Raw genomic sequence first — 57,671 nt, 5'->3', positions numbered from 1 at the left:
TTGCTTCCGCTTGAATATTAGTTAAATCAAAGCGTTCCATAAGTACAGGCTTTGGCTTGTCTTCGGTGCGGATGATTTCAATGACTTCATCAATATTTAAAAAGGCAGCGAGTAAACCTTCTAAAATATGTAACCGCGCTAACACTTTATCTAAGCGATACTGTAAACGCCTACGAACAGTTTCACGTCTAAATGTAAGCCACTCAGATAAAATACTGCGTAAATCTTTTACCTGCGGGCGGCCATCTAGGCCTAGCATGTTTAAATTTACACGGTAATTTTTTTCAAGATCGGTAGTAGCAAACAAGTGCGCCATTAATGGCTCAGCTTTAATGCGGTTAGAACGCGGAATAATGACAATACGCGTTGGATTTTCGTGATCAGACTCATCACGTAAATCGGCAATCATAGGCAGCTTTTTAGCGTTCATTTGCGCTGCTATTTGCTCAAGCACTTTACCACCCGAACATTGATGCGGCAGTGCTGTAATTACAATATCGCCATGCTCTTCGGTATACACCGCACGCATTTTGATAGAGCCTCGACCCGTTTTATATATTTTATGGATATCGGCTTTTGGGGTAATTATTTCAGCATCAGTTGGGTAATCTGGTGCATGTACTAACTCAAGAATTTCCTCAAGTTCAGTTTTTGGCTTATCAAGTAACAAGCAACACGCACTGGCTAATTCGCGCACGTTATGTGGCGGAATATCTGTTGCCATACCTACGGCAATACCCGTTACGCCGTTTAGTAAAATATGCGGTAAACGCGATGGCAATACTAAAGGCTCATTCATGGTGCCATCAAAGTTTGGCGTCCAATCAACCGTGCCTTGGCCAAGCTCTTTTAGTAATACTTCAGAAAACTTAGATAAACGTGCTTCGGTATAACGCATTGCTGCAAACGATTTAGGATCATCTGCAGCACCCCAGTTACCTTGACCGTCAACCAGCGGATAACGATAAGAAAACGGCTGCGCCATAAGTACCATCGCTTCGTAACACGCACTGTCGCCGTGTGGGTGGTATTTACCTAGTACATCACCCACGGTACGAGCCGATTTTTTATATTTAGCAGCGGCCGATAACCCAAGCTCGCTCATCGCATAAATAATACGACGCTGAACCGGTTTTAATCCATCGCCAACATGTGGCAATGCTCGGTCCATAATTACGTACATAGAGTAGTTTAAATAGGCGTCTTCGGTAAAACGCCCCATTGTTTGTTGCTCAATTCCTTGCATCAGCAAGGTATCTGTATCACTCATTAAAGCTTACCTAGTTTTTCTTATAGCTTACACGGTAGATCACATTGGCGTAATCATCGCTTACCAACAGACTGCCGTCACCTAATTCTGCAAATGCAACAGGGCGTCCAAATGTGGCTTCGTCTTTCATAAAGCCCGTAATAAATGGCGTATATTTTGTGACTCGACCTTGCTCAATGGTAGCTAACGCTACTTTGTAACCTGATTTTTTAGAACGATTCCATGAGCCATGCTCAGCAACAAATAACTGCTGCTTATAATTTGCAGGAAATTGTTTACCGTTATAAAAATGAATACCTAAAGGCGCCACATGTGCAGCAAGTGCAAGCGCCGGAGAGGTATAATCGGCAATGTTTTTGCCTTTACCAAACTCAGGATCGATTATCGCGCCGGCGTGAACAAAAGGAAAACCAAAGTGCTCACCTTCTTTGCTTACACGGTTAATTTCATCTGGTGGGATATCATCGCCCATCATGTCGCGACCGTTATCGCTAAACCACAAAGCCTGTGTGCTCGGGTGAAAGTCAAAACCGACTGAGTTACGCACACCTTGCGCAATGGTTTTAATTTGCTTAGTTTCTACATTAAGTGAAAAAATACGACCAAAGCGCTCATCTTCGGCGCAAATATTACACGGCACACCGACCGGAATGAGTAACTCGCCTGTGGGTGTAAAACGTAAAAACTTCCAGCCGTGGTGGCGCTCTGATGGTAATGCATTATAAATTACATCAAACTTTGGATCTTTTAGTTCCGTGTCGATATTTTTAAAACGAATAATACGATGCACTTCACCAACGTATAAATCGCCATCTTTAATTGCCAGGCCCGAGGGCATATTTAAACCTTCAGCAATCACAATTTTTTTGTCCGCTACGCCATCACTATTATGATCGATAAGCGCATATACATTACCTGCTTTACGAGAGCCTGCGTACACAATACCTTTTTTTGACACTGCAATTTGGCGAGCATTTTCAACATCATCAGCAAATAAGCTTACTTCAAACCCTGGTGCAACGGTGAGTTTATCAAGTATGTTTTTCGCCATTGCTGGGACACTTGTCATCCCCAATAACAGCAAACTTCCTAGTAATTTATTCACTTGCTTCTCCTAGTATTATACAAAACACTTTATACCTGTGCTTTATTACCGTGATCTTCTAACCATTGACGACGATCTGGCGATCGTTTTTTTGCAAGTAACATATCCATCATTTCTAAGGTTTGCTCTTCTTCGTCCAGGGTTAACTGAACCAAACGACGCGTGTTTGGATCCATAGTCGTTTCACGAAGTTGCAGCGGGTTCATTTCACCCAAGCCTTTAAATCGCTGTACGTTTACTTTACCGCGTTTTTTCTCAGCTTCTATGCGTGCCAAAATACCAGTTTTTTCATCTTCATCGAGGGCGTAATATACTTCTTTGCCAATGTCGATTCTAAATAACGGCGGCATAGCAACATACACATGACCTGTTTTGACCAACTGTGGAAAATGGCGTACAAACAAAGCACACAACAGTGTAGCAATGTGTAGTCCATCCGAGTCAGCATCGGCTAATATACAAATTTTGTTGTAGCGAAGTCCCGATAAGTCGCTTGAATCTGGGTCTATGCCTAGTGCTACTGAAATATCGTGTACTTCTTGAGACGCAAGAATTTGCCCTGACTCAACTTCCCACGTATTTAAAATTTTACCGCGCAGCGGCATAATAGCCTGAAACTCACGATCGCGGGCTTGCTTTGCAGAGCCACCAGCAGAGTCACCCTCTACTAAAAACAGCTCTGTTCTGTCGTTATCGGCAGCGCTACAATCGGTCAATTTACCAGGTAAAGCTGGACCTGCAGTAACACGTTTACGAACCACTTTTTTAGCTGCTCGTAATCTACGCTGCGCATTGGAAATACATAATTCAGATAACAGTTCAGCTATGTCAGTATGCTCGTTTAGCCACAAGCTAAACGAATCTTTAACTACACCCGATACAAATGCCGCACATGAGCGTGATGAAAGCTTTTCTTTAGTTTGTCCTGCAAATTGTGGGTCTTGCATTTTTACCGATAAAACATAACTACAGCGCTCCCAAATATCATCTGGGGTAAGTTTTACGCCTCGCGGTAATAAGTTTCTAAATTCACAAAACTCACGCATAGCTTCCAGCAAGCCTTGGCGTAAACCATTAACATGTGTACCGCCTTGCGCGGTAGGAATTAAATTTACGTAACTTTCAGCAATCGACTCGCCCCCTTCAGGAAGCCAAACAACAGCCCAGTCAGCACCTTCAATAGCGCTTGAAAACTCACCTACAAACGGGTCTTGTGGTAGTATTTCGTAGCCTTTAACAGCCTCTATTAAGTAATCTTTTAAGCCGGTTTCGTAGTACCACTCTTGGCTTTCTTTGGTTTGTTTGTTTGTAAACTTAATACGCAAACCTGGGCACAAAACGGCTTTGGCTTTTAATAAGTGATTAAGCTTTGAAAGAGAAAAGTTTGCTGAGTCAAAGTAGCTGGCATCAGGCCAAAAACGAACGGTAGTACCCGTGTTGCGTTTACCAACAGTACCAATTACGTTTAAATCTTCTACCTTGTCGCCGTTTTCAAAAGCCATTCTAAATTGTTGAGCATCGCGCCTTACTGTCACTTCTACTCGTGTAGATAGGGCATTTACAACTGAAATACCTACCCCGTGTAAACCACCCGAAAATTGATAGTTTTTATTTGAAAACTTACCACCAGCGTGCAGTTTAGTAAAAATAAGCTCAACCCCAGGAATACCTTCTTCTGGGTGAATATCAATAGGCATACCACGGCCGTCATCACTTACTTCAAGTGAGTTATCTTCGTGTAAAATTACGTCAATTTTAGTGGCATGGCCAGCCATGGCTTCATCAACACTGTTGTCGATTACCTCTTGGCCTAGATGATTTGGGCGTACTGTGTCGGTGTACATCCCTGGGCGTCTTTTTACCGGGTCTAATCCATTGAGGACTTCAATGGCTTCGGCGTTATAGTTTTGCTCGCTCATAGTTTTTATCTTTGTATCCGCTAAGGCTTTAATATGTTTGACTAGTTTTATTTTTATATGCGCTAAGTTAACTAGTTTTACGTGATTTTAAGAAAATCTACAATACTTTCAAAGGTGCGTTCAAATTCAACATAGCTGTGATCGCCACCAAACTCTATTCGTTGTTTGCATTGTGAATAATATTTTACTGCGTGCTGATAATTCAGCACTTCATCGCCTGTTTGTTGAAGCAAGTACAACAGCTCAGGGTGCGTTAGCTTGTTTACAGTGAGTAACTTAAGCGCCTCACTATGAGTATTGTTTAACTCATAGTGATAATCCTGATACGGATTATAGTTAGGCCCAAGTAACGACTGTAATAAATTATAGGGTGCGACCGCAGGATTAATAACCACAGCAGGAATTTGATAACGCTGCGATAAATACGTGGCAAAAAAACCACCTAACGAGCTTCCTAATAAAACAGTATTAGGCGTTAGTAGTTGCTCAAGCTTAATGATGGCTTGTAAGGGCTCGTGGCTTAAACACGGTACACAATAATCAATGTCATAGTTTGCCATAAGCTCGCCAAACCTCACAGCTTTATATGATTTTTGTGAGCTATTAAATCCATGAATATAAATTACACGCTTAGCCATACCACATCCGTTTTTATATTTAGCTCACCTTGAACGCTACTTATTTTTAGCATTCTGTATGCGGGCCCTGAATTTTTTTGCTGCCAATTTGCTGTGTTTTTTACAAACTGTACAGAGCTTGCAGGCGTTGCATATACCGCTAGCTCCCTATAGTTTTGTGTATAGTCGTTATGCACATGGCCGTGAAAAAAAGCCGCTACGTTAGCGCTGTTAACTAAAATATTTAACAGCTGAGGGCCATTTTCCAACATATGTTTATCAAGGTAGCCATTTATAGGCAACGGGTTATGGTGACAAAAAATAACATTGCTTTTACTAGAGCTAATTAAGCTCTGGGTTATTTCATCTAAATGATTGCTCGTAACCCACCCTGCAGGCGTTGGACCTTTAGAATTGATAAGCAGCAAATCAAAGCCGTTGCCAGTAATGCGTTTAGCTGCATTTATTTGAGCGCCGCTAATACGATTTAGCATTGCTAACTCATCATGATTCCCTGGTACCCAAAATACCGGGCAAGTAAGTGCGCTTTCATTTATAAGGTCGCTAAATAGCAAGTACGATTCAAAGCTGTGATCTTGTGTTAAATCACCACCAAATATAACGCAGTCAGGCTGTTGCTTAGCTATATGCGCTAGTGATTGTTCAAAATGTTTGGCTGTATTTACACTAAAATACTCACCGTTTTTATCTGCAAATAAGTGACTGTCGGTAATATGAGCTATGTTTAAAGTTGATCTATCAAAATTATATACCTCATCAAACCAGGCCATTATTAACATCCCAGTTTAAAGTTGCTTGGCCGCGCTCAACACAGGCTACTAACCAGTCATATAAAAAAGCATTAAGCTGATATTTTTCATCTTTTTGATGCATTTTAGGGTTAGGGTAACCGTAAGACGGCTTTATACGCTGATGGTAATCGTGATGAATGATTTCAGCCACTTTAGCATCGTGATACAACCTTACCGTTAAATAAAGTGGCGTAATGCCTTTAACCATCCCTGTTAGCTGTTTGATTGAAATATCCATAGTGTACTTTGCGCTATCGTCTACTTTAATAGCAAACTCGCTGTTACCTAGTTTAACTTCGCGGGTGCTTCCAATATCCCGCTCGCTCGGTAACAACTTTAACAGTCGCAGGTAGTTATGCTCACAAAGTGTTAAATACTTTGGGAGGCTTTGAATATATCGCTTTGTTGCTAATAGTGCTGTCAAAGTAACGCCATTATGTTGTTAACCCTCTTTATAAGGTTAAGTTGTAGTTATGCCCATTTACGGGCCATTTTTTCGCGATTAAGCGCAAGCCATTGCATACAAATCACCGTTGCAGCATTGTCTATCTCACCGTTATTAAGACGCGTAAGCGCATCATCAACACTTAATACGTGAGTTTTTATATCTTCGCCTTCGCTTTCAAGGCCATAAACACCTGTTTGCACTTGGCTTAAATCGGCACGTGCTAAATATAAATATAAGCGCTCTGTAGTACCACCGGGACTAGATAAATACGACAACATAAACTCAAGTTCGTTTAACTCAAGCCCCGCCTCTTCAAATGCTTCTTTTTTTACCACCGATTCGTAATCTGTGCTGCCATCAGTCATGCCGGCTATACATTCTAGCAGCCACGGTGAATGTTTGCTTTTAATTGCACCTATACGTATTTGTTCGATTAAAAGCACAGTATCCGATATCGGATCGTACGGAAGTACTGCAATTGCATCGCCGCGTTCTAATATTTCGCGGCTAATCACCTCAGAAGTTCCACCAGCAAAAAGTGCATGCTCAAACTGGTATAAATCGACCTGAAAAAAACCCTTATAAAGATTTTTAACAGGCTTAACTGTGACATCTTTATGGGTGAATTTTATCAAGTTTTTACTCGCCATGCTTTTACTCCCTGCTTATCTAAACGGTTAAAATACGTTAATATATTCTGTTACACTTGAACATACTGTTTTACTAATTATTTTTTTTGTTATGGAGTAAAACAGGTTAACATGCTTTTAGTATAAAAATTGTCTAAGGACTGAACCTAACATGAAAAAGAACATCCTTGCAGCGCTGGTTAGCTTATCATGCGCACTAGGCGCAACAGCAGCCAACGCAGAAGATTTACTACAAGTTTTTGAAATTGCTACAGCTAACGATCCTACCGTTTTAAAAGCAAAAGCCCAAGCCGATGCGCAATCTTATCAAAGCGATTTAGCAATGAGTGCACTATTGCCTCAAATTGGTTTAACTGCGAGCTACACTAAAAGTGACTCAACGTCTTTTCAAAGTATTGGCGACTTATCTAATCAAGTTAAAGTTGAGTCTGAAACAGATGATTTCAGCCGAGGTGTTAGTTTAAGCCAAACTCTGTTTGATTTAGGTGCATGGAACACGTTAGACATTGCTGATAAACAAGCACTTCAAGCAAATGGTCAGTACGATGCAGCTAAGCAAAACTTAATTGTGCGCGTTGCAGAGGGCTATTTTAACGTATTAAGTGCAATTGATAACCTTGAATTTGTGCAAGCCGAAAAACGTGCCATTGAACGTCAACTGGAGCAAACAAAGCAGCGCTATGCAGTAGGCTTGACCGCAATTACCGATGTGCACGAAGCGCAAGCACAGTTTGATAACTCAGTAGCGCAAGAAATCATTGCAAGTAATGCGGTAGAAACTGCACGTGAAGAACTGCGTGAAATTACCGGTAAGTACCATGCTAAGTTAGATTTTTTAAACACTGAAACGTTTTCAACGACTAAGCCGGCTAAACAATCTAGTGATTTTGTAAAAATAGCTGAAGAAAATAATATTAACTTACAAGTGGCTAAAGTCACTGTTGATATAGCAAAAGATCAAATTGTACTTGCTAAAGCAGGTCATTATCCAAAGTTAACACTTAGTGCAAGCTACGGCGATTCACTCACTGACACTGAAGTAAATGGCGCTAATTTTGACGAACAACCTCGCTCAGACTCAAGCTCAGTAGCGCTGAACTTTAGCGTACCTTTGTACTCAGGTGGTGCAACGGTTGCAGCCACTAAACAGGCCCGTGCTTTTTATGTAGGCGCAAGCCAAGACTATGAAACAAACTACCGTGCAGTGACACGTACTGTTATTACCTCATACAATCAGGTGGTTTCAGATATCGCAACATATAAAGCGCTAGAGCAAGCTGTAGTATCGGCACAAAGTGCACTTAAAGCTACCGAAGCAGGTTTTGAAGTAGGTACTCGTACAATTGTTGACGTACTTATTAGCACACAAAATTTATACGATGCCAAACGCAATCTTGCTGACGTTCGTTACCGCTACGTGCTATCTACTCTTCGTTTAAAACAAGCCGCAGGTACACTTACAAGTAAAGATTTAGTTGCTATAAACCAAGGTTTAAAATCGGTTTAATTTAATACTAAAACTTACTTAATTTATTACAAAGCCAGCGCCTGCTGGCTTTTTGTATTTTATTACGCTTAGCGTTAAACTAGCGTTTTTATTTTCAGAGATTTTTTTGTGGTCACCTCATCTCCTTTTAAAATATCATTTTTAGGCCCTCGCTACTGGCTAACATGGATAGGCGTTTTATTTTTATACGTGATCTCTTGGCTACCACAAAAAGTTCAACTTGCATTAGGTAAATTACTAGGGCGCTTAGTACATAAATTTATGAAGCGTCGCCGCCATATAGCAGAAGTAAACATCAAGCTTTGCTTTCCAGATATGAGTGAAGCAGAACAAAGAAAACTGGTTTTAAAAAACATGGAAAATACCGGTATTGCCATGGTGGAAACGGGCATGGCATGGTGGTGGCCGCAGTGGCGTGTAAAAAATGTTTATGGGTCAATCAAAGGGCTTGAAAATTTTGAACGTGTGCAAGCACAAGGCAAAGGTATACTTTTGCTTGTACCGCATATTCTACATTTAGAAATGGCTAGCCGAATAATGGGGACTAAGTGCCAAGGGCTAGGGTTTTATCGCCCACACAACAATGCACTAATGGAATACTTTACCACTAATGGTCGTCTTCGCTCTAACGAGTATTTAATTGGCCGCAAAGATGTTAAAGGTCTATTAAAGTCACTTAAAGATAAGAAGGTCTGTTATTACTTGCCAGATCAAGATTATGGCCGAAACCGCTGCGAATTTGTGCCCTTTTATGCAGTACCAGATGCAGCAACAACCACTGGAACATTAATGTTTGCGGCCAGTAAATACTGCGAAACAATGAGCTTAATTAGCCGCAGAGACGATAACGGTAAGTACCATTTAGAAATAGTCCCAGAGCTTAAAAACTTCCCAAGTGGTGATGACAGAGCAGATGTAACTTGCGTTAACCAACGCATGGAGCGCTCAATTAATGCAGCACCCGAGCAATACATGTGGCTGCACCGTCGTTTTAAAACAAGACCTGATAAAAATACTCCTTCATTTTATAAAAAGTAGTGGTATAACAATATCAGTAACTTTAAATAGTAAACCTCTAAATGAGCGTGTTGCTAAATAACAAATAAAATGGGTAATTAAAATGTGGTTTTGGATTAAACATTTATCGTTTGCTGTTGTGTTAATTGTAGTTGCTGGGTATTTTTTGCTTGGCGATGGCCCGGTACTTGATATAAAAGAATCTAAAAATGCAGCCGCAGAGGGATTATCTCGCTTTTATTCATCTATACGTAATCAAGTAAAAAGTAATAAAGAGCGCGAGCAATTTGTACTACAACTTAAAACTCCTCAACAAAGCCTTGATAGAGTCCTTGTTGAGCGAGCACGTATTGTTGATCCCATGCCAGCGAGTTGGTCTGGAAAGGTTGAGCCGAGACGTTTTGAAAATGGTTCAACACTTAAAGATGTACTTAAAGAATATGCAAAAACTGAAGGCATAGAACTTTACTGGTACTTAAGTAAAGATTACGTAGTAAAGGATCACTTTAGGGTAGATAGCAACTTTACCTCGGCGCTTTACCAGGTAGGTAGAGCAATCAATGATGATTTTGAATACGAGGTTTATACTTATTTTTGCTACAAGCAAAGAGCTGCGGTTATTACCGAGCTCCCCTCTGAATTTGTTCGAAGTAACTGCTTAAAGCTAAACGTTTAACGGCCCGTATTATAAAAAACCAAATTTATATTTGGTTTTTTATAAGTAATTTAGTTGCCCGCTAACTCAAATACACTCTTCCAAATTTGTGTAATATTAATAATATCTTGTTCAAATTGCTCTCTTAACACTAAGCGGCCTTGCTGATCTAAGCTCAAAACATGATAGCGTGAACGATAATCAATGTAGGCTTGAATTAACTGCTGCTTTTGCTCTTTATTGATACAGCCAAGTTTAGCCGCATCACTTAAAATTCTCACGTTGTCTGAATACACTGTTAGGCTCTCAAACTCATTAGCGTGTTTGAGTACTAAATATTGGGTTATAAACTCAATATCGGCCATACCACCAATATCTTGCTTTAAATCAAATTGCTGTGTATTCCCTTTAGCTAGATGCTCGCGCATTTTTTCGCGCATTTTAATTACATCAGCTTTAAGTATGTTTGCATCTCGTGGTTGGCATAATATTTCTTTACGTATCTGTGCAAAGCGCTCTACTAATTCGTCTTGCCCTAATATTAATCGAGCACGTACAAGTGCTTGATGCTCCCACGTCCATGCTTGTGTTTGCTGATAATGATTAAAGCTTTCTAAGTTAATTGCTAACAAACCAGAGGCACCTTCTGGACGTAATCGCGTATCAAGCTCATACAAAATGCCTGAAGCTGTTCGCGTATTAAATAAATGCATTAAACGCTGCGCGAGCTTTAAATAAAACTGCCTAGAAGTAATTGATTTATCGCCATTGGTCGTACTATTTCCATCATGGTTATGCACAAAAACGAGATCTAAGTCAGAATCATACCCCACCTCAAAGCCGCCTGTTTTTCCATAAGCTATAACGGCAAAACCTTTATGTTCATCATCAGTGCCCGGCGGCATACCAAAACGTTTAACAGTATTATACCAAGCAATATTGACTGATTGTTCGACTATTGCCTCAGCAAGTGCTGTAAGGTGATCGCTTACCTTCATCACATCTATAACGCCAGTGGCATCAGCGGCTGCAATACGCAGTTGATGAGTTTGCTTAAATTGCCTGAGCGACTCCATTTGTAGTTCTAGGTCGTCATGCTCAATGCGTAAAAAATATTGTCTTATCTCGTCTTTGTACGCACTCAACGGTGTTGGCTTATAAAGTACTGCGGGGTCAATAAGCTCGTCTAGCAAAATAGGGTATCTAGAAATATGCTCCCCTATCCACTTGCTATGACAGCACAACAATACTAGTTGCTTTAATGCACCTTGGTTTTCGTAAAGTAGCTCTAAATAAGCGGTACGCGATATTATTTTATTTAGAATTTGGCAAACCATCGTGAAAGCAGCGGCACTGGCATTAAAATTATTTAGTTGCTCTAACAATACCGGCATTAACTTATCGAGCGTTTCACGCCCTCGATTACCAATATTGACCTTCGAAAGTCTTAATTTAAAATCATTGAGCGGTAACTGCCACTCATCTCTTTTGTCTTTTAAAAAGCTCAAATCACCGTGATCCCACGCGCTAATAAAAGCTCCTTCACAAGTATCTAATGGCGCCGTTTCTTCACCAATCACCAATGAAAACTCACTATTAACTTGCTTCATCACCTTTTCAATCGTGTGTAATGTAGTATTGAAATCGTCTTGCGCTAATAATAAATTTAAGCGCTGCTGATTTAGCTCATCATCAGGTAAAGTTTGTGTTTGTTGATCGTCAAATATCTGGAGGTACTGCTCAACTTTACGTAAATATAGGTAGTTACTTTTAAGCTCGATTGCTTCTTGCTCGTCTATAACTTGGCTAAGTGATAACTCATTTAATGCTTTAAGCAGTGATTGCGTTTGTAAATTAGCCTCTCGCCCACCTCTAACCATTTGCAGAGCTTGTACAATAAATTCAACTTCACGTATTCCCCCTGCACCTAATTTAATATTATTAGTGAGGCCTTTTCGGCGTACTTCTTGAGCAATCATTAACTTCATTTTACGCAGCGATTCAATTACCGAGAAATCGATATAGCGACGATAAACAAATGGCTTTAATAGCTTAATAAACTCATCCCAATATTTGTTGGGCGTGCCGATTAAACGCCCTTTTAACATGGCATAGCGTTCCCAATCGCGACCTTGCTCTTGGTAGTAGTCCTCAATAGCGTTAAAGCTCATAACTAAAGGGCCGCTTTCACCAAACGGGCGCAAGCGCATGTCTACTCTAAATACTTGCCCGTCACCTGTTACTTGGTTAAGCGCCGCAATAAGCTTTTGCGCCACTTTTGTATAAAACACTTGGGCTTCTAGGGTTCGTCGCCCGCCTTGTGTTTTTGTACTGCGCGGATAGGCAAAAATTAAATCGATATCTGATGAGTAATTAAGCTCTTTGCCACCGAGCTTTCCCATTCCTAACACCATCAACGGCATTGCTTGATTTTGCTCATCAAGAGGCTCGCCATTTACTTTAGCAACCTGTGCATGCGCCCACTGGTTAGCGCTATTAATTAGCATATCGGCTAATTGGCTAATGTAATTTATACTGTCGGCAATGGGGTTAGCGCAGCAGAGATCGAGGTATGCAACCTTGAGCCAGTACTTTTCTCGGTACTTTCGTAAAATTTGATTACACTTAGCCTCATCAATACAAGCAAGGTCTAGAGCATCAAAGGGGGATATAACATGCCTACCTTTAATTTCATCTTTACACAACAACCAATCTTTTAAATCAGGCTGAGACTCTAAACAGCGCCATGCAAAGTCACTCAATGCGAGTAATCTTACAATGCCACTTTCTTCGCTTTGCTGCGGATATAGCTGTTCAAAGCGCTCTAAGCCAAGTTTTTGTAATTGAATAGGAAGTTGCTTTAGATTACTCATCAATCCTCTCTTTTATATCGTCAATAACCATACTAGAATGACTAAAACCTAGAAAGGTTAACTTAATTAGGATCACCATGTCATATTTGTCTTTATCTAACACCAGTTTTATTGCGATTGCCATTAGTTTTGCGGTTATTTGCGTAACTATTTTTGGTTTGCGTACGGTAACTCAACTTAAGGCAAAACAAGCGCTTAAAGAAGAGTTAGCACAACACGATAACTTTGCCATGGGAATTAGTTTTGCATCTGAAATATCTGTAGTTATAGCCACTATGGCTTTTTTATTTGACGAAATAAGCGTAAGTACCGCGCAGTCGAATCCAGTAAAAGTAATTATTTTAATCGTTTTACTATTTACGTTTATAAAAGTTGGTCACTTAATCCACAGAAAATGGATATTGCACAGATTCAATGAAGAAGCCGCTATATTAAAACAAAATGTATGTGCCGCCTTGGTTGACTCTGGCATGCTAATAGCAAATTGTATTATTGCACTTGGCCTATATACATGGACCCACACTCAAGGATTTAGTAACTTACTTATTGCTTTCGTTAGCTTTTTTACCCTACAAGGAATGTTTGCTCTTGACAGTAAAATACGCGAACATCGCTTTGCTAAAGCTAATCAAGGTGCATCATTACAAAGTAACTTTAATCTAGAAAACACCTCTATTGGTATAAGATACGCAGGCAAATCAATAGGCTTGGCACTTGCCGTTTACGCTGGTTTATCGAGCGCCGCATTTCAAAACGGCAAAATGGTGGAAAATATATTTACACTCGTTATGCATTGCGGTGTAATGTGGCTGTTACTTTATTGTTTGACTGGTGTAATAAAAGTTATATCTTTACCAAATATTAATACTGCTTTAGAGGTCGATCACCAAGATAACATTGGGATTGCATGTATAGAGTTTGCTGTTTTTTGTGCTATAGGCTATTTGCTTATAAGCATGTTTTCTATCTAACTCCCCCCTTTGCTAACGCTTATGCAGTTACGCAAAGGTGGTAATGACTTTGCTTAACTGCAACGAGGCCCTATGCCAGCGGAAGTAACAAATTATTTGTTAATTGACATAGATAACGAATTTAGCCGTGCATTTGCGCAGTACAATCAAAAAAATAATAAAAGCGGCACGTCGTGCGAGCTTATCGCTGTGGGCAGTAATACACGCCAGCTTGTAAAGATGATGTTTGATGAGCAAATTAAAGATTACTGTTATTGCGACCTTGAAAACGAAATAAGCGTCGCTGAACTTATCCATTATTTAACTGAGCATCACAGTATTCATGGCGTTCTTTTTAATAGCGCCGATTACTTACTGGCAAGTGATAATCAGCGCTCAATATATAATTCATTAAACGAAAACCGCTTTTTAATAAACCTCGATGATACAGAATATACACTAAGCCGAATTACCGATGAGACTCTAACTGAGCCCTTAATTGCTGATCATGACATTGCACACAGCACACAAGAACTTATCTGCCAAACCGAGCAACTTATTAAAAATAAATAATTGCGCCTAGCTGCTTGCTTACTTACCATAGCGGTATCTATTTTTCGCTAATGAGTAAGTAACGTACCATGCGAGTTCCTCATATTTATCAGGCATCGGATATTGCCTTAAACACCCCTGTAACGTTAGATGATGACGCTGCTGGGCACATTGGCCGAGTACTGCGTATGAAAGTAGGCGAGCATGTGTCTATTTTTAATGGAGAAGGCGGCGAGTACCTTAGTGAAATAATTGAGGTAACTAAAAAAACAGTGGTAGTCATGCCATTAGAACTCAACCCACATGACGTAGAATCCCCGCTTAAAATACATTTAGGCCAATGTGTATCTCGTGGCGATAAGATGGATTTTACCATTCAAAAATCTGTAGAGCTTGGTATAACAGAGATCACACCACTTTTTAGCCAGCGCTGCGGCGTTAAACTCAGTGGCGATCGCTTAGAGAAAAAACATCAGCAATGGCAAAAAATTGCAATTGCTGCAGCTGAACAATCTGGACGTAACGTTGTACCAGTAATTCACCCTCCCGTTGATTTAAAACAGTGGCTAGAGCAGCAAACACAGGCAATAAAACTGACTTTGCATCCTCGTGCTGAGCACAGCATTAAAACCATTACAGTGCCCAAAGATGGTGTGCGCTTTTTAGTAGGTCCTGAAGGCGGTTTTACCGATGAAGAAATGGCACAAACTAAACAGCAAGATTTTGTAGATATTCGCTTAGGCCCGCGTGTTTTACGAACGGAAACCGCTGCTTTAACGGTCTTAAGTGCATTACAGTTACAATTTGGCGATTTAGCTAATTGAAATAACTAAAAGTACCCTCATATAAACATTAATATTTATAGTAAGGCACAGCGCATGGCAATTAAGTTAGGTATTATTTCAGATCCTATTAGCGGATTTAACATTAAAAAAGACACCGGTTTTGCAATGATGATGCAAGCGCAAGAGCGCGGCTACGAAATTTACTATATGGAGATGGATGACTTATCTCTGCGTAAAGGTAAATCTTATGCAACAGCGTCTAAAGCTCAAGTATTTAACAACACCGAAAAATGGTATGAGCTTGAAGAAAAAGCCACTATTGCTCTTGCTGACCTAGACGTTATTTTAATGCGTAAAGATCCACCGTTCGATACTGAATACATTTACGCAACCTATATTTTAGAGCGCGCTGAGCAAGAAGGTACGCTTATCATTAACAAGCCACAAAGCCTTCGTGACGCTAATGAAAAACTATTTACAGCGTGGTTTAGCGAACACACGCCTGATACCCTTGTAACGCGCAGTCAAGCGCAAATACGCGCATTTTTAGCCGAGCATAAAGATATTATTTTAAAGCCGCTTGATGGTATGGGTGGCGCATCAATTTTTCGTATTAAAGAAGATGATGCAAACATTGGTGTAATTTGCGAAACGCTAACCGAACACGGCAGCCGCTTTGCGATGGTGCAAAATTACATTCCAGAGATCAAACAAGGCGACAAGCGCGTATTGGTTATTGATGGTGAAGTGATTCCTTATTGTTTAGCGCGTATTCCTCAAAATGGCGAAACACGCGGTAACTTAGCAGCAGGGGGTCGCGGTGAAGCTCGCCCTCTTAGCGAATCTGATTTTAAAATAGCACAAGCTGTAGCACCAACGCTTAAAGAGAAAGGCTTAGTATTTGTAGGCTTAGATATTATTGGCGATAAACTAACTGAAATAAACGTAACAGCACCAACGTGTGTACGTGAAATTGAAGCCGCATACGATATTTCTATCACCGGTATTTTGTTTGATGCCATTGAGCGCAAACTTACAAAATAAACACCGTTAAAAAGCGTATTAATTTAATAATTTCATACAATTAATGCGCTTTTTATGTTCAATTTATAGAACTATGCCATACTAAAAGTTCAACTAATATCCATTAACTAAAGGGCGAAATCTATGCAATCATTAGAAAACCATTTTTTAATCGCTATGCCGTCGATGCAAGACCCTTTTTTTAAACGTGCCGTTACGTACATTTGTGAGCACAACGAAGATGGGGCTATGGGCTTGGTAATAAACCAACCTATTAATGTTACTGTTGGCGAGCTTTTAGATAAAATAGAAATTGATAACGACAAAACCCAAAATGCAGCAAAAGTAAATGTATTTGCAGGTGGGCCGGTTAAAACCGATCGAGGGTTTGTTTTGCACTCGCCAAAACCGGGATATTCTGCAAGTCAAAAGCTTAGCAGTGATATAATGATCACCACATCTAAAGACGTACTGGCAAGTTTAACCACCGCCCACGCACCTGATCAGTTTATTATCACGCTAGGTTATTCAGGCTGGGAGCAAGGCCAACTTGAGCAAGAGCTTTTAGATAATAGCTGGTTGATCATAAAGGCAGATCCGAAGATCATTTTTGACACACCCGTTGAAAAGCGCTGGGAAAAAGCGGTGTCTATGTTGGGCTTTGATATTAGCCAGCTTAGCCCTGAAGCGGGTCACGCATAATATAATTTAACCCTTAGCAAACTTAAACAAGATACACATGACAAAAAAAACGCTTAAACCGCAAGGTGAACGTACGGTAATGGGCTTTGACTTTGGTACTAAAAGTATTGGTATAGCCATTGGTCAAGAGCTTACAGGCAGTGCTTCTAGCCTTAAGGCTGTAAAAGCACAAGATGGCATTCCTAATTGGGATCATATCGCGGTACAGGTTAAAGAGTGGCAACCCGATTTAATGGTGGTGGGTTTGCCTCTTAATATGGATGGCACCTCTCAAGAGGTAACTTTTAAAGCTAAAAAGTTTGCTAATAGACTGCATAATCATTACGGCATTCCCGTGCAAACACAAGATGAGCGTTTAACAACAGCGGATGCAAAGGCTCGCTTATTTGAACACGGCGGCTATAAAAACTTAGGCAAAGGTAATGTAGATAATATGTCTGCGGTGATTATTTTAGAAAGTTTTTTTGAAGCCAGCTACGGCGAGTAAGAACGACTTTATACTAGTTCGCTTGGTAAAATATTGCTGTGGATTAATAAACAAATAAAAAGCGCCCATTGGCGCTTTTTTTATAGCTATTAGTTATTATTTTTTTTCATCAAGACCATCAATAGTAACGCCTTGCAAAAAGCCTGCGCCTTGCTGCTCGTTATTACGTAGCTTAATCATTAAACGTAAATCGTTTGGCGAATCAGCATGATGTAGTGCATCGGCGTAGTTAATACGTTGCTGTCTATAAAGCTCAAATAGCGCTTGATCAAAGGTTTGCATGCCCATTTCTTTAGATTTAGACATCGCTTCTTTAATTCCACCAATATCGCCGCTTTTAATTAACTCCGCCACCATAGGTGAATTAAGTAAAATTTCTATTGCAGCTACTCGACTTTCACCATCAGAGGTAGGTACAAGCTGCTGAGCAACTATAGCGCGTAGATTAAGCGCTAAGTCGTATTTAAGCTTGTCGTGCTTTTCTTTTGGTACCAAATGCATAATACGGTCAATCGCTTGGTTTGCATTATTAGCATGCAGCGTAGCAACACATAAATGGCCGGTTTCAGCAAAGCTAAGCGCATACTCCATGGTTTCTTGCGAACGTATTTCACCAATTAATATTACATCGGGAGCTTGTCGTAACGAGCTTTTAAGCGCCGATTCAAAACTTTCGGTATCAAGCCCTACTTCACGTTGCGTTATTATGCTCTTACGGTGCTCATGCACAAATTCAATCGGATCTTCAATCGTAAGTATATGACCGCGTTGATTACGGTTTCTGTAGCCAATTAGTGCAGCTAATGACGTTGATTTACCAGTACCTGTACCACCTACAAACAGCACTAAACCACGTTTTGCCATAATTACATCGGTAAGCGTAGAAGGTAAGCCAAGCTCAACCACGTCAGGTATTTGCGTCACAATACGGCGAATAACCATACCCGCTCTATCGCGTTGCCAAAAAGCAGAAATACGAAAGCGCCCTTCATCTGTGGCTATCGCAAAGTTACATTCTTTAGTGGTATGAAATTCGTTTTTTTGCTTTTCGCTCATTGCTGACTCAACAAGCTCTAAAGCCTGTTCATCAGTAAGTTTATCGTCACTTAGCGCGGTTAATTCACCATTAATTTTGGCGCTAACGGGCAATTGGCTCGATACAAATAAATCAGAGCCTTTTTTCTCAATCATAATGAGCAAAAAGTGGTTTAAAGATAAATTCATAAAGATTCCTTAACCGCCAAACTGTGTTTTATCTTGCGCTTTTTCTTGCGCGGCTTTATTTGTTACCAGTCCGTGATTTACTAAATTTGTTAAGCACTGATCCATGGTTTGCATACCGTGCGATGCACCTGTTTGAATTGATGAATACATTTGCGCAATTTTGTCTTCACGGATTAAGTTACGGATTGCGGGTACACCAATCATTATTTCGTGCGCAGCGACTCGCCCGCCACCAATTTTTTTAAGTAACGTTTGCGAAATTACCGCACGTAATGACTCAGAGAGCATTGAACGTACCATTGCCTTTTCTTCACCTGGGAATACATCAATAATACGGTCAATGGTTTTTGGCGCTGAGGTTGTATGTAGCGTACCAAAAACTAAGTGACCGGTTTCTGCTGCGGTCATTGCTAAGCGAATTGTTTCTAAATCACGAAGCTCACCAACCAATATTACATCAGGGTCTTCACGCAGTGCACTGCGCAGTGCATTTGAAAAGCTGTGCGTATCACGGTGAACTTCACGTTGGTTAATAAGGCTCAGTTTATTGTCGTGAACAAATTCGATAGGATCTTCTATAGTCAGAATATGGTGATGTTTATTTTGATTTATATAATCAACCATAGCCGCAAGCGTCGTTGATTTACCGGAACCCGTTGGCCCTGTAACCAGCACAAGTCCTCGCGGAGTATCTGAAATCTTTTTAAAAATATCAGGAGCGCCTAAATCATCAAGCGTTAATACCTCACTTGGGATGGTACGAAATACAGCTGCAGGTCCGCGATTAGAGTTAAATGCATTAACACGAAAGCGAGCAAGGTTAGGTACCTCAAACGAAAAATCCACTTCAAGGTTTTGTTCGTAGTCCTTACGTTGATTATCGTTCATAATATCGTAAACCAGACTGTTTACATCTTTGTCTTCAAGTGCTGGTATATTAATACGGCGAACATCACCATCTACGCGTATCATAGGTGAAACACCCGACGATAAGTGTAAATCGGATGCTTTGTGTTGCACACTAAACGCCAATAATTCGGTAATATCCATTTATGACTCCACAACTAACTGATAAATATATGGTTACAATAGCAGAACGACTCACATCCGCCTACGCTAGAATTGCAAATGCGGCAATAAAAGCACAACGTAATAGCGATAGCATTACGCTGCTAGCGGTATCAAAAACGAAACCAAGCGACGATATTATTGCTGCATACGAGCATGGCCAACGCCAATTTGGTGAGTCATATGTTCAAGAGGCTGTAGATAAAATAGCTCAACTGCACACATTTAGCGACATCACTTGGCACTTTATTGGCCCTATTCAATCAAATAAAAGCGCGTTGGTTGCACAACATTTTGATTGGGTGCAAAGTGTTGATCGCATAAAAATAGCTAAACGGTTAAACACCCAGCGCCCCGCTGATATGCCCCCTTTAAATGTGCTTATTCAAGTAAATATAAGTACAGAAGAGGCAAAGTCGGGCTGTAGCGTTGATCAAATACCTGAACTTGCAGAATTTATTAGTCAATGTGAGCAGTTAACTTTGCGTGGTTTAATGGCAATTCCGGCTAAAAGTGACGATCCTGCTGAGCAAATTCAATCTTTTGAGCAATTACAAACTTGCTTTGATAAACTAAAGGCCCAATATCCTCATATAGATACGTTGTCGATGGGTATGAGTGGAGATGTTGAAGCTGCCATAAGTGCAGGTTCGACCATGGTGAGGATCGGCACAGATATTTTTGGAACGCGAACTTAAAAGGTGATAACAGACATATGTCAGATAAAACAATCGCATTTATAGGCACAGGTAACATGAGCTATGCCATTATTGGTGGCATGGTAAAAAACGGTTTTAACGCAAACAACATCATTGCTACAAACCGCAACCAAGAAAAGCTTGCAAAGGTAGCAGACGATTTCAAGGTGAAAACCACCAGTGACAATAACGAAGCCCTACGCGATGCTGACGTCATTGTATTATCTGTTAAGCCTCAAATGATGGGCGATTTATGTAAATCGTTTCAAGAGTCAGGCGTAGACTTTAGTGATAAATTATTTATATCGGTTGCCGCAGGTCTAACCGTTAAGCGTTTACGTGAAATGCTAGGCCAAGACGTTAAAATGGTACGTTGTATGCCAAATACCCCATCGCTGCTTGGTCGTGGAGTATCGGGTTTATTTGGCGCAAACGAAACAGCCGATGAACACGCGTTTGTCCAACAAGTATTTGAATGTACCGGTATTGCAGTATGGGTTGAGCAAGAGTCACAAATTAACGATATTATTGCTGTGACTGGCTCCTCTCCTGCTTACTTTTTCTTATTTATGGAAGCCATTGAAGAAAAAGCTAAAGCACTTGGTTTTAACGATGAAGATGCCCGTCGCTTAGTACAACAGACAGCGCTTGGCGCGGCAGAAATGGCGCTTAGCCAACCAGATATTACTATTTCGCAATTGCGCTCGAATGTAACATCTAAAGGCGGTACTACACATGCCGCAGTTGAGCATTTAAAAGGCGAAGGCTTAACACAAACTGTTAGCGACGCGATGGATGCATGTATTGCCCGCGCAGAGCAAATGGAAAAAGAACTTTAAAATTACTTTTTATTGAAGGTTACATTATGAATGCCATGCAATTTTTGATCAGTACCCTGTTTGATTTATTTTTAATGGTGGTGCTACTGCGTTTTTGGCTACAGTGGGCAAAAGCCGACTTTTACAACCCAATGAGCCAATTTGTAGTTAAAGCAACGTCGTTTGCCGTTAAACCGCTACGTAAAATTATACCAGGGCTAGGCGGGCTCGATTTAGCGTCATTGTTGCTGGCATACCTTGTAGCCGTAGCTAAAATTAGTACCCTAATGCTTGTTATTTATGGCGCATGGGCACCGCAGCCGGTGTTTTTCCAAGCATTAATAACTGTATTAAAAGAAGGTTTAAACTTAGTATTTTGGGTGTTAATTATCCGTGCTATTTTAAGCTGGGTAAGCCAAGGCTATAACCCTATTGAAGCGGTTTTTCATCAGCTTACTGAGCCAATGCTTAAACCTATTCGTAAAATTCTTCCGCCAATGGGTGGTTTAGATTTATCAGTATTAGTACTTATTATTGGTATTCAGTTTTTACAAATGCTGTTTATGGACTTTTTAGCCTAAGCACTCAATTTTAAGTAAAAGAGGCCTTATGGCCTCTTTTTTATATAGGACACCATAATGAATCGTTTAATTAAGTTTTGTTTTATTGCTTGTTTAGCCTTTGCATTTAATGCACAAAGTGAAGAAATGCAAGGCGCTCAGTACAAAGAGCTTGGCCCTTGGCAAGTACATTACATTGCCTTTCCTTCTACGTTTATTCAGCCCCAAATAGCTAAAGCGTACAACCTTGAGCGCAGTGGCTACAAAGGGGTTGTAAACATTTCGATATTAAAAAATGATGCCGATAAAAAAGCACAAACAGCCACGTTAACTGGCACAGCTAAAAACTTACTGGGTAATAAACAAACCTTAACTTTTAAAGAAGTTAAAGAAGGTGACTCAATTTATTATCTTGCTCAAGTAAATTACACCAACGAAGAAATTTTACGTTTTGAAATTGAAATACAACAAAGTAACCAGTTTCAAAAATTACAATTTCAGCAAAAATTTTACGTAGATTAATATTATGACTAAAACCTTAGTACTTGCTACAGGTAACCCTGGCAAAGTAAATGAGCTGGCAAATATGCTAAGCCCACTTAACATTAACGTAGTGCCACAAAGTGACTTTAACGTAAGCGAAGTAGCCGAAACCGGCACCACCTTTGTAGAAAACGCCATCATAAAAGCCCGCCATGCGGCTAAAATTACAGGTATGCCAGCCATAGCTGATGATTCAGGCCTAGAAGTAGATGGCTTAAATGGCGCGCCGGGAGTTTACTCTGCTCGCTTTGCTGGTGAGAGCGCAAGCGATCAAGACAACATAGATAAACTACTTAATGATTTAGGTAGCAATCCAAACCGTAAAGCCCGCTTTTGGTGTGTACTGGTATTAATGCGCCACGCAGATGACCCTACCCCACTTATTTGCAGCGCAAGCTGGGAAGGCGAAATTACACAAACTCAAAATGGCGAAGGTGGTTTTGGTTACGACCCAATATTTTTTGTTGCTAAGCAAAACAGTACCAGTGCAGAGCTTACTAAAGAGCAAAAAAATGCAGTGAGCCATCGTGGCCAAGCACTTAAAAAATTACTACTAGAGCTTCAAAACAAAGGCGGCCTGTGAACCTTCCACCACTTAGTTTATATGTGCACGTACCTTGGTGCGTGCAAAAATGCCCTTACTGCGACTTTAATAGCCATGGGAAAAAAGGCGACATACCCGAAGCTGAATATATTCAGCACTTAATTGATGACTTAAAAGCTGATTTACATTTAGTGCAAGGGCGTAAAATACACAGTATTTTTATTGGTGGTGGAACGCCAAGCTTATTAACTGGCGATGCATATACCCGCTTATTAAACGAAGTCGATAATCTGATTGGCCTTAGCGATAACTGCGAAATAACCCTTGAAGCAAATCCTGGCACCGTAGAAACCGGACGCTTTAAAGAGTACGTTAAAGCGGGCATTAACCGTATTTCTATTGGCGTGCAAAGCATGCAAAACGACAAGTTAAAAGCACTTGGCCGTATTCATGGTGCCGATGAAGCAAACTATGCTGCAGAGCAAGCTAAGCAAGCCGGATTAAATAGCTTTAATCTTGATTTAATGCATGGTTTACCGGGGCAAAGCCTGGACGATGCACTGAGCGATTTAAAACACATTATTGCTTTAAATCCGCCGCACATATCGTGGTACCAACTTACTATTGAACCTAATACTCAGTTTGCTTCAAAACCACCTACACTGCCGCAAGATGAAACCCTATGGGACATTCAAGAGCAAGGCCAAGCGTTACTTGCTCAAGCTGGTTACATTCAATACGAAATATCAGGATATGCAAAGCCCGGTTATCAATGCCAACATAACTTGAATTATTGGCGTTTTGGCGATTATCTCGGTATTGGTTGTGGCGCTCATGGTAAAGTGACTGATGCAAAAACGGGTGTAATAACACGCACTGAAAAGGTTAAACACCCTCGCGGTTATATGGATTTAATTAAGCCATATATGTACAAAAACTGGGAAGTAGAACAAGACGATTTAGCCTTTGAATTTTTTATGAATCGTTTTCGCCTTGTTGAGCCTTGCCCAATTGAAGACTTCAGTGCGCTGACTAGTCAGCCGCTACAAAGCCAGCGAGCGGCTTTAACAAAAGCTATAAACGCAGGATTGTTAATACAAGAAAACGACCACTGGCAAGTAAGCCTTAAAGGGCATCGTTTTTTAAATGACCTGCTAGAATTGTTCGTGTAATGGTTTTTAACCACGCGCGATAAACATAAAAATACAAGCAAATAAATATAATACGCCCTAATGGGTTTCTAACAACAAAGGGAAAACAATGCGTAAACTTACCTTTATTGCAGCAGCCGTAAGCGTTGCACTTATTGCTGGTTGTCAGCAAACAACACAACAAACAACACCAGCACCTGCTGTACAAGCACAACCAGTGCAAAGCGAAATCGACAAAGCTAATGCGTTTTTTGAAGACACATTCAACCGCGACGTAATGAGCAGCCCTGTGTACCAAACTTACATGGGCATTAAAAAAGATTATGACAAATGGGATGACGGCAGCGAAGAGCAAAAATTAAAAGATTTAGCGCAAGCTAAAGCTGATTTAGTTGAGTTAAAAGCAATTAACCGCGACCTACTTGATGATGCAACAAAAGTAAGTTACGACTTAAAAAAACAAGACTTAGAAAGCTCAATTGCTGATTTTAAATGGCGTTACCATAACTACCCAGTGAATCAGATGTTTGGGACTCACTCTATGGTGCCTGCATTTTTAATTAACCAGCACTCAATTAGCAACGTTAAAGAAGCAAAAGACTATATTGCACGCTTAAACGGTGTACCTACTGTGTTTGATCAGCTAATTACTGATTTAGAAACGCGTGCTGATAAAGGTATTATTGCCCCTAAATTTGTGTTCCCACATGTTATTGATTCAAGCAAAAACATCATTCATGGTGCACCGTTTGAAAAAGGTGAAGACTCTACGCTTTTAGCCGACTTTAAACGCAAAGTAAGCGCGCTTGAAATTAGCCAAGATGAAAAAGATGCCTTAATTAGTGATGCAACTGATGCACTTAAATCAGCAGTTAAACCTTCTTACTCTAAGCTAATTAACTACTTAGCACAGCTTGAGAAACGTGCTGATAATCGTGATGGCGCGTGGAAACTGCCTGACGGTGAAGCGTTTTATAATAACGCCCTTAAACGCACTACCACAACCGATTTAACGGCTAAAGAGATTCATGCCATTGGTCTTGCTGAAGTTGAGCGCATTCATGACGAAATGCGTGAAATTAAAGATAAAGTGGGCTTTAAAGGTGATTTAAAAGCGTTTATGCAGTTTATGAAAACTGATAAACAATTTTATTATGCCAATGACGCACAAGGTAAACAGCGTTATTTAGATGAGGCAACTGGCCTAATTGATACCATGAAAACCCGTTTAGACGAGCTATTTATTGTTAAGCCAAAAGCAGACCTTAAAGTTAAAGCCGTTGAAGCATTTCGTGAAAAAGCAGCAGGTAAAGCATTTTATCAACAACCTGCGCCAGATGGCTCTCGCCCTGGTATTTACTACGCAAACCTTTACGACATGGAAGCGATGCCAACGTACCAAATGGAAGCATTAGCGTATCATGAGGGTATTCCGGGTCACCACATGCAAATTGCTATATCGCAAGAGCTTGAAGGTGTGCCTAAGTTCCGTAAGTTTGGTGGCTACACAGCATACATTGAAGGTTGGGGCTTATACTCAGAGTTCATCCCTAAAGAAATGGGCATGTACTCTGACCCTTACTCAGACTTTGGTCGCCTTTCAATGGAATTATGGCGCGCATGTCGCCTAGTGGTTGATACGGGTATTCACGCAATGAAGTGGACTCGCCAAGAAGGTATTGATTACTACGTAAATAACACGCCTAACGCAACATCAGACGGTGTTAAAATGGTTGAGCGTCACATTGTAATGCCATCGCAAGCAACAGCTTACAAAGTAGGTATGCTTAAGATTTTAGAACTACGTGAAGATGCTAAGAAGCAACTTGGTGATAAGTTTGATATTCGCCAATTCCACGATGTAGTACTTAAAAATGGCCCTGTACCACTTAATGTACTAGAGAACTTTGTGAACGAATGGGTAGCAAGCAAAAAAGCTTAAAACCAATTTAAAGCAACTGTTTAAATGTGAAAGGTCGCTTATGCGACCTTTTTTGTTTTATAGTAATAAAAACGTTGAGAGGTAGAGTGATAAAATGGATTTAAGCATACAGTTACTTAATGCGCGCATTGCTAAGCATCAGCTAGATGAGCTCGATAACGACTTTAAACAGCTAAGCCCTGCCCAGCAAACATTACAGCTTAATCACCTTTGTGAAACAGCTTTACGTATGGATATTAAATACGACTTTATGCAAAATATGGCAACACGTATTTTAACGACCAACGCACCACCAGCGCCTTTTGTAAACCAATTAACAACCACTGATGCATTAACGTTTTTTACGCCAGCATTAAAAGAAAACAAAGGCTTTTTAGCACAAGATACCCAAGGAAATAATGTGCTACATAACGTATTTAAATACGCCGATGCTCAAAAGCTGGCTTTTAACTACGTGCGATCTTTAATGTTGTTTGAATCAAACGATGATTTAGTCAAAGCCCTTGCACAAACCAATGCTCGCGGTCTCACGCCCGTTGCTTGTTATATTGCCTATGCCAATAAACCTAATACGCCCGTAAAACATGAATTCTCAGCACTGTTAGCGCTTATGGAAATAGAGCAAAAACAAAACCCTACAGCTAAACAGCAGCTGGCAAATATATTAAAAGGCGCAGCTATAAACGAAACCAGTATTTTACTTAGCGCTGCTTACCTGCAGCGCTCAACCGCGCAAATTGCCCACTTAATAAAAGCAATTTAGTCACTTAAGTAATATTCTACACTGGTTACTACCCTTACCTTTTTTATATGCGGCGTGTTTGAGTCACGATTAGTAATACTAAATTGGCCTTGGCGTGCGGTTTTAATTTTACCAAGCGTTGAATTAGAATCTTTAGCAAACTTATTCGCCACTTCTCGGGCTTTTTCGGTGGCCTCTTGCACCATGGCAGGCTTTATATTGTTAAGAGTAGTAAATAAGTACTCAATTTTAGTTTCATAATTACCCTGGGCGATAGCAATACCTTGTTTTGCCAATGTGCTTACTTTACTCAACGCATTTTGTACTTTATCTGGCGAATGCGAGTAAACAATAATGTTAGAGCGTACCAAGTACCTAAACTTTTGATTTTCGTTAGCGTATTCGCGGGCTTGCTTATCAATAATTGACTGACTTCCAGTGCTTATCTCCTCATCATCAAAGCCATGTAGCTTTAAAAAGGCGACAACCGCATCATTTTTTTGCTCAACCCGACTGACTAACTTTTCGAGGTTGTTGTCTGCATCACTGTACTGCAAAGGCCAAATTACGGTGTCTGCATTTACTTCTCGCTCGGCTAAGCCTTTAACTTGCACGCTGCGTTCCATCCCTTTTACATCAAGGGCTGCGCCTTTAAGTATAAATCCACATAAAATAAAGCCTATGCTTAAGCAAATTGATGCTATAACTGTATAAAAACCAGCGGTTTTGTTCACTAAAATCTCCTTGATTGATATCAATAATAAGCACTTAGACGCTCGAAATAACACACTAAACAGGGTACATTGTGAGTATAAATAACGCAAAATATAATCAGCCAAGGATACGCTATGAGCCTTAAACGTATTAGCAAATTTTTTAACCCCGCGTCAGTGGCTGTTATTGGCGCCTCAAACGTGCCAACTCGTGCGGGCTTTGTAGTAATGCGTAATTTACTACAAGGCGGTTTTAACGGGCCAATTATGCCCGTCACCCCCACCCACACAGCGGTGCATGGGGTACTCGCCTACCCAAGTATAGCTAAGCTACCTAAAGTGCCTGATCTTGCTGTTATTTGTACTAATAAAAATACCCTTTTAAGTATTATTGAACAGCTAGGTAAACTCGGTTGTAAAAGCGCGATATTAATTGCAGATGGCCTTTCAAATGAGCTAAAAGCAGCGTTAAAAAAATCGGCTCAAGCGCATAACGTTACGTTGCTTGGGCCAAACTGTTTAGGCTTACTTATTCCGCATATTGGTCTTAATGCCAGCTTTTCACACACTGTCGCAGCGCCGGGTAAACTAGCCTTTGTATCGCAATCGGCTGCTGTATGTTCAACTATCTTAGACTGGGCTCAAAACAAAGAGATTGGTTTTTCGTATTTTGTCTCGGTTGGCGATTGCCTAGATATAGACTTTGATGAACTACTCGACTTTTTAGGACGTGATGCTAAAACCAAAGCCATTTTGTTGTACATAGACAATATTGAAGACATTCGTGGTTTTATATCAGCTGCAAGGGCTGCTGCTTTTAGTAAGCCTGTCATAGCCATCAAAACAGGTAAAACTGGCGCGGGCGCGCTTGCTGCTGAAATTCATACCGGCGGCAAGCAAAGCTCAGATGAAGTGTACGATGCGCTTTTTCAACGTGCGGGTATGTTGCGCGTAAAAGATCTACGAGAGCTGTTTGCTGCAACGCAAACCCTTGCTATGCACCCAAAATTATTACAAGTAGAACAGCTTACCATTTTAACCAACGGGGGCGGCCCAGGCGTTATGGCCGTTGATGAGCTTATATTAAACTCTGGCAAGTTAGCCCAGTTAAGCGATGAAACTCGCGCGGCTCTCAATAAGGTGATCCCTCAATCAGACACTACATCAAACCCTGTTGATATATTTGGTGACTCAGCGCCTGCTCGTTACAAACAAGCACTTGATATTTTATTACGCGCTAAAGAAGTAAAAAATTTATTGATAATCCATACTCCGTCCGCACTTGCGCCAAGTGAAGATTACGCTGATATAATTGTGCAAACTCTACAAACTATTCCTAAAATGGCGCGCCCCTATGTTATTACAAATTTTATGGGAGAAGATGCCTCATATGCAGCACGAAGAGTTTGTTCGAATAATGCAATACCTACTTACAGAACCCCCGAAGGTGCAGTAGGCGCATTCATGCACTTAGTTAGTTACCGCCGAAACCAAAAGCATTTAACACAAACACCCGAGTCGAACACAGATGATGCAAAAATAAATAAATCAGCTGCAACGACATTAATAGATGAATTCTTACACGACGACCAAAGCTATTTACCCACCCACCAAGCAAGCCAAGTATTGAGCCATTATGGCGTTGAGTGTATTCAAACAGAGGTTGCTTACACCCCCACCGAAGCGCGTGAACAAGCAATAGAACTAGGGTTTCCTGTCGCATTAAAACTAATAAGCCCAAGTATTGCTTCAAAATCGGAAGTAGGCGGCGTGGTGCTAAACCTTAACGATGCAAATGAAGTAGAACAAACTGCTTTTGCAATGTTAATACGGATTAAAAATACTTACCCAGATGCAGTAATTGAAGGGTTTTCACTACAAAAAATGGCACCAAGAGCTGGTGCAAATGAGCTTAGAATAGCCATTAAAACAGAGCCCAATTTTGGGCCCGTTATTTTACTTGGTGAAGCCGGTAATGGCCTTGAATACGCACAAGCTGCTGTTGCACTTCCACCCCTTAACATGAACCTAGCTAAATACTTAATTGCGGCGGCCCACGACAAAGGCGTATTAAAAGAGCGTATATTGCCCGAAAAAGTTGATAAATATCGACTTTGCGCCCTACTCACACGTATTTCGCAATTAGTGATAGATCAGCCAGATATTAGCTCTATGGAGCTAAACCCTATACTTGCCAGTAACGGACAATTTTTAGTGCTCGATGCCACTATGACGCTTAATAAATATCAAACGCAAAGTAATCGCAAACGTTTATCTATTCGTCCTTACCCTATTGAACTTGTCGAAGTGGTGACACTTAAAAATAACACCCAAGCCACCCTTAGACCGATAAAACCAGAGGATGAAAAGGCCCACCAAGAGTTTGATCAATCTTTAAATAAAGAAGATCGTTACAAACGTTTTTTTGGGGAGCTCCCTCAGTTTAACCACGATCAGCTCGCTAAAATGACCCAAATTGATTACGACCGTGAAATGGCGTTTATTGTTTGCCAACGCTTTGAAGGCAAAACCCGCACGCTTGGTGTGGCACGAGTTATTATGGACCCTGATAATTTACATGCCGAATTTGCAACTGTAGTGCGCTCTGATTATCAAGGGCTAGGCCTTGGCACAATACTCATGACAGCAGCGATTGATCATTGCAAGCGACAAGGCGTAAAAACTGTCGAAGGGATCACACTTCCCGAGAACACCGGGATGATTGAACTTGCTCGCAAACTTGGCTTTAAAATAAGCCGCGATTTTGAAGAGGGCAGTATTAACATGGTGCTAAAACTTAACGAATGAATAAACCGCAAACTTTTAGACAAAAACTAGCCTGTTTGTTTGAAGGCACTGGGCAATACCATCGCGCTGGCCACCTTTTAGACATAGCTCTTATTAGCTTAATAATGATTAACGTGATAGCCATCGTTTTTGAATCAATTGCGAGCGTGGCACTGAAATATTATGATGAATTTTTAATTCTAGAAATTGTCTCTGTTAGTATTTTTGCTATTGAATATCTAGCAAGGCTTTGGGCCTGTGTTGATAAAACAAAGTACGCTGCCATTAACGGCAGTAATTCAAAGCGCAGGTTACATTATTTTTTATCGCCACTGGCGTTAATTGATTTAATTGCTATTTTGCCAAGTTTGCTAATGTTTTTATTTCCGCTCGATTTACGCTTTTTACGCGTACTCAGGCTATTAAGAGTATTTAAGCTTACTCGTTACTCTCGTGCTATGCAGCTACTTTTACAAGCATTTTTAGATGAAGGCAGCTCAATGCTTGCCGCTTTTTTTATTATGGCTGTGGTACTTATTTTAGCCTCTTGCGGTATATATTTAATTGAGCACGATATACAACCTGACAAATTTGGCTCTATTCCAGCAGCTATGTGGTGGGCAATGGCCACACTTACCACCGTTGGCTATGGCGATGTAGTACCTATAACCTCATTGGGTAAATTTTTTGGTGGGGTAATCACACTACTCAGCATGGGGATGGTAGCGATACCTACCGGTTTACTCGCGTCTAGTTTTTCAGAGCAAATACGTAAACGTCGCCAGTTTTTTGAAGACGCCGTTCACGAACAAATACATGATGGCACGCTTAACAAAGAGCAATTGGCCCATTTAGAAGAATTACGCTATAAGCTAGGTCTCAGTAAACTTGAGGCGAATAAAGCCATAAAAACGCAGCTAAGTGAGCGCAACAGCCATATTTATTGTCGCCACTGCGGTAAGCGCCCATAAATAAAGGCGCTTTGTTTTAAGGTACTATTGTTGATTAAATATATCGCTCCAGTCGCGATTAATAAGCCCCAACACTTCTTTGTTAGGCACTGGCTTAGAAAATAAGTAACCTTGAAAATGCTTGCATCCTCGAGCTTTTAAAAAGCTAAGTTGATGTAAGCTTTCTACTCCCTCTGCAACACACTCTTTTCCTAGGCTGTGCGCCAGCGCAAGCGTTGACTGAATAATTGCTTCATCGTCAGAATCAACTCCAATATCTTCAACAAAGCTTCTATCAATTTTTAATACATCGATAGGGAAGCGTTTTAAATAGGTCAGTGACGCATATCCAGTCCCAAAGTCATCCATATAAAGTCTGCATCCTAATTTTTTTAGCTGCTCCATACTCTTCAATGCTTGATGGGAGTCGCGCATAAGTACAGACTCTGTTATTTCAAAAACAATCGCTTCTGATGATACTTGAGCGCGGTTTAGGGCATTTCTGATCTCTGGCACTAAATCTTCAAATTCAAAATCAAGCGCCGATAAATTAATAGAAAGGTATAAATGAGGTGAGGCTTTTCGCCATTCTTTCAACTCTTGCAATGCACGAGCAAAGGTCTGCAGCATTATTTTTGTAATTAGCCCTATTCCTTCTGCCGCAACCGAAAACTCTTGAGTTTGTACTAGTTTGTTTTCTGGCCAACGCAACAGTACTTCAAAGCCTTCTGTTTTTTGGCTTTCAGCATTAATAATAGGTTGGTAATAGTTACAAAATTCCTCTTCTTGATATGCTTTAGTTAACTGCGACTCAAGATGAAGCGCTTTTTGAACATGTTGATTCATCTCTTGTTTATAAAACTGATAGCGCCCTCCTAAAGCGTCTTTTGCATGGTAAAGCGCTATGCTTGCCGCTTTTAAAAGTGCCGGCCCTGCCTGTGCGTCATCGGGCGATATAGCGACCCCAATACTCAAATTAACATTAACCACTTGGCCATTAATTGAAATATTTTGTTTTACACAATCCATCAATCTAGTACACATTATGAGTACTTCTTCGATTTGATAAATATCCTCAACTAGCACAACAAATTCGTCGCCTCCAAAGCGAGCAACACTGTCTGATGGGCGTAAAGCGCTCTTTAAACGCTCTGCAACTTCTTTAATAAGCCCATCGGCCGCTTCATGCCCTAATGAGTCATTAAAATATTTAAAACGCTTAATGTTAATATGTAATAAAGCCACTTTACACTTGTGTAGCTCAGCTTGCTCTAGCGCATGCTCTACTCGGTCGTTAAATAATGCTCGATTAGGTAACCCCGTAAGCCTGTCGTAATTGGCTAGTAAATGCAGCTCACTTTCGGCCGATTTTTGTGCATTAATATCAGTTAAAATAATTACATAGCTATTGAGTCGTTGTTCGCTATCGGCCACTGCACTTATTTTTACCAGCACATGATGCGATTCGCCATTGGCTAACACTACACGGTCTTCACACGTAAAGTGCTCCCCTACCGATAGCTTTTGCATTATGCGTAAATAATCAAAACGGTTACTACGCGATATACCTAAATCGAGCGCACGGCTCGATAAAGACTCAGCAGAAAAATTAAACGCTGTTTGCAGTGACTTATTGGAAGCACGAATATTGAAATTTTTATCCAAAATAAATACCCAATCGCGTGTTTGCTCAAACGCAGCTGTAAACAATAAAGCATGCTCTTCAAACACCATTTCTCGGGTCATGTTGGTATAAGTGCCCGCTACTTTTAGCGGCGTTCTATCATCCCACTCAACTACTTTGCCGAAGTCTTTGTACCAGCGCCAATAGCCTTTGGCATGGCGTAAACGGTAAGTGCAGTTAAAATAGCCTTTCTCAGTTGATAAGAATTCTAGCCACTCTAAGCGAAATAGTTGCTTATCTTGCGGGTGTATTTTAGATAAATACTCATCTAGGCTCACGGTTTCGTTTTCGTAGCCCAGCTCGCTTACTAAGCGTGGCTGATAAATACTTGGGCTACTTGATTTCCAATCCCAAACCCCAGATTCACTGCCTTCAAGCGCAAGCTTTAACCGCGCTTCGCTTTCTTTACTTTCTTTGTTTGCAGCTAATAAAATTCGCTGCACTTTGTTACGACGCATAACCCATATGGCAACGATGCCAATAAACAACATGGCATAAAGCACCATAAAATAGGGTGCTCGCCAAAGTGGATACTTCACTTTTATTTTTAAAACAGCGGGAGAGGTATACTCGCCGGTAAACGGATCTTTTGCCCATACTTTTAATTGATAATTGCCTGGATTTAATTTTGGAAACAACACTTGATTATTATTACGCGTATATGTTTTTTGGCCGTTATCGAGTTGGTATTCATAAATAATTCGCTCTTGGTTACTAAAAGCCATTGCCGAGAACGCAACTTCTAGCCCAATGTCATCATGATTAAGTACAATTTCATTAAGAGGCTGTTTTAAATCAAGCGATAAGTCTCGCGACATTAAATCAACTCGCGTGATGTTTACATGATTAATAAGCGATTGATAACTTTGGTTTTCCATGGGGTGAAAGTAGGTAAACCCTTTTAAGCTGCCATACGCAATACGGCCATCTTTGAGCTCAGCCATAGCATTACTGTTAAATTCAGCTGAGAGCAGCCCTTCTGAAGTACTAAACTGTTGAAAATGAAGTGTTTCAGGATTTAGTCGCCAAATACCTTTATGACTGCTCATCCAAATCATGCCATCGTCATCAAGCACCATATCGTAAAGCAATGTGCCCAATTTATTTTTTTCTAAATCAATAGTATGTACTAACTGATAAGTCGATGCATCAAGCCCAATCAAGCCAAAATTAGACAGTGATATCCATAAAATATTGTTATTATCGATTAAGTAAGACAGTACGCTAATAGCAACATTTTCATGCTGTTTTGGTACTTTATAAATCATTTTAAGAGTTAAATCGTTAGGGTTTACTTGGTATAGAATACCGGCATTGAAAAACAACGGCGAGTCAGGTTTATTGCTTAAAGCAGGTAAAAAGCCATGCGCTAAAAAAGGTTCAAACTGCGCAAGTTGCCCCCCTAAACGAGTAATAATTTGCGTATCTATATTGTATATAAATACCCCATGATCAGAGTGTACAAAATATAAATCGCCATTTGGCATTAAAGTAACACCATGTACCCGGCCAGTAATAAGTGCTTGGTTAGCAGAGTTGTGTGTTTTAGGCTCAGTAATTTGGTGCGTTACCGGATCAAAAATGAATAATCCACGGTTTGTGTAAAGCCATAAATTATCTTTATACGGTGTTATTTCATATACGGTAAATTCGGTAGTGAGTAAGTCTACTTTGTAATCTTTTAAATAGGCTTTGCCAATATTGGTTTTTAAGTCAACCTCGGTTATGCCGTTATGAGTAGCAAGCCAAAGCTTGTCTTTGTATTGCGTAATACCCCAAATAGAGTGGTGCGATAATCCATCACCGCCCAGTAAACTGCCATCGACATTATTAAAATAATAACTATCGTGAGATAAATAAAAGGCGCCATCTGTTTTAGTGGCAACCCATGTTCCACCCGACTTATCCTTGGCCATATCAATAATACTGGTGTCAGCAAGGGTATACTTGCTTTGCGTGATACGTGTATTTTTTACCATTTCGCCGCTATTTAAATCAAACTTAAACAGGCCTTTATCGGTCGCTAGATCTAATTTTCCGTGGGTATTGGTAATAGCCCACACATTTAAATCGGTAAGTAGTACTTTATTTTTAAACGGTATGTCAGGGCGTTCAAACATTTTTGATAAGTTACTAATATCAACTTCATATAAACCTTGTACCGCACCTACTAATAGCTGATTGTTTTCACCTAGAGCAAACGACTTTACATTGTTTTGATATATGTGATCAGCCTCACCTTTTAAGTGCTGTAAGGGCCTTACTTGCTCTGTAGCAATATCAAAAACATAAGCTCCGTGGCTTGTGCCTATAAATATGTAGCCATTGTAAGCAAATAGCTTTCTGACTAAGGTATTTTTAAATTTTTCAGGAAGCTCAAAAATTGTGGTAATTTTACCTGTAGCTATATCAAGCTTTGCAAAGTCTCGTCCTCGTCCAATCCAAAGCGTTTTTTTATCAACTGCAATCATGCTAAAAACAGACTGATTAATTATCTCTTCTTCACTGGTTGGTTTTTCTAAAAACTGCTGGTAAGAATCAGTAACGGGATCATATCGAAATAATCCTGCTAATAATGAGGCGATCCAAATATGATCTGCGGGATCTTGGTAAATGCGGTCAATTATGGCTTCTTCTAACTCGCCATTAGGCCCATTAATTGGAATAACTTGATAGCCATCGTAACGGTTAAGCCCTGCCTCAGTAGAAAGCCAAAGATAGCCGTTATTATCAATTAGCATTGTATTGACGTAGCTTTGTGACAAACCTTCGCTAGGAGATAAGCGTTTTACTTGTGCGCCAACTTGGCAACTCAAAATAGTCATAAAAACTATAAAGCAACTAATTATTCCATTAACGCATTTGCTCATGCTTATTCCATATTGTTATTTTATTGCTATAGGTACTCTAGCGCGATAATATTTCGATGTTTGTAAGTATCAAAAAGTACTTGTAAAGCAAGAGTATATGTTAACACTTGGTTAAATCCAATAGCACAATATAAATCGGTAAGGTTTTTATAAGCAAAGGTGTAAATTACTTTATTTTGCTGTTTTATAAGAGCAGATATTAACTGCTTAGCCACGCCTCTACCACGATGCTTTGGAGCGACAAAAACAGTAGATAAAAACAAAAAATCTACTTTATTTTGTAGCCTACATGCTGCGACTATTTCATTATTATAGTAAGTAACCCAGAGCTTATCTTGTTTGTTTGCGCGCCCTCTTACATTGTATTGTTTGTAAAACTTATTAACGAGTGGGGTTTTTAGCTCATCGAGCACACCAACGCTATACATCACTTAACCTAAGCGCTAACTAAGCATTAATGCTAAATATTGCTCAAACTTTTGCTTTAGCACCATTTGCTCAGCCATCGGACGGCTATGAATAGTATTGTATACTTGCTCACGTGTTTTTTTATTTCGCTTAATTTGATACGCCCAAAAAGACGCTTCGTAATCGAGCTGAATTTGGTATTTCTCTTCCCGTGGTAATAGGCATAAATTAAAACTCACAATACTTCCTTATTCACATATGAAATTGATAAACCCGCCCACTAAACTGGGCAAGCGGTAGTCGACTTGCTATTATACGCGTCTTATTTTATTTATCTCTGTAGTTATTGGAACTGGTAATGAACAGTCGTTTTAGTGTCTTGTTATTATTAGTAAATTTATTTTTCAGTGCATCTTGTTTTAGCCACCAGTATAGCCTGACCTTTAATCGCCCACAAAGCTCTCCACAAGCTGATTATGCATTAGCGCTATTAAAATTAGCGTACGCCGATATTGGCTTTAAAATTCATATTGTCGATTTTAGCCGAAAAAATGCATTACTAGCTGCAAATAATGGCGTATTAGATGGCCAATTAGGAAGGGATATAAGCGTTGAACAAAACTATAAAAATTTAGTTAGAGTTAATTACGAGCTATTTAAATTCGACTTAATACTTTATAAAACATGCTTGCCCAATAAGTTAGAACAACTCAATAGCATTGCTATTGTTGACGCTTACCCAGTACAAGAACGTTATTTAACAAACACTAAATTCTCCGGCTCTGTTATTAAAGTTAAAAGTATAAGTACTCAATTAAATTTACTCGCTCAACAAAAAGTTCAAGGTGCTTTAATGGTCGACTTTGCAGCGACTAATAGCGACGCGTTTGAGTCAAAAAGCTGCTTTCAAAAAGAAGTATTAGCCTCTTATCCGCTTTACCATTACTTAAATAAAAATAACAAAAACCTGATAGGTAAACTCGAGAAATCGTTAACCAATTTAACTAATAATGGCACCGTATACGCACTAAAAGCCAAATACGGTTTGCACTTTTAAAAGTCGAACCCTCTTTGTTCTACTCCCGTGCTTTGAGCTGCCGCTTGCTGCTGTTTCTGTAAATATCGTTTATAGCGCTGCTGGCATAAACTAAGCACCTTCTTTTTTTGTGCATTAGTGAGTGAGTTCCACGTAAAGCGCTCGTCACGACTACGATAACACCCCTTACAATATCCTCTGTTATTTACTAGGCAAATGCTTTTGCAAGGGCTTGGAATATCAAATATTTCAATTTGTTGCATTGCTCTCCCCTCGTAATATGATTAACCGTATCAGTATAGCGTTATTTTTGCACAAAAAAAAAGCAGCCTTATCGTTGCTGCTTTTATCTATTTGATCTGACGTTAGCTTAAAACATTACCAAAATAACGACCCTTAATGCTCGCAGCTATTAGTATTTATTTCTGCCTTACGATGAAACGGCTTAGCATACATAGCTAGTACTAACGGTTTCAGCTCTTGTGGAACCAATGCCAAGCGCTCCTCAAATTTAGCGGTATCTGGCGAGTCAATAACCGCTTTTTTGCAGCCACCAGCAATATAATTTCCCGGATGCAGGTAAAATGAATCAACTATTTGCTTATCAATTGTTTTAGCAAGCTCCTCTGCACTATCGCACTGCTCTTCTATTGGCTGACCAAATGCTAAATGCACATGCCCTTTAGCTGCGCTAAAGCCTTCAACAATACTTGCTATGTCTTCTCCCGCTGATTTTACGTATTCGCCATGCTGTTGCTTATGATAAAGCTCTTTGGCTTTGGCAATAGCACACGGCTCATACTGATACGAAATAGACACTGGAACAATTTTAAGTTCTTTAATGTACTCGCCAAACTCTTTCTTTTGCTTACGGCCATTTAACTGCAGCATTTTTAAAAGTGCCGGATCTGTCTGATCAAAGCCATCTTTTGCACGCCCTTCTTTTTGCGCAATCCAAATAGAATTACCGCCAGATAAAGAGTCGTAAATATAAGATGAAAGCTGCGTTAGTGCTTTAAGCATTTCTTTTGGCGCTTTTGCTGAGCGTTTTACTATAAAGCTTTTGTTTAAGCGCATTAGTTCAGTGATGTAAGGTATTTGCAATAAATTATCACCAATAGCAATGCGTACTGTTTTCATTTTATGCTGGTATAAACCCCAATTAACTAACGCAGGGTCGAGTACAATGTCGCGGTGATTTGAAATAAATAAATAAGCTTGGTTTGGATCTAATTGATCTAATCCGGAAAAAGTGACCTTTGAAGTCGTACGCTTTACTAGTTTATCTAAATATTGCGCCACTTCATTTTGTACGTCTTCAATGGTGCTAACTTTGCCCCATTTTTTACGTAGCTGGCTTTTTACCAGTGGGCGCGCAATAAAAGGCATTGCCGATAAAAAACCCGGTAAATTATATTTTGCTATTACATCAATAAACGCATTATCGTTAATTAAACGTGTTAGCGAAGCCGCAACTTCGCTGTCATTGTATGGGCGTATATCTGCGTATTTATCTTCTAATTCACTCATTACTACATCTATAATGTTAAAAAACGGCACGCCAAGGCGCACCGTTTATGTCTAAGTTCGATTATAACTCAGGCGATCTAAAATACGAAATAACCAAAAAGCGATTATGATCTTATCCATTCTGAGTTTAAATAATAAATCTCTTAACCTAATTTAGCTAAGTAGCGTCTCTTATGACCCTGCGCTGACGCATAAGTGCAAAATTTCTGTTTAGTTGGCCAAAATACCATGTTATCAATGCGCTAGTGGGCAGACCACTATACTCAACATATAACCTTTTTTGACTTTTTAATAATAAAATGCGCCTAAACTAATAACGCGCTAATTACAGCGCAGTAATAAATATACACTAAACAAAACTTGTGCAAACGGCTCACACTCAACAATTCACTCATATTGGCAATATAAGTATTTTTTGTCCTAATGTAAGCCCAAAATACCGTCATTTTTAATCAAAAAATCTAAACTGCCTCTAGTTATTTGGTAGTAATGCCATTTTCAAAGGCTTCCTTTCGTAGTACCTTAACTTCACATTTTAAGTTTCTATAAATCGTTTACACTGTCACGATTGAAACTATTTAAGATCCACTAATTAAAGGCTCATAATGAACATTACTATTTTAGATAACGCCACATTAGCTAAAACGTCTTTAGCCTGTATTGAAGCACTCGGCAATTTAAAAACATATGAACTGACCAGTCCAGGGCAAGTTATTGAGCATTGCCAAGGTGCAGATGTACTTATTACCAATAAAGCCGTACTAAATCGCGAAACAATCAGCCAGCTAAAACAACTTAAGCTTATATGCGTAAGTGCAACAGGCACAAATAATGTTGATTTAAACGCGGCAAAAGAGTTTGGTATTGCAGTGACTAATGTCGCTGGTTACTCTACACCTTCTGTTGTTCAACATACATTTTCGTTAGTGACTAACTTACTAGGAAATACACACCGCTATCAAGCCGATTGCCAACAAGGCGCTTGGCAAAAAAGTGAAATGTTTTGTCGCCTTGATTACGGTTTTAATGACCTTCAAGATAAAACGTTTGCCATTATAGGTGGTGGAACACTGGGTAAAGGCGTAGCAAAAGTGGCAGAAGCTTTTGGAGCAAAAGTAATTATTGCTGAGCGCAAAGGCGTAAAATGTAGAGATGGCCGTACCCCATTTGAAGAAGTACTAAAAACAGCAGATATAATTAGTGTTCATTGCCCGCTTACTGACGAAACACGCGATTTAATAGCACTTGATGAGCTAAAACTAATGAAGCCAAGCGCAATTATTATTAACACCGCGCGCGGTGGAATTATTAACGAAGCAGATTTAACAACAGCACTTGAGCAAAACTTAATCGCTGGCGCGGGTGTAGATGTTCTAACAAAAGAGCCTGCGGAGCTAACTAATCCGCTTGCTAATTACACTGGCAATAACTTGTTACTTACACCACACATTGCCTGGGCAAGTACTGAATCAATAGTACGACTAATCAATGAGGTCAGCCTAAATATTACTGCGTTCAATAACGGCGAATCGCGTAATCGCTTAGTATAAACACAATACAAAAAATAGTTAAAAAAGCTAAAATATGGCTGTTTTTACTAATTATGTTTGAAAATGATTAGTGAAACACAGCCACAAAAACCTAAGTAACTGAATTTAAATAACTTTTAAATTTGGTCTACTACTTGCCTTATATAATAAAAATACCAAAAACTCATTTAAGGAATACAACAATGAATAAATCTCTATTAGCAGCAGCCCTTATTGCACCATTTTTAACAGGCTGTGTTATTGCCGTATCTGATGGTGAAGCAGAGACTCATTGGTCAGGGAAAAACGCTTCAAGCTGGCAAGCACAACATAAAAATAATCGTGAAGCTATATCGGATCTAAAAATGGATAGCAGCTATCAATCCGTTTTAACGCAATTAAAAACGCCTAATTTCACAGAACTATTAAAAAAAGATGGCGATGTATACCAAGTGCTTTTTTATGCGACTCATAGTAAACATTCAGACTCTAAAACAACGAAAGATGAATGTACGCCACTTGTATTTAAAAACGATAAGTTGGTAGGTATTGGTGACACAGCTTTAGGTATGATTGCGCACTAAACAGCAAAAAGTCTAACCTCAAAAGTAATTAGATACTAAAAACGCCAATATAAATATTGGCGTTTTGCATTTAAAAATATTATTTTTAACGCGCTATTATTCTATCTCTACCTTCATCTTTGGCCGCATACAAGCCTAAATCAGCCTCTTCGAGTAGTGTCTGTTCGGCATATACTTTTCCGCTTTCGGTTGTTGCTATACCAATACTAATTGTTATGTGATCTGCGTTTAATGAAGCTTTATGCTCTATATCTAAACTATTTACTGCGTTGCGCAATTTATTAGCAAATTCAATTGCTTCAGCTTTACCAATTCCTGGTAGCACTGCAGCAAATTCTTCACCACCATAACGCGCTATAAAATCACTTCCTCGCTCGCATTGAGCTGCAAGAACTTGCGCAATTTTTTTCAAACACTCATCGCCAGCACGGTGCCCATAGCAGTCGTTGTAACGTTTAAAGTGGTCAATATCCATAAGTAATACCGACAATGGCGTTCCACTGCGTTTGCTTCTGCGCCACTCACGAGATAAATTTTCATCTAGATAACGTCTGTTAGGAATTTCAGTTAACCCATCAATAGAGGCCAACATTTCAAGCAAGTCATTCTTTTGCTTGATAAGTAGCTGGTTGCGAACCCTAACTCTTACAATGGATGGACTAAATGGCTTAGTTATATAATCCATTGCACCTAGCTCAAGGCCTTTAGCCTCATCGTCATGGCTACGGTTTGCTGATATAAATATAATAGGCACAGATTGAGTTATAGGGTTTTCTTTAAGCTGCACTAAAACTTCATAGCCATCAATACCAGGCATAATTATATCTAGGATAATTAAATCAACTTGTGTGGTTTTTATAAATGTCAGCGCTTTTTCACCACTATCAACTAAGAATACGTCGTGCTCGTCGTTAAGTGTTTTTTCAAGTACCAATCTGTTTAGCGGATCATCATCCACTATCAACACTTTAGCTCTTTTCGACATCCGTCTCCCCTAAACCATTTATAAAAACAATTACTTGCTCTAATTGCATAATAAGCTCTTTAAGTGTTGCTTCAACTGGCTTGTTAGTTGTTTTAAGGTTTCGCTCGCATACTAACGCACAATGCGATAATCGCCTAAAACCTAAATTACCAGCTACACCTTTAATGCTATGCACTAAGCGTACCAAATCATCTTTACTGGTGGTTTCTGCTATTTGCGCTAATTGAGCTTCGCACAAGGTAGCAAACTTACCGATCATAGTATTAAGTAATGTTTCATCAGAACTGAATTGAGCAAGTGCAAAAGAACGTTCAAAAAAGCTCGGTTTTGCTAAGTTTAAATCAGCTATTGCATCAATAAGCACTTTAGCAACTACAGGCTTAGTTAAATGTTTATTCATGCCGCATTGCAAAGAACGCTCAATATCAGCGGGCTCACAATGCGCGGTTAACGCAAAAATAGGTAACTGCTTTACGTCAAACTGTTGGCGAATCAACGTCGTTGCTTGGCAGCCATCTATGTGTGGCATCTGCACATCCATTAATATGAGATCCGGTTTTAATACTTGTAATAACTCCATGCCAATTGATGCGCTCAAAGCGGTGACTACGTTTATATTTGCTTGGCGAAGTACACAACTAATAACCTCTAAATTTAATTGGTTATCATCAATTGCTAATACAAGTAGACCTGATATATCGGCTTTTAATTCTGGAACATTGTGTAAAACAGTATTTAAATCTGCTTTAGGCTCAACTAAGGAGCTTAAGCTAAATAACCTTTGCCCAAGTGCAGAGGCTTTTACATGCTTAGCAGCTAAATACTCACTGTTGGGAAGATTAAGCGTGTGTTGATGATTCACTATGATCACTGATACTTCTTTCGCTGATAGTGCGTTATTAATCACTTCAACTTTTAATAACGCCGGTAAATCATTTGCATCCACTATTATTTGTTTAGTGTTAGATAGCTTAATTGGGTATTTTAATACCTCATCTAAACTAATATTAGCCAATTCACTATACGCGTTAGCAACGTACTCAAGCTCCTTACTTTGCTCTGATAAAATAGCGAGCGCATTACTTGGTAGCATTTTATTTTGACTCGTATCAACCAATAAGCTAATGCTGAAATAAAATTCACAGCCATAACCTTTTTTGCTTTTAAGCGCTACCTCACCACCCATTAACGACACTGCATGTTTAACAATCGCTAAACCAAGACCCACACCTTGGTGTATCCGTGTAGATGACTCATCGCCTTGCGTAAACGCATCAAATAAGCGCCTCTGATCGGCCTCATCTATTCCCATACCTGTATCAATGACTTTAAAACAAATATGTTGCTGCTCTGAGCTATCGCCTTCAACAAGCTCCATTTTTAGTGTAATAGAGCCTGTTTCAGTGAACTTAACAGCATTTGTAAGTAAATTACCTAATATTTGCTGCAGACGAATACTGTCGCAAATTAAATCGGGCGCTATTAGCGGATCAATATCAATAATAAACTCTATGCCTTTACCTTCACAGAGTGGTGCTGTCAGGCTTTCACAGATATCAACAAGCTCAATTACACTAAAAGGCGATAATTTCAAATCTGTTTGAGCGCTTTCTATACGTGCAAAATCAAGCATTCTGTTTAGCATTAATAATAAACTTTGCGCTGCATTTTTAGCTTGGTCTGTATGTTGTAATTGCTTTTGTGTTAAACCTTGTTCAATAAGCATATCGAGCAGGCCTAATACTGCATTTAGGGGAGTACGAATTTCGTGACTTAAATTAGCAATAAAACGGCTTTTAGCTAATGTTGCACGCTCTGCATCGTGCTTTGCCTTAGTTAAAGCGCTCACATCCTGAATGTGAATAACGTAATAAGCAGGGTCTCGGTTTTCATCCCAAACAAGCGACATACTCAGTTGCAGCCAGCTAGTTAATTTTCCTTGAGAAAGAGTTAAGTGATGCACCTTTTTTTTATCATCAAGCAGTTGCGCTAAAGCCTCTTTAATTTGCAGCCATTGTGATTCATCAAACAATGTTTTTAATGGCTCACCCACTAAGGTGTGCTGAACAGAAAATTGCTTTCTAGTGGCTCTATTTACTTGCACTATCGTATGCTCTAGCGAAAGTAGCACTACGCAGTTAGCGGCAAATTCAATAGCACTTCTGAATTTAGATTCTGAGGCTTTTAGTGCATGCAACGTTTGCTGTTGCTCAGTGATATCTCGTCCAATTCCCATTGTGCCTAATAAGTGCTGATGCTCATTGTAAAAAGGCGCAATTGTTAACTGGTATGATTTTGTATCCGTGTCTATTCGCTGCTCTAACGTATTTCTATTTTGTAGTACTTGTTTTTCTAGCGTATTTATTTGTTGAGCGTTTTCACCAAAATTATCTACATGCATTCCAACGAGTGAAGTTTGGTCTTTGCCTATATAAGCTTCAAATGCCCTGTTACAACCTAAAAATGTGCCATCAATATTTTTAAAGTAAATAAGATCAGGCACGCTATTTAACATAGTATTTAATAGAGCTAAATGGCGCTCTTTTGCCTCGTAACTACGGTTAAGCTTTTCTGATTGACGCTGTACTTGCTCATCAAGGGCTTTGTTAGCGTTTTGAAGCGAGTCGACTAATTGCTCATTTTTACTCAACACACTTTTTACTTTAGAAAACCAAGGTTGCCAGCTTAATGGCACTTTATAATTTAGTTTGTTGTGCTGCGTATTATTACTTTCCAAAAAATGCATTAAATGCGTCATGGGTTTTACAAAAATTCGTTGGCTCAACCAAAAAAACACAGCAAACATCATGCTTAAAAACAACGTTAAAAATACAAATTCTAGCAATATTTCGTATTTAATTGAGCTTACAAATTGCGGTTTTCCTTCGTAATATGCAGCATGAATGGGCAAGTCGCCCATAGGTTGCATGAAAAAGTTACTGTCGCTGCTCAATACTGTTGTTGCTTGTGAGTGCTCTGCCAAGTTAGGCCAATAAGACTTAGGCTGCACCGCTTTCTCAATTAGATTTTTTGAACTAGCAATAATTTGATGCGACTGATTCATAAATACATATTCACCTTTACTCGGTGAAACTTTACTTAACCAACCGGAGATAGCCTGAACGTCGTAAATCAAAATAATATAATCACTGGAACCTATATCTCGTTGACGGCCAACTGCAAAATAGGATTTATCTTTAATTTTAACTAGTGGGCCTGAAGTGAGTTTATTGCGAGAAAACAGAGGTTTAAATTTACCATTTAATATTTCACTAAGCATTAAGCTTTGGCTTTTATTACGCCTACTCACATAAGCAAAACCATTTTCATCTACATACGCTACGGCCGATAACGACGGCATAAGGGCAAGCGTTGTATTAAAAGATGGTCCAAGTGAAAATACCTGACGCCACTTTAAAAGAGCTTTGGTAGATAGCGAAAATTCCCCATTACCAATAATTTCAGTGCCTTGCTCCTTAAAATGGCGATAATAATAACCACTGAACTGATTAATATTCTCTAGCAACGTTTGATTTATTTCAGTAGATGTAGGCCGCTGATATAAGCTAAACATAGAGTTGAGCAAATCATTTACCGAGTTCATGCCATGGTCAACTTGAGCAGATACATTAGCAAAGTCAGCTTCACGTTTTTCGACCGCCCGTTCAAGCTTTATGTTGTATAAATGCAGGCATAATAGAAAAGCGACAATTAACGGTACTAACAGCGCAATAAATAAAGAACGATAATAATATTTCAGTGGTAAAAACTTCAACGTATTGCCTGTTATATGGCTCGAAAATCAATAGTTAGACTATCGAGCCAATTTGCTAAGCGCAAGCTATAAATTCTCTTCCGCAAAAGAGGCCAAACGGCTTCGTACTACGCCATTTAAATTAATCGTTGCACTGCCTTCAAAATCTTTAAAACGCTCAACGATATACGTCAGACCAGATGTTACGGGGGTTAAATAATTACTGTCTATCTGCGCTAAGTTACCACTACAAATCAGCTTTGTACCTTCTCCGCAGCGCGTAATAATCGTTTTAAGCTGAGAAGCGGTTAAATTTTGGCTTTCATCTAAAATTACCACCGCATTTTGGATGCTGCGCCCGCGCATAAAGTTTACCGACTTAAATTGTACATTGGCTTTTTCCATAATGTAGTTACGGCTAGAAATCGGGTTTTCATCGCCTTTATGTAATACCTCAAGCGTATCGGTGATAGCCGCTAACCATGGCGCCATTTTCTCCTCTTCAGTGCCAGGTAAAAAGCCAATAGATTCTGCAATTTCTGGCGTGTTACGCGTCACAATAACCTTATCGTAAATACCTTTTTCGATGACCATTTCAAGTGCACTTGCAAGCGCTAGCAACGTTTTGCCACACCCTGCGGGTCCGGTTAAAATAACAAGCTCAATACTTGAATCTAATAACGCATCAAGTGCCATACCTTGGTAAATATTTTTAGGCTTAACGCCCCATGCTTGTTGGTGCATTAGACGCTCAACGCCAATATCTTTTAACGTTATGTGCTCGTCATCGTACGATTTAACACGCGCCGCAAACTGATCCTCACCATCAAGTAAATATTCATTACAAAACACATCCGGTATTAAATTTTTAGGCACATGATGAAACGTATCCCGCCCGAGTTGCTCGGTATTACACTCACCTACATGCTGCCAAAAATCTCCTTCAATTTTTTTATAGCCACTGGTTAGTAATGCAATATCGTCAATCAGTTGGTCAGTGCGGTAATCCTCAACATATTTTAGACCAGCCCCTTTAGCTTTAAGGCGCATGTTTATATCTTTTGTTACCAATACAATTTTTGAATCGCTGTGCTGTTTTTGTAAGTACACAGCGCAATTAATAATGCGATGGTCATTTTCATCCCCCGGTAAACCAGAAATGGAGTCTGCAAAAAGGTGATCATTTACAATAATAAGCGTGCCAGTTGAATCGGCATTTGCCTTTTTATTGCTAGGCAGCGCCACACCTTGCAGCATTTGCTCTGGGGTTGCGTCCTTTAATACCTCATCCAAGCCACGAATAGCCACACGTGCATCGCGGCTTACGTCGTGTTTTCTGTCTTTAATGTGGTCGAGTTCTTCAAGTACCGTCATGGGGATTACAACGTTATGCTCTTGAAATGACAAATAAGCGAGGGGTTCGTGGAGTAGTACGTTGGTATCTAGCACATACATTTTACTTTCAAGGTTCGAAGCTTTTTCCATAGCACTTTCCTTACGTTTTATGATTTTTATGCTATACCAAAATAACTAAGTAAAACGGGCCTAAGTTCAAACCTACAATACTTAATTGCTAAGGCATAATGTAAGTTTAGTCTATTTGTCATAAAAGTCTGTTTTATTACAAGCATGATATAGTTTTTATTTACCCAAAAAAGAGCCATAAGCGAGCGGTTTTAATAGTAATAATTAACACTTACAAAATTAATTAAAAGTGAGCCAAATAGCGCCTTGCAGTGGTGTTATGTAACAGGTAACATAGCCGCCTTTTTCTTCATAGACGAGACATACATGAATTTTTCCTTAGGTCAGCGTTGGATCAGTGATACAGAGTCAGATTTAGGATTAGGCACCGTAGTTGCCATTGAGGGCCGTCAGGTCAGCATTTTATTTCCTGCCAGTGGTGAAAACCGTGTTTATTCTACAGCAGAAGCACCTGTTACCCGTGTGGCATTTAATCCTGGCGATGTGATCAAAAGCGTTGAAGAATGGGAATTAGAAGTAGAGTCTATTGAAGTTCAAGGTGAATTACTTTGCTATGTAGGGTCACGTGTTGATACCGGCGAAGAAGCAAAGTTAAAAGAAACCTTTCTAGATCATTTTATTAAGTTTAATAAACCACAAGATCGTTTATTTGCAGGCCAAATAGATCGCTTTGATCGTTATACACTTCGCTACCAAACTTGGCAGCACCAGTTTGAACGCCAGCAATCACCTATTAAGGGCTTAATTGGCCAACGCGCCAACCTTATTCCGCATCAGCTTTATATTGCCCAGGAAGTAGGTAAACGTTTTGCACCACGCGTATTACTGTCTGATGAAGTAGGCCTAGGTAAAACCATTGAAGCGGGCATGATTTTACACCAACAAATAATTAGTGGCCGTGCAAGCCGCGTACTTATTGTTGTGCCTGAAAACCTTCAACATCAATGGTTAGTAGAAATGCTACGTCGCTTTAACTTACGTTTTTCTATTTTTGATGAAGAGCGCTGTGACGAAGCCTTTGCCGATTCGCCAAACGTATTTGATACAGAGCAGCTAGTGCTTACAAGCCTTGAGTTTTTAACTAAGAAAAAACGTTGGTTTGAACAAGCAACACTTGCTGACTGGGACTTACTCGTTGTTGATGAAGCGCACCACTTAAGCATTAATAATGGAAAACCAAGTACTGAATATCAACGAATGGCTGAACTTAGCCAAGATATTCCAGGCCTTATTTTACTTACCGCTACACCTGATCAACTAGGTCATAGCAGTCACTTTGCGCGCTTACAACTACTCGACCCAGACCGTTTTTACGACTACGACGTATTTAAAGAAGAAGAAGCAAATTATAAAGACGTAGCAGAGGCTGCAAATCAGTTATTGCAAGAGCAAGCACTCGACGATGCCGCTAAAGCGACACTTATTGAGCTATTAAAAGAAACCGACATTACCGATATTCTTGCAAAAGCACAGCAAGGTGATTTACCAGCTCGTAAAGAAATACTCAACATGCTGCTCGATCGTCACGGTACTGGCCGTATATTATTTAGAAACAGTCGTAGTGGCATTGATGGCTACCCTAGTCGTAAATTACACGCCTACCCAATGGCATTACCAAAGCAGTACAAAACAGCTATGTCGGTACTAGGTAACATGGGTGGTATTCAAAACGCTGAACTAAGTGCACATCGCGCTCTTTTTCCAGAAAAAATATTTCAAGAGTTTGAGGGCGAAAGTGCAAGCTGGGGATTATTTGACCCACGTGTAGATTGGTTAATCGAAACACTTAAAACGCTTAAACACGAAAAAGTACTCCTTATTTGTGCCAAAGCCGAAACCGCCATTAGCCTTGAGCAAATATTGCGTGAACGCGAAGCGATTAAGGCCTCGGTTTTCCACGAAGGTATGTCGATTATAGAGCGTGACCGCGCAGCTGCATTTTTTGCCGACGAATACGACAACGCACAAATACTATTGTGTTCAGAAATTGGCTCAGAAGGTCGTAATTTTCAGTTCTCACATCATTTAGTGTTATTTGATTTACCACTAAACCCTGATTTACTTGAGCAACGTATTGGCCGACTTGACCGCATAGGTCAAACACAAGACGTGAATATTCACGTGCCATATTTTGAAAACACAGCTCAAGAAGTATTATTGCGTTGGTACAACGAAGGCCTAGATGCCTTTGAAACCACATCAACTACTGGTCAGTTATTGTATAAAGAGTTTCGCGAAGATTTACTTGAATACATTTCAGCGCATAACTGTGATGAAGACGAGCTAGATCCAATGCTAGAACAAGTATCGCAACAAAATGCCGTGCTACGTAAAAAAATGGAAAGTGGACGAGACCGTTTATTAGAGCTGCATTCTTCTGGCCAAGGTGCTGCCGACTCTTTGGTTACTGACATTGAAAAACTCGACAATCAGTTTGAGCTTCCAAGTTACATGATCAACGTATTCGACACCTTCGGCGTAAGCCAAGAAGACAAAGGCGAAAACACGATTATATTAAAGCCAACAGAGCATATGCTAAACGCCTCGTTCCCAAGCTTAAAAGAAGACGGTATGACAGTTACGTTTGACCGCGATACTGCACTTTCGCAAGAAGATGTACATTTCATTAGCTGGGATCACCCAATGGTGCAAGGCACTATGGACATGATTTGTGACGACGACTTTGGTAGCGCATCGGTTGCACTGCTTAAAAACAAAAAATTGCCACCGGGTACCTTTTTTGTTGAGTTGATATTTGTTGCCGAAGCAATGGCGCCAAAAGTATTGCAAGTGGGTCGCTTTTTACCGCCAACGCCTATTCGTATATTACTTGATAAAGCAGGTAATAACTTAGGTGAAAACGTAGCGTTTGATGGCTTTAACCAACAGCTTTCTGCTGTGGGCCGCCAAACTGCAAGTAAACTTGCTGGTGCACTGCAAAGTGCTATTCACCCAATGATCAGCAATGCAAAAGATATGGCGCAAGAAAAACTAGAAGTGATTCGTGAAGCCTCTTTAACTAAAATGCAAAGTACGCTAGGTGAAGAGCAATCTCGTTTAGAAGCCCTTAAACAAATTAACCCGAATATTCGCCAAGAGGAAATTACTTTCTTCGATAAGCAGCGCAGCGAGCTGACTACGCATATTGAAAAAGCGCAGTTACAACTTGATGCAATTCGCTTAATTGTAGTTTCGCACTAAGGTTTTTAAGTTTATAGCTGTCAGACGTTAGTAAAAAATTGAAAATGACAGCTTAATAAAGCGCGGTATTTATATCGCGCTTTTTTTATGCATTAGAAAACTGCATACAAGCTAGGAGCCTTTGTACAGGCTGTGAATGTTTTCCTTGAGCCTTTTCCTTTGCTCCCCTAAAATAGCGCCCTGCAAAATTACTGAGGTCGGCCGTGTTAGTTAATTACAATCCCCCAATGAGTCCGTATTTAACCATACTGTATCAAGATGACGACTTGCTCATTGTTAATAAGCCAAGTGAGTTATTAACGGTTCCGGGTAAAGATCCAAAACATGCCGATAGTTTAATTAACCGCGTTAATCGCGTTTTTCCCACAGCTAAAATAGTCCATCGTTTAGATATGGCGACCTCAGGTATATTGTGTTTAGCAATGAATAAAGCAGCGCATAGGCATTTAAGTATGCAATTTCAGGAACGCGAAACCGCAAAACGTTACATTGCACGTGTATATGGGCAGCTTGACCACCCTACAGGTTCAGTAGATTTACCGCTTATTTGCGACTGGCCTAATCGTCCTAAACAAATGGTTGACCATGAAAGGGGTAAACCTTCGCTTACACATTATAAAATACTTGAGCGCGAAGCTAATGCTACCCGCGTTGAGCTCACTCCAATAACAGGGCGTTCGCATCAATTGCGTGTGCATATGTTAAGCCTTGGCCACCCTATTTTAGGTGATAGGTTATACGCACATAAAGATGCACTCGCTGCTGCTCCTCGCTTACAATTACACGCGCAAATGCTTACATTAAAGCACCCTGTTACTGAGCAAGTACTTACTTTTGAGGCTGACCCTGAATTTTAATAAGCTCAATGACTAACTAAATTATTAAACTTTTAGTTAACTAGGCCGATACCCAACTAATGGCTTTTAATTGGGTGTGTTATGGTTTTTTTGCAATTATTTAAAAAGATTTTGTGTTGCTTAGCGTTTAGCTGCGCAGTTTTTTTAGCACCTGCAACTGCGGTTGAACATATTGCCCCTCCTGCACTTTCCAGTATTGAAAACAGCGATATTGAAAGCCTACTCCCCAGTACTGAAATAAAACCAATTCTTGCTGGCGATACCGAGTTTTTAAGCCTTTATAGCGAATATATGAGCAGTAACTTTAGAGGAGTCGTTTTACTTATTCCGGATTGGCATTCTGTGCCAACTAATAATTCTGGTATGAATTTTCTTCGTAAAGAGCTAAACAATTTAGGTTATACAACCTACGCCATGACTGTGCCAGATATAGATTGGCAAGCAAAAAAAATGAAGCCTGCTACGCCTACTGACGCTCCAGAGAAGCCAGCTGTAAACGAATCAAAAGATAATGCAAATGAGCCTGCCAAGCAAAGCGAAGAGCCACACTATGTAAGTGCAACTGAGCTTATAAATAACGACGTGCTTGATGACTATAAAACTAATTTAATACTGCGCTATGAAGCGCTCTATCAAACAGCGATGGCTGAGCCTAATAATATTGTTGTCATTGCGCAAGGAGCGAGTGCAGGCATGTTACTTGAGTATTATGCAGATTTCCCAGAGTCTAAAATCAATGCATTTATTAGCCTAAGCAGCTACTTACCGAATGCTCAACGCAATGAAGAATTAAGCCAAGCAACATCGCTAGTAACCCCTGCGTTACTTGATATTTACTACACAAACGACAGTACTGACATTTTACTTAGCCTTAAAAACCGCAAGCGCTGGGTTAACAGAAACGCTAAGTTTGATTATCGTCAGCGCCAGCTTTTTGGTATGCGAAACGCCCCACAGCAGCATGCACGTTTAAGCAAAGAAATAGACGGTTTTTTACGCCGCCTTTTTTAAGTACTCGTAAGCGGCCTGTATGTCTTGGCTTTTTTTAACCGCAACTTCCATCATATGCTTTGGTAACCCTTGCGACACAAGTTTATCAGGATGATGCTGCGCCATTAATTTTCGATATGCGACTTTAATCTCTCGCGCAGTTGCATCGCTATTTAACCCTAGTAGCGCAAGTGCTTGTGAGCGGTTCATACTATTATCTGGCGGCACATGGTGCCCAGAACCTTCACGGTAGCTACTACTTTGACCTTGTTGCTGCTGTTTATAACGCTGCTGTTGCTGTCTAAAATTAAACTCAGCTTGGTAGCGTTTTAAAACAAATGCAAAGTGAGGTTTAGAAATACCTAGCTGCTTACTTACCTGCGCTAATAACTGCTTTTCTTGTTCAGCTAATACACCATCAGAAAACGCCATTTGAATTTGTATTTCTAAAAACAGCTGCAATAAATCGTGGCGAGTAGTAAAGCGCTCCTTAAAATCGCTTACGGTTTCTTTTAAAGAGAAATCACTTTCTTTACCCGCTTGAAATGCATGTTGGGCTTCGCGGCGCTCATCACCTTTTAAGCCCATTTCATCCATAAATAAATTAGCTGCTTTTATATGTACTTCGCTTACACGACCATTCGATTTTGCAATGTGCCCCATAACCGCAAAGCAACTTGAAAAAAACAACGCTTGGCGTTCATGCACATCGTCGCCTTTAAATAAGCTTGAAAAGCCACCCGCTTTATCAAAATCGTTTTTAAGACTTTTATCAAATAAATGGCCTAGGTATAAACCTAATATGGCACCAAAAATTTTGCCAAACATAAAGCCAAAACAAAAACCGAGAATTTTTCCCCACATTTATAATACTGCCTTTTTTAAATTAATATTTACTGCGCTTTTAAACGTTTGTTTAATTCATCCAAACGCGCTGGCGTGCCAATGTCATCCCATTGACCAATATAGAGCTCAGTAGAGACTAAATGTTCATTTAACTTTTCACGTAATATTGGCCCTAAAGGCCGAACTCCATGGGCTAACCCTTTAAAAAAGTCAGCGTGATATCGACTGATCCCTGAAAACGTATATTTTTGGCTCTCATCCGATAAATGACTTAATGTAAAGTCGCCATCAGGGTTATGCGGCGGGTTTTCTATTAGTACTATATGCGCTTCGCCTGATTGTAAATGAAGCTGCTTGAGCGCACTTACATCGTAATCGGTGTATACATCGCCATTTATAACAATGAACGAATCACCTAACAGCGGTAACGCCTGAATAATTCCACCGGCTGTTTCAAGGCCGCCCTCAACCTCTTGGCTGTAATTTATAGACACACCAAATTGGCTGCCATCTTTAAAATAATCTTTAATTTTATCACCTTGCCAAGCGAGGTTTATTACAATGTCAGTAATACCCGCCGCCTTTAGATTATTTATATGGTGCTCAATAAGTGGTTTTTCAGCCACTTTTAACATGGGCTTTGGCATATTTTGCGTTAGCGGCATCATTCGCTTGCCGCGCCCTGCGGCTAAAATCATTGCTTTCATGTACGCTCCACAGCAAGTTGCTTTGTAACTTTTGGCACAATTGTATTCTTTATCCACTCACTTAAATCACTAAGCTCTGGGTAATGTGCGGCTACTTCAACAATGTAATCGAGTGTTGGTAGAATATTATCTAAATAACCTGTTTTTGAATCCCGTAAATATAGCCGACAAAATATACCCGCAGCTTTTAAATGGCGCTGAATACCGGTGAAATCAAACCAATATTTAAATTCACTAAAAGAGGCATTTTTTATTAACCCTTGAGCGATAAATTCTTTATAAGCAAAATCAAGTAAGCTTGATAACTCACTTTCAGGTAGTTTGTAGTAGCAATCGCGCAATAGCGATACTAGGTCATAGCAAAGTGGGCCTTGTACGGCGTCTTGATAATCAATAATGGCCCATTGGCCGTTGCTATGCATAATATTACGACTGTGATAATCGCGGTGAACTGTCACCGTTGGCTGTTTAAGCATGATGCTTGCAAGTAACTCGCAGCTTGAGTGCCACACAGCTAACTGCTCAGTAGTGAGTGATTCACTTATAAAATCACTCACTAACCATTGGCTAAATATGCCTAGCTCAAGTTGGATGAAATCTTTGCTATAAGCTTGCATGGCTGAAGCTGCAGGCGTTTTTGCCCACTGCGCACTTAAACTGATTAATGCTTGGTAATGCTCTATTTTATTTTTGTCATCGAGCATATCGGCTAAATGAGTAGACCCTAAATCACTTAATATAAAAAAGCCTTGGTGTTCGTCACTTGCAATTATGGAGGGAAGCAAAAAGCCTTGTTCAGTAAACACTTTATTTAACGAAATATACGGCTCGTTATTTACTTTTTTCGGTTCTGAGTCCATCACTATTAACTGTTTATTATTATGATTTAGACGGTAATAACGACGAAAGCTCGCATCTCCCGTAATGGCATTTAGAGTATGCGATTTGGCATTAAGCTGTACGTTTATAAATTGTTGTAAATTCTCAAAGCGTGTCATTTTATAGTGATATCTATTTTTATAGGTCAATTACTGTATTTGCCATTATTTTCCTTTATTATGTGTAGATTATATTTAATCACACAGCATTAAGGTTAATAAATGAGCAAAACCTGGGGCATATTGATGCTAAGCGTAGTTAGCGCACCATCGCTTGCCGAAACTGAACTTGCACACAACCTGTGTGGCATTTCAATGCAAACCAGAGCTTGGCAACCACTTGAAGGCCTTAACCTTGGTGAAGTTGACATTCAAGCTGATGATGTCGAGCTACTTGGCACTCAAAGCGCTGAATTTACCGGCAATGTTGATATTAACACCCTTAAGATGAGTTTGTCCGCACAAACTGCGCTGATAGACAAACAGCGTGGGTTACTAAATGCAACAGGGCCAATTACTTATCAAGATTATGTTAGTAAGGTAAACAGCACCGGCTTAAACGCCGATTTAAATAATTCAGAAGTGAGTTTATTAGGCGCCGATTACAGCCTGAGCGAACAACAAGGCAAAGGCGGCGCAGAAAAACTGACTGTTAATCAGTCTGGCTTATTGCTAATGAATGCAAGCTTTACTACTTGCCCTACTGATACACCAGTATGGGAAATAGAAGCCGACGAAATTAACCTCTCTCGCGAAGAAGGTTGGGGTGAAACCTACAATGCAGTTTTACGTATTTTAGATACACCTGTTTTATATTTACCGTATTTTACATTCCCATTAGATGAACGCCGTAAATCGGGACTGTTAACACCAACAATCTCAAGCTCTGATAAATATGGGGTTGAAGCCGTTACACCGTATTATTTAAATATTGCGCCTAATTTTGATGCCACCATCACACCGCGCTACATGTCTAACAAAGGTTTGCAATTACAAACTGAGTTTAGATACCTTACTGAGCAGCATGAAGGTTTAGTCGGTGTTGAATATTTAGATAGCGACGACTCAGAACCTGATTTAGAAGAACGCTACATATTTCATTGGCAGCAGCAAAGTTACTTAGGTGAAAACTGGCGTGCAAATGTTGATGTTACTAATGTAAGTGATGATAACTACATCACTGACTTAGGCTCAAATTATGCCAACAAAACGGACACTCAACTTTATCGTACAGGTTCACTAACCCATTTAGGTGAGACGTGGCGTACCGATATAAAAGTACAAAATTTCGAAGTGCTCGGTGCTCACTTAGAGTCTTATACCGCTGTACCACAAATTAACTTTACACAAACTGCACCGTGGCGTTTTGATAACTTTGACTTTACTTTATCAGGTGAAATTAGTCATTTTACTAACGACTCATCAGAAGTAGATATTGAAAGTGCAACACGTGTTCATATTGAGCCTAAAGCTCGCTATAACTACGCAACGCATGCGTGGTCTTTTTTATCTGAAGTGAGCTTATTACAAACTAACTATAAGCAAAGTGGTAACTTAACCGGTACGCAATATAGCGATACCGTATCGCGCACAATTCCTAAAGTACGTCTTTACTCACAGCTAAATTTTGAACGCGACGCATCTTACTTTTTTGAAGATGCAGTACAAACACTCGAGCCTCAAATTCAATATTTGTATACCTCCAATAAAGAACAGTCAGATATTGGGTTGTTTGATACCACCAAATTACAAGACGATTACTATGGCTTATTTAGGGACGTACGTTTTTCTGGGGTTGATCGAATAGCTGCCGCTAACCAATTTACGTTAGGTGCAACAACTCGCTTGTTTGATAAAAAACAAGAAGAAGTATTTAACTTTAGTGCAGGGCAAATCTTTTATTTAAGTGACGATGCCAAGCCTACCGAGCAAGGCCTAAACTCCGATACAAATTATAATGCACTGTTTGCAGCACAAACCATGTTACATTGGCATCGCCGCTGGTATCTTGCTGGGGGCATTCAGTACGATACAGATGGCAAGCAAATGGTACAGTCTAATGTCACGCTTGATTACAAAGGTGATAATAATCAGCTAGTACAATTGAACCATCGCTATGCAAATGATGTCTCAGGAAATACAATCGAGCAAGCAGGTGTATTTACAAGTGTTCCTATTAGTGACGAGTGGCAATTTATTGCGAGTTATCACCGAGACCTTGAAAATAATCGAAGCATCGAAGTATTGAGCGGATTTCAGTATGAATCATGCTGTTGGGCAATCCAAATTACTGGCCATCGCCAAATAGAAACTGATTTAAATCAGTTAATAGGGCAAGAACAAGCAACTTTTGATTCAGGTATTAGTTTGAATTTTGTATTAAAAGGACTTGGCAGTAAAAGCCGTTATGATGCACAAAAATTATTACAACAAGGTATTTTTGGCTATCGTAGACCGTATTTTCTTAATAACTAGTATCACAACAGTACTATTAGCAAGAGTAGTAAAAAGAATATGAATTTAAAAAAATTATTAACATCAGCAGTTTTAAGTATCAATCTTTGTCAAAGTGCAATGGCTGCACCAGTAGAAATTGATAAAGTTATAGGCGTTGTAAACCAAGGCGTAATTTTAAAAAGCGAAGTAGACACCATAATTAATCGTGTTAAAAAGCAAGCAGCAGAGCAAGGCCAACAGCTTCCAAAAGACGAAACGCTTCGTGTACAAGCTGTTGAACGTTTAGTAAACCAAGCGCTTATGATGCAAATGGCTGAGCGTATGGGCCTACAAATTTCAGACAGCCAACTGGATCAAACACTTGCCAATATGGCTAAAGAGCAAGGCGGTACTATTGCCGATTTGCGCCGTACTATTGAAGGTGCTGGTGAAAGCTTTCAAAGCTACCGTGAAGAAATTCGTAAAGAAATAACCACCCAACAAGTCACGCGTGCCAACGTTGATCGCCGTATTTATATCAGCGAGCAAGAAGTTGATAACCTTTTAAAAATTATGGAAACCCAAGGTCAAAATGCTGAAGAGTACGATATTGGCCATATTTTAATTGATATCCCTAACGATGCTACCGCTGAAGAGATTACTAGCGCTAAGACACGTGCAGATAAAGTTATTGAGCTATTAAACGACGGCCAAGAATTTAAACGTATTGCTATTTCATCATCAAGTGGTTCTCAAGCACTTGAAGGTGGTCAGCTTGG

Annotated in this window: 49 protein-coding genes (2 of these 49 running past the window's edge); 27 read left to right on the top strand and 22 right to left on the bottom strand. The window is 39.8% G+C overall.

Features of this window, described 5'->3' with window-relative positions; genetic code table 11:
* The 7 genes from parC to J8L71_RS01005 form a co-directional block, all read right to left on the bottom strand.
* Positions 1 to 1,270, bottom strand: partial view of a DNA topoisomerase IV subunit A gene (gene parC / locus J8L71_RS01035; RefSeq protein ID WP_210998882.1) — the 5' portion only. It extends 1,019 nt beyond the left edge of the window; only the first 1,270 of its 2,289 coding nucleotides appear in the window; the start codon lies at positions 1,268 to 1,270; its stop codon lies beyond the left edge, outside the window.
* 10 nt (positions 1,271 to 1,280) lie between these two features.
* Positions 1,281 to 2,375 carry a PQQ-dependent sugar dehydrogenase gene (locus J8L71_RS01030; RefSeq protein WP_210998881.1) on the bottom strand — a complete coding sequence of 365 codons (1,095 nt, stop codon included), beginning with the start codon at positions 2,373 to 2,375 and terminating at the stop codon, positions 1,281 to 1,283.
* Between the two features lie 29 nt (positions 2,376 to 2,404).
* Positions 2,405 to 4,294: a DNA topoisomerase IV subunit B gene (gene parE, locus J8L71_RS01025; protein ID WP_210998880.1), complete on the bottom strand. Its 1,890-nt coding sequence runs from the start codon at positions 4,292 to 4,294 to the stop codon at positions 2,405 to 2,407.
* Between the two features lie 77 nt (positions 4,295 to 4,371).
* Complete coding sequence (locus J8L71_RS01020) at positions 4,372 to 4,932, bottom strand: YqiA/YcfP family alpha/beta fold hydrolase (RefSeq protein ID WP_210998879.1); 561 nt, start codon at positions 4,930 to 4,932, stop codon at positions 4,372 to 4,374.
* On the bottom strand, positions 4,917 to 5,702 hold the full coding sequence (locus tag J8L71_RS01015) for a metallophosphoesterase (protein ID WP_210998878.1): 786 nt from the start codon (positions 5,700 to 5,702) through the stop codon (positions 4,917 to 4,919). Before J8L71_RS01015 ends, J8L71_RS01020 begins: the two co-directional genes overlap by 16 nt.
* Positions 5,689 to 6,147, bottom strand: a complete 459-nt coding sequence (locus J8L71_RS01010; RefSeq protein WP_210998877.1) for a DUF1249 domain-containing protein — start codon at positions 6,145 to 6,147, stop codon at positions 5,689 to 5,691. Before J8L71_RS01010 ends, J8L71_RS01015 begins: the two co-directional genes overlap by 14 nt.
* Before the next feature lie 47 nt (positions 6,148 to 6,194).
* Entirely contained in the window at positions 6,195 to 6,821 is a 627-nt protein-coding gene (locus J8L71_RS01005; RefSeq protein ID WP_210998876.1) for an NUDIX domain-containing protein, read from the bottom strand.
* A 151-nt stretch (positions 6,822 to 6,972) separates the two neighbouring features.
* Here J8L71_RS01005 and tolC point away from each other — a divergent pair, with 151 nt between their 5' ends.
* The 3 genes from tolC (at position 6,973) to J8L71_RS00990 (ending at position 10,021) form a co-directional block, all read left to right on the top strand.
* Positions 6,973 to 8,328, top strand: a complete 1,356-nt coding sequence (gene tolC, locus J8L71_RS01000; protein WP_210998875.1) for an outer membrane channel protein TolC — start codon at positions 6,973 to 6,975, stop codon at positions 8,326 to 8,328.
* 108 nt (positions 8,329 to 8,436) lie between these two features.
* Complete coding sequence (gene lpxL / locus J8L71_RS00995; RefSeq protein ID WP_210998874.1) at positions 8,437 to 9,366, top strand: LpxL/LpxP family Kdo(2)-lipid IV(A) lauroyl/palmitoleoyl acyltransferase; 930 nt, start codon at positions 8,437 to 8,439, stop codon at positions 9,364 to 9,366.
* Between the two features lie 82 nt (positions 9,367 to 9,448).
* Positions 9,449 to 10,021, top strand: a complete 573-nt coding sequence (locus J8L71_RS00990; RefSeq protein ID WP_210998873.1) for a toxin co-regulated pilus biosynthesis Q family protein — start codon at positions 9,449 to 9,451, stop codon at positions 10,019 to 10,021.
* A gap of 50 nt (positions 10,022 to 10,071) precedes the next feature.
* On the opposite strand, the gene glnE is transcribed toward J8L71_RS00990, so the two are convergent.
* Positions 10,072 to 12,873, bottom strand: a complete 2,802-nt coding sequence (glnE, locus tag J8L71_RS00985; protein ID WP_210998872.1) for a bifunctional [glutamate--ammonia ligase]-adenylyl-L-tyrosine phosphorylase/[glutamate--ammonia-ligase] adenylyltransferase — start codon at positions 12,871 to 12,873, stop codon at positions 10,072 to 10,074.
* A gap of 77 nt (positions 12,874 to 12,950) precedes the next feature.
* Here glnE and J8L71_RS00980 point away from each other — a divergent pair, with 77 nt between their 5' ends.
* The 6 genes from J8L71_RS00980 (at position 12,951) to ruvX (ending at position 17,372) form a co-directional block, all read left to right on the top strand.
* Positions 12,951 to 13,844, top strand: a complete 894-nt coding sequence (locus J8L71_RS00980; protein WP_210998871.1) for a hypothetical protein — start codon at positions 12,951 to 12,953, stop codon at positions 13,842 to 13,844.
* 72 nt (positions 13,845 to 13,916) lie between these two features.
* Positions 13,917 to 14,396 (top strand): hypothetical protein, encoded by a 480-nt coding sequence (locus tag J8L71_RS00975; RefSeq protein ID WP_210998870.1) that lies wholly within the window; start codon positions 13,917 to 13,919, stop codon positions 14,394 to 14,396.
* Between the two features lie 68 nt (positions 14,397 to 14,464).
* On the top strand, positions 14,465 to 15,199 hold the full coding sequence (gene rsmE, locus J8L71_RS00970) for a 16S rRNA (uracil(1498)-N(3))-methyltransferase (protein WP_210998869.1): 735 nt from the start codon (positions 14,465 to 14,467) through the stop codon (positions 15,197 to 15,199).
* 54 nt (positions 15,200 to 15,253) lie between these two features.
* The gene (gene gshB / locus J8L71_RS00965; RefSeq protein ID WP_210998868.1) at positions 15,254 to 16,204 is read left to right on the top strand and encodes a glutathione synthase; all 951 of its coding nucleotides are present in this window, start codon (positions 15,254 to 15,256) and stop codon (positions 16,202 to 16,204) included.
* A gap of 123 nt (positions 16,205 to 16,327) precedes the next feature.
* Positions 16,328 to 16,885 (top strand): YqgE/AlgH family protein, encoded by a 558-nt coding sequence (locus J8L71_RS00960; protein ID WP_210998867.1) that lies wholly within the window; start codon positions 16,328 to 16,330, stop codon positions 16,883 to 16,885.
* A 37-nt stretch (positions 16,886 to 16,922) separates the two neighbouring features.
* Positions 16,923 to 17,372: a Holliday junction resolvase RuvX gene (gene ruvX / locus J8L71_RS00955; protein WP_058549466.1), complete on the top strand. Its 450-nt coding sequence runs from the start codon at positions 16,923 to 16,925 to the stop codon at positions 17,370 to 17,372.
* 96 nt (positions 17,373 to 17,468) lie between these two features.
* Here the strand turns inward: ruvX and J8L71_RS00950 are convergent, their stop codons facing one another.
* Together J8L71_RS00950 and J8L71_RS00945 are read right to left on the bottom strand one after the other, a co-directional pair.
* Entirely contained in the window at positions 17,469 to 18,596 is a 1,128-nt protein-coding gene (locus J8L71_RS00950; RefSeq protein ID WP_210998866.1) for a PilT/PilU family type 4a pilus ATPase, read from the bottom strand.
* Positions 18,597 to 18,605: 9 nt separating this feature from the next.
* The gene (locus J8L71_RS00945) at positions 18,606 to 19,646 is read right to left on the bottom strand and encodes a type IV pilus twitching motility protein PilT (protein WP_210998865.1); all 1,041 of its coding nucleotides are present in this window, start codon (positions 19,644 to 19,646) and stop codon (positions 18,606 to 18,608) included.
* Positions 19,647 to 19,648: 2 nt separating this feature from the next.
* Between J8L71_RS00945 and J8L71_RS00940 the strand changes: the two genes are divergently transcribed.
* From J8L71_RS00940 to J8L71_RS00905, 8 genes are all read left to right on the top strand, one after another.
* Positions 19,649 to 20,362: a YggS family pyridoxal phosphate-dependent enzyme gene (locus J8L71_RS00940; RefSeq protein WP_210998864.1), complete on the top strand. Its 714-nt coding sequence runs from the start codon at positions 19,649 to 19,651 to the stop codon at positions 20,360 to 20,362.
* Between the two features lie 17 nt (positions 20,363 to 20,379).
* Positions 20,380 to 21,201 (top strand): pyrroline-5-carboxylate reductase, encoded by an 822-nt coding sequence (proC, locus tag J8L71_RS00935; RefSeq protein ID WP_210998863.1) that lies wholly within the window; start codon positions 20,380 to 20,382, stop codon positions 21,199 to 21,201.
* A gap of 26 nt (positions 21,202 to 21,227) precedes the next feature.
* Positions 21,228 to 21,761, top strand: a complete 534-nt coding sequence (locus tag J8L71_RS00930) for a YggT family protein (protein WP_058549461.1) — start codon at positions 21,228 to 21,230, stop codon at positions 21,759 to 21,761.
* Positions 21,762 to 21,818: 57 nt separating this feature from the next.
* Entirely contained in the window at positions 21,819 to 22,262 is a 444-nt protein-coding gene (locus J8L71_RS00925) for a DUF4426 domain-containing protein (protein WP_210998862.1), read from the top strand.
* A gap of 4 nt (positions 22,263 to 22,266) precedes the next feature.
* Positions 22,267 to 22,866: an XTP/dITP diphosphatase gene (locus tag J8L71_RS00920; protein WP_210998861.1), complete on the top strand. Its 600-nt coding sequence runs from the start codon at positions 22,267 to 22,269 to the stop codon at positions 22,864 to 22,866.
* Positions 22,863 to 23,999 carry a radical SAM family heme chaperone HemW gene (gene hemW, locus J8L71_RS00915; RefSeq protein WP_210998860.1) on the top strand — a complete coding sequence of 379 codons (1,137 nt, stop codon included), beginning with the start codon at positions 22,863 to 22,865 and terminating at the stop codon, positions 23,997 to 23,999. Before J8L71_RS00920 ends, hemW begins: the two co-directional genes overlap by 4 nt.
* Positions 24,000 to 24,087: 88 nt before the next feature.
* The gene (locus J8L71_RS00910) at positions 24,088 to 25,920 is read left to right on the top strand and encodes a DUF885 domain-containing protein (RefSeq protein WP_210998859.1); all 1,833 of its coding nucleotides are present in this window, start codon (positions 24,088 to 24,090) and stop codon (positions 25,918 to 25,920) included.
* 94 nt (positions 25,921 to 26,014) lie between these two features.
* Complete coding sequence (locus J8L71_RS00905) at positions 26,015 to 26,683, top strand: hypothetical protein (RefSeq protein WP_210998858.1); 669 nt, start codon at positions 26,015 to 26,017, stop codon at positions 26,681 to 26,683.
* Here the strand turns inward: J8L71_RS00905 and J8L71_RS00900 are convergent.
* Positions 26,680 to 27,396 (bottom strand): SIMPL domain-containing protein, encoded by a 717-nt coding sequence (locus J8L71_RS00900; RefSeq protein WP_210998857.1) that lies wholly within the window; start codon positions 27,394 to 27,396, stop codon positions 26,680 to 26,682. The genes J8L71_RS00905 and J8L71_RS00900 overlap by 4 nt on opposite strands.
* A gap of 114 nt (positions 27,397 to 27,510) precedes the next feature.
* On the opposite strand from J8L71_RS00900, the gene J8L71_RS00895 reads away from it, so the two are divergent.
* Both J8L71_RS00895 and J8L71_RS00890 read left to right on the top strand, forming a co-directional pair.
* Entirely contained in the window at positions 27,511 to 30,183 is a 2,673-nt protein-coding gene (locus J8L71_RS00895; protein ID WP_210998856.1) for a bifunctional acetate--CoA ligase family protein/GNAT family N-acetyltransferase, read from the top strand.
* A complete protein-coding gene (locus J8L71_RS00890; protein ID WP_210998855.1) occupies positions 30,180 to 31,133 on the top strand; it encodes an ion transporter in 954 nt (317 codons plus the stop codon). Before J8L71_RS00895 ends, J8L71_RS00890 begins: the two co-directional genes overlap by 4 nt.
* A gap of 24 nt (positions 31,134 to 31,157) precedes the next feature.
* On the opposite strand, the gene J8L71_RS00885 is transcribed toward J8L71_RS00890, so the two are convergent.
* Genes J8L71_RS00885 through J8L71_RS00875 form a run of 3 tightly spaced genes read right to left on the bottom strand, consistent with a single transcriptional unit; the run spans position 31,158 to position 36,313 of the window.
* Positions 31,158 to 35,666, bottom strand: a complete 4,509-nt coding sequence (locus J8L71_RS00885; protein ID WP_210998854.1) for an EAL domain-containing protein — start codon at positions 35,664 to 35,666, stop codon at positions 31,158 to 31,160.
* A 26-nt stretch (positions 35,667 to 35,692) separates the two neighbouring features.
* The gene (locus J8L71_RS00880; protein ID WP_210998853.1) at positions 35,693 to 36,094 is read right to left on the bottom strand and encodes a GNAT family N-acetyltransferase; all 402 of its coding nucleotides are present in this window, start codon (positions 36,092 to 36,094) and stop codon (positions 35,693 to 35,695) included.
* A 15-nt stretch (positions 36,095 to 36,109) separates the two neighbouring features.
* Positions 36,110 to 36,313, bottom strand: coding sequence for a DUF3283 family protein (locus J8L71_RS00875; RefSeq protein ID WP_002962585.1), 204 nt, complete (start codon positions 36,311 to 36,313; stop codon positions 36,110 to 36,112).
* Positions 36,314 to 36,432: 119 nt separating this feature from the next.
* Here J8L71_RS00875 and J8L71_RS00870 point away from each other — a divergent pair, with 119 nt between their 5' ends.
* Positions 36,433 to 37,131 carry a transporter substrate-binding domain-containing protein gene (locus tag J8L71_RS00870; protein ID WP_210998852.1) on the top strand — a complete coding sequence of 233 codons (699 nt, stop codon included), beginning with the start codon at positions 36,433 to 36,435 and terminating at the stop codon, positions 37,129 to 37,131.
* On the opposite strand, the gene J8L71_RS00865 is transcribed toward J8L71_RS00870, so the two are convergent.
* Together J8L71_RS00865 and J8L71_RS00860 are read right to left on the bottom strand one after the other, a co-directional pair.
* The gene (locus tag J8L71_RS00865; RefSeq protein ID WP_210998851.1) at positions 37,128 to 37,373 is read right to left on the bottom strand and encodes a DUF1289 domain-containing protein; all 246 of its coding nucleotides are present in this window, start codon (positions 37,371 to 37,373) and stop codon (positions 37,128 to 37,130) included. The genes J8L71_RS00870 and J8L71_RS00865 overlap by 4 nt on opposite strands.
* Positions 37,374 to 37,506: 133 nt before the next feature.
* Positions 37,507 to 38,640, bottom strand: a complete 1,134-nt coding sequence (locus J8L71_RS00860) for a 1-acyl-sn-glycerol-3-phosphate acyltransferase (protein ID WP_210998850.1) — start codon at positions 38,638 to 38,640, stop codon at positions 37,507 to 37,509.
* Positions 38,641 to 39,245: 605 nt separating this feature from the next.
* On the opposite strand from J8L71_RS00860, the gene J8L71_RS00855 reads away from it, so the two are divergent.
* The gene (locus tag J8L71_RS00855; RefSeq protein ID WP_210998849.1) at positions 39,246 to 40,190 is read left to right on the top strand and encodes a D-2-hydroxyacid dehydrogenase; all 945 of its coding nucleotides are present in this window, start codon (positions 39,246 to 39,248) and stop codon (positions 40,188 to 40,190) included.
* Between the two features lie 182 nt (positions 40,191 to 40,372).
* Positions 40,373 to 40,753 carry a DUF3192 domain-containing protein gene (locus J8L71_RS00850; RefSeq protein WP_210998848.1) on the top strand — a complete coding sequence of 127 codons (381 nt, stop codon included), beginning with the start codon at positions 40,373 to 40,375 and terminating at the stop codon, positions 40,751 to 40,753.
* An 85-nt stretch (positions 40,754 to 40,838) separates the two neighbouring features.
* On the opposite strand, the gene J8L71_RS00845 is transcribed toward J8L71_RS00850, so the two are convergent.
* The 3 genes from J8L71_RS00845 to J8L71_RS00835 all read right to left on the bottom strand — a co-directional run bounded on the left by J8L71_RS00845 (position 40,839) and on the right by J8L71_RS00835 (position 46,977).
* Positions 40,839 to 41,738, bottom strand: coding sequence for a diguanylate cyclase (locus J8L71_RS00845; protein ID WP_210998847.1), 900 nt, complete (start codon positions 41,736 to 41,738; stop codon positions 40,839 to 40,841).
* Entirely contained in the window at positions 41,722 to 45,513 is a 3,792-nt protein-coding gene (locus tag J8L71_RS00840) for an ATP-binding protein (RefSeq protein ID WP_210998846.1), read from the bottom strand. The genes J8L71_RS00845 and J8L71_RS00840 overlap by 17 nt, the downstream gene beginning before the upstream one ends.
* Positions 45,514 to 45,579: 66 nt before the next feature.
* Complete coding sequence (locus J8L71_RS00835; protein ID WP_210998845.1) at positions 45,580 to 46,977, bottom strand: PhoH family protein; 1,398 nt, start codon at positions 46,975 to 46,977, stop codon at positions 45,580 to 45,582.
* A 306-nt stretch (positions 46,978 to 47,283) separates the two neighbouring features.
* Here J8L71_RS00835 and rapA point away from each other — a divergent pair, with 306 nt between their 5' ends.
* The 3 genes from rapA to J8L71_RS00820 all read left to right on the top strand — a co-directional run bounded on the left by rapA (position 47,284) and on the right by J8L71_RS00820 (position 52,046).
* Positions 47,284 to 50,178, top strand: coding sequence for an RNA polymerase-associated protein RapA (gene rapA / locus J8L71_RS00830; protein ID WP_210998844.1), 2,895 nt, complete (start codon positions 47,284 to 47,286; stop codon positions 50,176 to 50,178).
* Between the two features lie 203 nt (positions 50,179 to 50,381).
* Positions 50,382 to 51,035 carry a bifunctional tRNA pseudouridine(32) synthase/23S rRNA pseudouridine(746) synthase RluA gene (rluA, locus tag J8L71_RS00825; protein WP_210998843.1) on the top strand — a complete coding sequence of 218 codons (654 nt, stop codon included), beginning with the start codon at positions 50,382 to 50,384 and terminating at the stop codon, positions 51,033 to 51,035.
* An 81-nt stretch (positions 51,036 to 51,116) separates the two neighbouring features.
* Positions 51,117 to 52,046, top strand: a complete 930-nt coding sequence (locus J8L71_RS00820; RefSeq protein WP_210998842.1) for a DUF3530 family protein — start codon at positions 51,117 to 51,119, stop codon at positions 52,044 to 52,046.
* Here J8L71_RS00820 and djlA read toward each other — a convergent pair.
* Genes djlA through J8L71_RS00805 form a run of 3 tightly spaced genes read right to left on the bottom strand, consistent with a single transcriptional unit; the run spans position 52,029 to position 54,576 of the window.
* Complete coding sequence (gene djlA / locus J8L71_RS00815; RefSeq protein ID WP_210998841.1) at positions 52,029 to 52,889, bottom strand: co-chaperone DjlA; 861 nt, start codon at positions 52,887 to 52,889, stop codon at positions 52,029 to 52,031. The two genes, J8L71_RS00820 and djlA, sit on opposite strands and share 18 nt — an antisense overlap.
* Before the next feature lie 29 nt (positions 52,890 to 52,918).
* Complete coding sequence (gene murU, locus J8L71_RS00810) at positions 52,919 to 53,578, bottom strand: N-acetylmuramate alpha-1-phosphate uridylyltransferase MurU (protein WP_210998840.1); 660 nt, start codon at positions 53,576 to 53,578, stop codon at positions 52,919 to 52,921.
* Complete coding sequence (locus tag J8L71_RS00805) at positions 53,575 to 54,576, bottom strand: phosphotransferase (protein ID WP_210998839.1); 1,002 nt, start codon at positions 54,574 to 54,576, stop codon at positions 53,575 to 53,577. The genes murU and J8L71_RS00805 overlap by 4 nt, the downstream gene beginning before the upstream one ends.
* A 102-nt stretch (positions 54,577 to 54,678) precedes the next feature.
* On the opposite strand from J8L71_RS00805, the gene lptD reads away from it, so the two are divergent.
* Positions 54,679 to 56,931, top strand: a complete 2,253-nt coding sequence (lptD, locus tag J8L71_RS00800; protein WP_210998838.1) for an LPS assembly protein LptD — start codon at positions 54,679 to 54,681, stop codon at positions 56,929 to 56,931.
* 39 nt (positions 56,932 to 56,970) lie between these two features.
* Positions 56,971 to 57,671: the 5' portion of a peptidylprolyl isomerase SurA gene (surA, locus tag J8L71_RS00795; protein WP_210998837.1), read on the top strand. It continues 595 nt past the right edge of the window; 701 of the gene's 1,296 nt are visible here — the first part of the coding sequence; the start codon lies at positions 56,971 to 56,973; its stop codon lies beyond the right edge, outside the window.

This window comes from Pseudoalteromonas sp. MMG007 (assembly GCF_018100985.1).
Taxonomy (GTDB): domain Bacteria; phylum Pseudomonadota; class Gammaproteobacteria; order Enterobacterales; family Alteromonadaceae; genus Pseudoalteromonas.
Note: the sequence above shows the minus strand (reverse complement) of the source record. Positions and strands in the feature narration are given on the sequence as shown.

What these genes read in the sequence shown, in the direction of transcription:
- J8L71_RS00805 (WP_210998839.1), bottom strand. Translation starts at nt 54,576, where the DNA reads ATGACACGCTTTGAGAATTTACAACAATTTATAAACGTACAGCTTAAT.
- J8L71_RS00910 (WP_210998859.1), top strand. Translation starts at nt 24,088, where the DNA reads ATGCGTAAACTTACCTTTATTGCAGCAGCCGTAAGCGTTGCACTTATT.
- J8L71_RS00855 (WP_210998849.1), top strand. Translation starts at nt 39,246, where the DNA reads ATGAACATTACTATTTTAGATAACGCCACATTAGCTAAAACGTCTTTA.
- J8L71_RS00925 (WP_210998862.1), top strand. Translation starts at nt 21,819, where the DNA reads ATGAATCGTTTAATTAAGTTTTGTTTTATTGCTTGTTTAGCCTTTGCA.
- J8L71_RS00975 (WP_210998870.1), top strand. Translation starts at nt 13,917, where the DNA reads ATGCCAGCGGAAGTAACAAATTATTTGTTAATTGACATAGATAACGAA.
- gshB (WP_210998868.1), top strand. Translation starts at nt 15,254, where the DNA reads ATGGCAATTAAGTTAGGTATTATTTCAGATCCTATTAGCGGATTTAAC.
- glnE (WP_210998872.1), bottom strand. Translation starts at nt 12,873, where the DNA reads ATGAGTAATCTAAAGCAACTTCCTATTCAATTACAAAAACTTGGCTTA.
- J8L71_RS00880 (WP_210998853.1), bottom strand. Translation starts at nt 36,094, where the DNA reads ATGTATAGCGTTGGTGTGCTCGATGAGCTAAAAACCCCACTCGTTAAT.
- proC (WP_210998863.1), top strand. Translation starts at nt 20,380, where the DNA reads ATGTCAGATAAAACAATCGCATTTATAGGCACAGGTAACATGAGCTAT.
- J8L71_RS00870 (WP_210998852.1), top strand. Translation starts at nt 36,433, where the DNA reads ATGAACAGTCGTTTTAGTGTCTTGTTATTATTAGTAAATTTATTTTTC.
- J8L71_RS00835 (WP_210998845.1), bottom strand. Translation starts at nt 46,977, where the DNA reads ATGGAAAAAGCTTCGAACCTTGAAAGTAAAATGTATGTGCTAGATACC.
- J8L71_RS00885 (WP_210998854.1), bottom strand. Translation starts at nt 35,666, where the DNA reads ATGAGCAAATGCGTTAATGGAATAATTAGTTGCTTTATAGTTTTTATG.
- J8L71_RS00860 (WP_210998850.1), bottom strand. Translation starts at nt 38,640, where the DNA reads ATGAGTGAATTAGAAGATAAATACGCAGATATACGCCCATACAATGAC.
- lptD (WP_210998838.1), top strand. Translation starts at nt 54,679, where the DNA reads ATGAGCAAAACCTGGGGCATATTGATGCTAAGCGTAGTTAGCGCACCA.
- tolC (WP_210998875.1), top strand. Translation starts at nt 6,973, where the DNA reads ATGAAAAAGAACATCCTTGCAGCGCTGGTTAGCTTATCATGCGCACTA.
- J8L71_RS00890 (WP_210998855.1), top strand. Translation starts at nt 30,180, where the DNA reads ATGAATAAACCGCAAACTTTTAGACAAAAACTAGCCTGTTTGTTTGAA.
- J8L71_RS00820 (WP_210998842.1), top strand. Translation starts at nt 51,117, where the DNA reads ATGGTTTTTTTGCAATTATTTAAAAAGATTTTGTGTTGCTTAGCGTTT.
- J8L71_RS00850 (WP_210998848.1), top strand. Translation starts at nt 40,373, where the DNA reads ATGAATAAATCTCTATTAGCAGCAGCCCTTATTGCACCATTTTTAACA.
- J8L71_RS01005 (WP_210998876.1), bottom strand. Translation starts at nt 6,821, where the DNA reads ATGGCGAGTAAAAACTTGATAAAATTCACCCATAAAGATGTCACAGTT.
- rsmE (WP_210998869.1), top strand. Translation starts at nt 14,465, where the DNA reads ATGCGAGTTCCTCATATTTATCAGGCATCGGATATTGCCTTAAACACC.
- J8L71_RS00950 (WP_210998866.1), bottom strand. Translation starts at nt 18,596, where the DNA reads ATGAATTTATCTTTAAACCACTTTTTGCTCATTATGATTGAGAAAAAA.
- murU (WP_210998840.1), bottom strand. Translation starts at nt 53,578, where the DNA reads ATGAAAGCAATGATTTTAGCCGCAGGGCGCGGCAAGCGAATGATGCCG.
- J8L71_RS00920 (WP_210998861.1), top strand. Translation starts at nt 22,267, where the DNA reads ATGACTAAAACCTTAGTACTTGCTACAGGTAACCCTGGCAAAGTAAAT.
- J8L71_RS00960 (WP_210998867.1), top strand. Translation starts at nt 16,328, where the DNA reads ATGCAATCATTAGAAAACCATTTTTTAATCGCTATGCCGTCGATGCAA.
- ruvX (WP_058549466.1), top strand. Translation starts at nt 16,923, where the DNA reads ATGACAAAAAAAACGCTTAAACCGCAAGGTGAACGTACGGTAATGGGC.
- djlA (WP_210998841.1), bottom strand. Translation starts at nt 52,889, where the DNA reads ATGTGGGGAAAAATTCTCGGTTTTTGTTTTGGCTTTATGTTTGGCAAA.
- J8L71_RS00930 (WP_058549461.1), top strand. Translation starts at nt 21,228, where the DNA reads ATGAATGCCATGCAATTTTTGATCAGTACCCTGTTTGATTTATTTTTA.
- J8L71_RS00990 (WP_210998873.1), top strand. Translation starts at nt 9,449, where the DNA reads ATGTGGTTTTGGATTAAACATTTATCGTTTGCTGTTGTGTTAATTGTA.
- J8L71_RS00905 (WP_210998858.1), top strand. Translation starts at nt 26,015, where the DNA reads ATGGATTTAAGCATACAGTTACTTAATGCGCGCATTGCTAAGCATCAG.
- rapA (WP_210998844.1), top strand. Translation starts at nt 47,284, where the DNA reads ATGAATTTTTCCTTAGGTCAGCGTTGGATCAGTGATACAGAGTCAGAT.
- J8L71_RS00945 (WP_210998865.1), bottom strand. Translation starts at nt 19,646, where the DNA reads ATGGATATTACCGAATTATTGGCGTTTAGTGTGCAACACAAAGCATCC.
- parE (WP_210998880.1), bottom strand. Translation starts at nt 4,294, where the DNA reads ATGAGCGAGCAAAACTATAACGCCGAAGCCATTGAAGTCCTCAATGGA.
- J8L71_RS01020 (WP_210998879.1), bottom strand. Translation starts at nt 4,932, where the DNA reads ATGGCTAAGCGTGTAATTTATATTCATGGATTTAATAGCTCACAAAAA.
- J8L71_RS00865 (WP_210998851.1), bottom strand. Translation starts at nt 37,373, where the DNA reads ATGCAACAAATTGAAATATTTGATATTCCAAGCCCTTGCAAAAGCATT.
- J8L71_RS00895 (WP_210998856.1), top strand. Translation starts at nt 27,511, where the DNA reads ATGAGCCTTAAACGTATTAGCAAATTTTTTAACCCCGCGTCAGTGGCT.
- J8L71_RS00845 (WP_210998847.1), bottom strand. Translation starts at nt 41,738, where the DNA reads ATGTCGAAAAGAGCTAAAGTGTTGATAGTGGATGATGATCCGCTAAAC.
- J8L71_RS00980 (WP_210998871.1), top strand. Translation starts at nt 12,951, where the DNA reads ATGTCATATTTGTCTTTATCTAACACCAGTTTTATTGCGATTGCCATT.
- J8L71_RS01015 (WP_210998878.1), bottom strand. Translation starts at nt 5,702, where the DNA reads ATGGCCTGGTTTGATGAGGTATATAATTTTGATAGATCAACTTTAAAC.
- J8L71_RS00940 (WP_210998864.1), top strand. Translation starts at nt 19,649, where the DNA reads ATGACTCCACAACTAACTGATAAATATATGGTTACAATAGCAGAACGA.